The 57,671-nt window shown below is 70.8% G+C and carries 51 protein-coding genes, 1 tRNA gene and 2 pseudogenes (2 of these 54 running past the window's edge); 32 read left to right on the top strand and 22 right to left on the bottom strand.

The genetic code is table 11. The annotated features are described in order from the left end of the window. A protein-coding gene (locus BJ982_RS07140) for an inositol-3-phosphate synthase (protein ID WP_184610354.1) crosses the window boundary here: on the top strand, positions 1 to 735 show its 3' portion. It extends 345 nt beyond the left edge of the window; the window shows 735 of its 1,080 coding nt (coding positions 346-1,080); the start codon falls outside the window, past its left edge; it ends in the stop codon at positions 733 to 735. A gap of 134 nt (positions 736 to 869) precedes the next feature. Here the strand turns inward: BJ982_RS07140 and idi are convergent, their stop codons facing one another. Next, on the bottom strand, positions 870 to 1,460 hold the full coding sequence (gene idi, locus BJ982_RS07145; RefSeq protein ID WP_239122961.1) for an isopentenyl-diphosphate Delta-isomerase: 591 nt from the start codon (positions 1,458 to 1,460) through the stop codon (positions 870 to 872). A 311-nt stretch (positions 1,461 to 1,771) separates the two neighbouring features. Here idi and BJ982_RS07150 point away from each other — a divergent pair, with 311 nt between their 5' ends. Next, positions 1,772 to 3,067 (top strand): MFS transporter, encoded by a 1,296-nt coding sequence (locus tag BJ982_RS07150; RefSeq protein ID WP_184877701.1) that lies wholly within the window; start codon positions 1,772 to 1,774, stop codon positions 3,065 to 3,067. A 37-nt stretch (positions 3,068 to 3,104) separates the two neighbouring features. Here the strand turns inward: BJ982_RS07150 and BJ982_RS07155 are convergent, their stop codons facing one another. Beyond that, positions 3,105 to 4,421: an adenosylmethionine--8-amino-7-oxononanoate transaminase gene (locus BJ982_RS07155; protein WP_184877703.1), complete on the bottom strand. Its 1,317-nt coding sequence runs from the start codon at positions 4,419 to 4,421 to the stop codon at positions 3,105 to 3,107. 68 nt (positions 4,422 to 4,489) lie between these two features. Next, positions 4,490 to 5,926 carry a CCA tRNA nucleotidyltransferase gene (locus tag BJ982_RS07160; protein WP_184877705.1) on the bottom strand — a complete coding sequence of 479 codons (1,437 nt, stop codon included), beginning with the start codon at positions 5,924 to 5,926 and terminating at the stop codon, positions 4,490 to 4,492. 143 nt (positions 5,927 to 6,069) lie between these two features. On the opposite strand from BJ982_RS07160, the gene BJ982_RS07165 reads away from it, so the two are divergent. The 8 genes from BJ982_RS07165 to trxA all read left to right on the top strand — a co-directional run bounded on the left by BJ982_RS07165 (position 6,070) and on the right by trxA (position 15,327). Next, positions 6,070 to 6,648, top strand: coding sequence for an aminoacyl-tRNA deacylase (locus BJ982_RS07165; protein WP_184877707.1), 579 nt, complete (start codon positions 6,070 to 6,072; stop codon positions 6,646 to 6,648). A gap of 46 nt (positions 6,649 to 6,694) precedes the next feature. Beyond that, complete coding sequence (locus BJ982_RS07170) at positions 6,695 to 8,878, top strand: DUF6049 family protein (protein WP_184877710.1); 2,184 nt, start codon at positions 6,695 to 6,697, stop codon at positions 8,876 to 8,878. Further along, a complete protein-coding gene (gene murJ, locus BJ982_RS07175; protein WP_184877712.1) occupies positions 8,875 to 10,488 on the top strand; it encodes a murein biosynthesis integral membrane protein MurJ in 1,614 nt (537 codons plus the stop codon). Before BJ982_RS07170 ends, murJ begins: the two co-directional genes overlap by 4 nt. Before the next feature lie 180 nt (positions 10,489 to 10,668). Then, the gene (locus BJ982_RS07180; protein ID WP_184877713.1) at positions 10,669 to 12,171 is read left to right on the top strand and encodes a protein kinase family protein; all 1,503 of its coding nucleotides are present in this window, start codon (positions 10,669 to 10,671) and stop codon (positions 12,169 to 12,171) included. Between the two features lie 13 nt (positions 12,172 to 12,184). Next, a complete protein-coding gene (gene sigM / locus BJ982_RS07185; RefSeq protein ID WP_184877714.1) occupies positions 12,185 to 12,829 on the top strand; it encodes an RNA polymerase sigma factor SigM in 645 nt (214 codons plus the stop codon). Next, on the top strand, positions 12,819 to 13,808 hold the full coding sequence (locus BJ982_RS07190) for an anti-sigma factor family protein (RefSeq protein ID WP_184877715.1): 990 nt from the start codon (positions 12,819 to 12,821) through the stop codon (positions 13,806 to 13,808). Before sigM ends, BJ982_RS07190 begins: the two co-directional genes overlap by 11 nt. Before the next feature lie 242 nt (positions 13,809 to 14,050). Next, the gene (gene trxB, locus BJ982_RS07195) at positions 14,051 to 14,992 is read left to right on the top strand and encodes a thioredoxin-disulfide reductase (protein ID WP_184877716.1); all 942 of its coding nucleotides are present in this window, start codon (positions 14,051 to 14,053) and stop codon (positions 14,990 to 14,992) included. An 11-nt stretch (positions 14,993 to 15,003) separates the two neighbouring features. Beyond that, the gene (gene trxA / locus BJ982_RS07200; RefSeq protein ID WP_221482284.1) at positions 15,004 to 15,327 is read left to right on the top strand and encodes a thioredoxin; all 324 of its coding nucleotides are present in this window, start codon (positions 15,004 to 15,006) and stop codon (positions 15,325 to 15,327) included. A gap of 123 nt (positions 15,328 to 15,450) precedes the next feature. On the opposite strand, the gene BJ982_RS07205 is transcribed toward trxA, so the two are convergent. After that, complete coding sequence (locus tag BJ982_RS07205; RefSeq protein WP_239122960.1) at positions 15,451 to 16,053, bottom strand: GNAT family N-acetyltransferase; 603 nt, start codon at positions 16,051 to 16,053, stop codon at positions 15,451 to 15,453. Between the two features lie 391 nt (positions 16,054 to 16,444). Here BJ982_RS07205 and BJ982_RS07210 point away from each other — a divergent pair, with 391 nt between their 5' ends. From BJ982_RS07210 to BJ982_RS07220, 3 genes are all read left to right on the top strand, one after another. Beyond that, positions 16,445 to 17,677, top strand: a complete 1,233-nt coding sequence (locus BJ982_RS07210) for an aminotransferase-like domain-containing protein (RefSeq protein WP_184888520.1) — start codon at positions 16,445 to 16,447, stop codon at positions 17,675 to 17,677. Between the two features lie 105 nt (positions 17,678 to 17,782). Continuing rightward, positions 17,783 to 18,739: a D-alanine--D-alanine ligase family protein gene (locus tag BJ982_RS07215; protein ID WP_184877719.1), complete on the top strand. Its 957-nt coding sequence runs from the start codon at positions 17,783 to 17,785 to the stop codon at positions 18,737 to 18,739. 66 nt (positions 18,740 to 18,805) lie between these two features. Then, the gene (locus BJ982_RS07220) at positions 18,806 to 19,852 is read left to right on the top strand and encodes a threonine aldolase family protein (protein WP_184877721.1); all 1,047 of its coding nucleotides are present in this window, start codon (positions 18,806 to 18,808) and stop codon (positions 19,850 to 19,852) included. A gap of 54 nt (positions 19,853 to 19,906) precedes the next feature. On the opposite strand, the gene BJ982_RS07225 is transcribed toward BJ982_RS07220, so the two are convergent. From BJ982_RS07225 to rpmH, 8 genes are all read right to left on the bottom strand, one after another. Next, positions 19,907 to 20,854 (bottom strand): ParB/RepB/Spo0J family partition protein, encoded by a 948-nt coding sequence (locus BJ982_RS07225; RefSeq protein ID WP_184877723.1) that lies wholly within the window; start codon positions 20,852 to 20,854, stop codon positions 19,907 to 19,909. 139 nt (positions 20,855 to 20,993) lie between these two features. Beyond that, entirely contained in the window at positions 20,994 to 21,809 is an 816-nt protein-coding gene (locus BJ982_RS07230; RefSeq protein ID WP_184877725.1) for a ParA family protein, read from the bottom strand. A 251-nt stretch (positions 21,810 to 22,060) separates the two neighbouring features. Then, entirely contained in the window at positions 22,061 to 22,750 is a 690-nt protein-coding gene (gene rsmG / locus BJ982_RS07235; RefSeq protein ID WP_184877727.1) for a 16S rRNA (guanine(527)-N(7))-methyltransferase RsmG, read from the bottom strand. Positions 22,751 to 23,083: 333 nt separating this feature from the next. Continuing rightward, positions 23,084 to 23,596: a Jag family protein gene (locus BJ982_RS07240; RefSeq protein WP_203959053.1), complete on the bottom strand. Its 513-nt coding sequence runs from the start codon at positions 23,594 to 23,596 to the stop codon at positions 23,084 to 23,086. A gap of 24 nt (positions 23,597 to 23,620) precedes the next feature. After that, positions 23,621 to 24,589, bottom strand: coding sequence for a membrane protein insertase YidC (yidC, locus tag BJ982_RS07245; RefSeq protein WP_184877729.1), 969 nt, complete (start codon positions 24,587 to 24,589; stop codon positions 23,621 to 23,623). Between the two features lie 4 nt (positions 24,590 to 24,593). Next, positions 24,594 to 24,950: a membrane protein insertion efficiency factor YidD gene (gene yidD / locus BJ982_RS07250; RefSeq protein ID WP_184877731.1), complete on the bottom strand. Its 357-nt coding sequence runs from the start codon at positions 24,948 to 24,950 to the stop codon at positions 24,594 to 24,596. Then, the gene (rnpA, locus tag BJ982_RS07255) at positions 24,947 to 25,318 is read right to left on the bottom strand and encodes a ribonuclease P protein component (protein ID WP_221315014.1); all 372 of its coding nucleotides are present in this window, start codon (positions 25,316 to 25,318) and stop codon (positions 24,947 to 24,949) included. The genes yidD and rnpA overlap by 4 nt, the downstream gene beginning before the upstream one ends. Before the next feature lie 120 nt (positions 25,319 to 25,438). Next, positions 25,439 to 25,576 carry a 50S ribosomal protein L34 gene (rpmH, locus tag BJ982_RS07260; RefSeq protein ID WP_012895733.1) on the bottom strand — a complete coding sequence of 46 codons (138 nt, stop codon included), beginning with the start codon at positions 25,574 to 25,576 and terminating at the stop codon, positions 25,439 to 25,441. A 548-nt stretch (positions 25,577 to 26,124) separates the two neighbouring features. On the opposite strand from rpmH, the pseudogene BJ982_RS41110 reads away from it, so the two are divergent. The 10 genes and pseudogenes from BJ982_RS41110 to BJ982_RS07305 form a co-directional block, all read left to right on the top strand. Beyond that, positions 26,125 to 26,319 (top strand): annotated as a pseudogene (locus BJ982_RS41110) (DnaA N-terminal domain-containing protein); the annotation flags it as partial. Between the two features lie 259 nt (positions 26,320 to 26,578). After that, a pseudogene (gene dnaA / locus BJ982_RS07265) lies at positions 26,579 to 28,086 on the top strand (chromosomal replication initiator protein DnaA); the annotation flags it as partial. Between the two features lie 603 nt (positions 28,087 to 28,689). Next, entirely contained in the window at positions 28,690 to 29,826 is a 1,137-nt protein-coding gene (gene dnaN, locus BJ982_RS07270; RefSeq protein WP_184877735.1) for a DNA polymerase III subunit beta, read from the top strand. Positions 29,827 to 29,914: 88 nt separating this feature from the next. Beyond that, positions 29,915 to 30,868 (top strand): phosphogluconate dehydrogenase (NAD(+)-dependent, decarboxylating), encoded by a 954-nt coding sequence (gene gnd, locus BJ982_RS07275; RefSeq protein ID WP_275411681.1) that lies wholly within the window; start codon positions 29,915 to 29,917, stop codon positions 30,866 to 30,868. Positions 30,869 to 31,057: 189 nt separating this feature from the next. Then, the gene (recF, locus tag BJ982_RS07280) at positions 31,058 to 32,305 is read left to right on the top strand and encodes a DNA replication/repair protein RecF (protein ID WP_184877739.1); all 1,248 of its coding nucleotides are present in this window, start codon (positions 31,058 to 31,060) and stop codon (positions 32,303 to 32,305) included. Then, a complete protein-coding gene (locus BJ982_RS07285; protein WP_307784631.1) occupies positions 32,295 to 32,834 on the top strand; it encodes a DciA family protein in 540 nt (179 codons plus the stop codon). The genes recF and BJ982_RS07285 overlap by 11 nt, the downstream gene beginning before the upstream one ends. Positions 32,835 to 33,178: 344 nt before the next feature. Then, entirely contained in the window at positions 33,179 to 35,122 is a 1,944-nt protein-coding gene (gyrB, locus tag BJ982_RS07290) for a DNA topoisomerase (ATP-hydrolyzing) subunit B (protein ID WP_445009396.1), read from the top strand. Positions 35,123 to 35,173: 51 nt separating this feature from the next. Next, positions 35,174 to 37,684, top strand: a complete 2,511-nt coding sequence (gene gyrA, locus BJ982_RS07295) for a DNA gyrase subunit A (protein ID WP_184877743.1) — start codon at positions 35,174 to 35,176, stop codon at positions 37,682 to 37,684. 200 nt (positions 37,685 to 37,884) lie between these two features. Then, positions 37,885 to 38,724: a DUF3566 domain-containing protein gene (locus tag BJ982_RS39060; RefSeq protein ID WP_239122959.1), complete on the top strand. Its 840-nt coding sequence runs from the start codon at positions 37,885 to 37,887 to the stop codon at positions 38,722 to 38,724. 209 nt (positions 38,725 to 38,933) lie between these two features. Next, positions 38,934 to 39,010: transfer RNA gene (locus BJ982_RS07305), tRNA-Ile, on the top strand. Between the two features lie 122 nt (positions 39,011 to 39,132). Here BJ982_RS07305 and BJ982_RS07310 read toward each other — a convergent pair. After that, positions 39,133 to 39,717, bottom strand: a complete 585-nt coding sequence (locus tag BJ982_RS07310; protein ID WP_184877745.1) for a hypothetical protein — start codon at positions 39,715 to 39,717, stop codon at positions 39,133 to 39,135. A 329-nt stretch (positions 39,718 to 40,046) separates the two neighbouring features. On the opposite strand from BJ982_RS07310, the gene BJ982_RS07315 reads away from it, so the two are divergent. The 6 genes from BJ982_RS07315 to BJ982_RS07340 all read left to right on the top strand — a co-directional run bounded on the left by BJ982_RS07315 (position 40,047) and on the right by BJ982_RS07340 (position 46,070). Further along, positions 40,047 to 40,844 (top strand): DNA polymerase beta superfamily protein, encoded by a 798-nt coding sequence (locus BJ982_RS07315; protein WP_239122958.1) that lies wholly within the window; start codon positions 40,047 to 40,049, stop codon positions 40,842 to 40,844. Between the two features lie 233 nt (positions 40,845 to 41,077). Further along, entirely contained in the window at positions 41,078 to 41,995 is a 918-nt protein-coding gene (locus BJ982_RS07320) for an STM4015 family protein (protein WP_184877749.1), read from the top strand. Next, entirely contained in the window at positions 41,992 to 43,110 is a 1,119-nt protein-coding gene (locus BJ982_RS07325) for an STM4014 family protein (RefSeq protein ID WP_184877751.1), read from the top strand. Before BJ982_RS07320 ends, BJ982_RS07325 begins: the two co-directional genes overlap by 4 nt. A 5-nt stretch (positions 43,111 to 43,115) precedes the next feature. Continuing rightward, a complete protein-coding gene (locus BJ982_RS07330) occupies positions 43,116 to 43,913 on the top strand; it encodes an STM4013/SEN3800 family hydrolase (RefSeq protein ID WP_184877753.1) in 798 nt (265 codons plus the stop codon). Then, the gene (locus BJ982_RS07335) at positions 43,910 to 45,196 is read left to right on the top strand and encodes an STM4012 family radical SAM protein (RefSeq protein ID WP_239122957.1); all 1,287 of its coding nucleotides are present in this window, start codon (positions 43,910 to 43,912) and stop codon (positions 45,194 to 45,196) included. Before BJ982_RS07330 ends, BJ982_RS07335 begins: the two co-directional genes overlap by 4 nt. Then, complete coding sequence (locus BJ982_RS07340) at positions 45,183 to 46,070, top strand: STM4011 family radical SAM protein (protein WP_184877757.1); 888 nt, start codon at positions 45,183 to 45,185, stop codon at positions 46,068 to 46,070. Before BJ982_RS07335 ends, BJ982_RS07340 begins: the two co-directional genes overlap by 14 nt. Before the next feature lie 33 nt (positions 46,071 to 46,103). Here BJ982_RS07340 and BJ982_RS07345 read toward each other — a convergent pair whose 3' ends face one another. From BJ982_RS07345 to BJ982_RS07360, 4 genes are all read right to left on the bottom strand, one after another. After that, a complete protein-coding gene (locus BJ982_RS07345) occupies positions 46,104 to 47,285 on the bottom strand; it encodes a DUF6745 domain-containing protein (RefSeq protein WP_239122956.1) in 1,182 nt (393 codons plus the stop codon). Positions 47,286 to 47,339: 54 nt separating this feature from the next. Beyond that, on the bottom strand, positions 47,340 to 47,660 hold the full coding sequence (locus BJ982_RS07350; protein ID WP_184877760.1) for a DUF8820 family protein: 321 nt from the start codon (positions 47,658 to 47,660) through the stop codon (positions 47,340 to 47,342). Between the two features lie 81 nt (positions 47,661 to 47,741). Next, positions 47,742 to 48,581, bottom strand: coding sequence for a hypothetical protein (locus tag BJ982_RS07355; protein WP_184877762.1), 840 nt, complete (start codon positions 48,579 to 48,581; stop codon positions 47,742 to 47,744). 32 nt (positions 48,582 to 48,613) lie between these two features. After that, entirely contained in the window at positions 48,614 to 48,853 is a 240-nt protein-coding gene (locus tag BJ982_RS07360) for a PLDc N-terminal domain-containing protein (protein WP_184877764.1), read from the bottom strand. A 189-nt stretch (positions 48,854 to 49,042) separates the two neighbouring features. Here BJ982_RS07360 and BJ982_RS07365 point away from each other — a divergent pair, with 189 nt between their 5' ends. The 3 genes from BJ982_RS07365 (at position 49,043) to BJ982_RS07375 (ending at position 54,434) form a co-directional block, all read left to right on the top strand. After that, complete coding sequence (locus BJ982_RS07365; protein ID WP_184877766.1) at positions 49,043 to 49,729, top strand: flavin reductase family protein; 687 nt, start codon at positions 49,043 to 49,045, stop codon at positions 49,727 to 49,729. Between the two features lie 233 nt (positions 49,730 to 49,962). Then, complete coding sequence (locus BJ982_RS07370; RefSeq protein ID WP_184877768.1) at positions 49,963 to 53,478, top strand: NIDO-like domain-containing protein; 3,516 nt, start codon at positions 49,963 to 49,965, stop codon at positions 53,476 to 53,478. A 167-nt stretch (positions 53,479 to 53,645) separates the two neighbouring features. Then, a complete protein-coding gene (locus BJ982_RS07375) occupies positions 53,646 to 54,434 on the top strand; it encodes an arylamine N-acetyltransferase family protein (RefSeq protein ID WP_184877769.1) in 789 nt (262 codons plus the stop codon). Here BJ982_RS07375 and BJ982_RS07380 read toward each other — a convergent pair whose 3' ends face one another. The 5 genes from BJ982_RS07380 to BJ982_RS07400 form a co-directional block, all read right to left on the bottom strand. Then, on the bottom strand, positions 54,435 to 55,340 hold the full coding sequence (locus BJ982_RS07380) for a DUF72 domain-containing protein (protein WP_184877770.1): 906 nt from the start codon (positions 55,338 to 55,340) through the stop codon (positions 54,435 to 54,437). Positions 55,341 to 55,343: 3 nt separating this feature from the next. Beyond that, a complete protein-coding gene (locus tag BJ982_RS07385) occupies positions 55,344 to 56,171 on the bottom strand; it encodes an MBL fold metallo-hydrolase (RefSeq protein WP_184877771.1) in 828 nt (275 codons plus the stop codon). Positions 56,172 to 56,246: 75 nt separating this feature from the next. Further along, entirely contained in the window at positions 56,247 to 56,759 is a 513-nt protein-coding gene (gene pcaG, locus BJ982_RS07390; protein WP_184877772.1) for a protocatechuate 3,4-dioxygenase subunit alpha, read from the bottom strand. Beyond that, entirely contained in the window at positions 56,759 to 57,427 is a 669-nt protein-coding gene (gene pcaH, locus BJ982_RS07395; RefSeq protein WP_184877773.1) for a protocatechuate 3,4-dioxygenase subunit beta, read from the bottom strand. The genes pcaG and pcaH overlap by 1 nt, the downstream gene beginning before the upstream one ends. 43 nt (positions 57,428 to 57,470) lie before the next feature. Further along, on the bottom strand, positions 57,471 to 57,671 hold the final stretch of the coding sequence (locus tag BJ982_RS07400; RefSeq protein ID WP_184877775.1) for a 4-hydroxybenzoate 3-monooxygenase. It continues 972 nt past the right edge of the window; only the last 201 of its 1,173 coding nucleotides appear in the window; its start codon lies beyond the right edge, outside the window — the gene reads right to left on this strand; the stop codon is at positions 57,471 to 57,473.

A 57,671-nucleotide genomic window follows, 5' to 3' on the forward strand; every position in this document is an offset into this window, starting at 1 on the left:
GTCGACGTGGTCGCCGCGCTCAAGGAGTCCAAGGCCGACGTCCTGGTGTCCTACCTCCCCGTGGGCTCGGAGGAGGCCGACCGCTTCTACGCCCAGTGCGCCATCGACGCGGGCGTGGCCTTCGTCAACGCGCTTCCCGTCTTCATCGCCTCCGACCCGGTCTGGGCGCAGAAGTTCACCGACGCCGGGGTGCCCATCGTCGGCGACGACATCAAGTCCCAGGTCGGCGCGACCATCACCCACCGGGTCATGGCCAAGCTCTTCGAGGACCGCGGGGTCGAGCTGCTGCGCACCTACCAGCTCAACTTCGGCGGCAACATGGACTTCATGAACATGCTGGAGCGCCAGCGCCTCCAGTCCAAGAAGATCTCCAAGACGCAGTCCGTCACCTCGCAGATCCCGCACGAGATGGGCAAGGCCGACGTCCACATCGGCCCGTCCGACCACGTGCCGTGGCTGGACGACCGCAAGTGGGCCTACGTGCGCCTGGAGGGCAAGTCCTTCGGCGACACCCCGCTGAACCTGGAGTACAAGCTGGAGGTCTGGGACTCGCCGAACTCCGCGGGCGTCATCATCGACGCGATCCGGGCCGCGAAGATCGCCATGGACCGCGGCATCGGAGGCCCGATCCTCTCGGCGTCCTCCTACTTCATGAAGTCGCCGCCGGAGCAGTACTCCGACGACGAGGCCCGCGACGCCGTGGAGAAGTTCATCCGCGGCGAGATCGAGCGCTGACCGTCGCACCTGGCGCCTTCGCCGCCCTCACGCCGCCCGTGACCCGCGCGGCGTGACGCCCGGCCCCGCCGTCTCCGAAGCGCCCGGTTCCACGTGAAACCGGGCGCTTCACCATCTCCACCGCCGAACCGCTCCTAGCGCGCGACCCTCGCCGCGGGCGGAAGATCGGCCGGGTCGGCCTCCGGCCAGGTGGAAGGGTCCGGGCCGAGGGCGGCGAGCAGGGGGACCTGCTCCGCGCACCACGGCGAGATGGCCAGCAGCCCGCTCATGACGTCTTCGGCGAACTCTTTCCACGGCATCCAGCGGACGTCGCCGACCTCGTCCGGGTTGGGTCGTGGCGCCTCGGTGACCAGCGCCCGGTAGACAGGGCACATCTCGTGTTCGACCGTGCCGTCGTTCATCTCGGCGCGGTAGGCGAAGCCCGGCAGCACCAGCACGACGCTCGCCGCGGTGATCCCCAGCTCGTACGCCAGCCTGCGTGCCACGGCGTCCGCGGGCTTCTCCCCCGGCAGGGGATGGCCGCAGCAACTGTTGGTCCACACACCCGGCCAGGTGCGCTTGTGGGACGCCCGCCGGGTCAGCAGCACACGCCCCTCGCCGTCGAACACATAGCTGGAGAACGCCAGATGGAGCGGCGTGTCGGCCCCGTGCACGCTGCTCTTGGGCGCGGTGCCGATCGCCTCGCCCTCGGCGTCCACGAGGACGACATGTTCGTCATGGGTCACCTGATCGAGATTACGTGGTGACGACGGCCGGGCCTGCTCGGACGGCCCCCCGCCGCCCCCAAACGTCGCAGAAGCCTCCGTCACAGGCATGCAAAACCCATCCCCGACACCCCAAGCATCCACACCTCAGGGAAACAGGAGGCCGTGACGGCCTTGGCCTGAGAACGAAGGCAGGGTCGTTCGATGCCGTCCCGACGAGGGGCGGGGCGGCATGCCCGGGCACTACAGCCGGTTCAGGGTCGTCTGTCCCTTAGGGGGATCGGGGATGTTCCCGATGTGGGCGCGGGGACGCGGCCACTAGGCTGACGCGCGTGTCATACGTCTCCGACCTCCGCGCCGTCCTTCGAGGCCGGGACTTCCGACGTCTCTTCGCCACGCGGCTGGTCTCCCAGTTCTCCGACGGCGTCTTCCAGTTCGCCGTGGCCGGCTACGCCTTCTTCACGCCCGAGAAGCAGACGACCGCCGCCGAGGCCGCGGTGGCGATGGCCGTCCTGTTCCTGCCCTATTCGATCCTCGGCCCGTTCGCCGGAGTGTTCATCGACCGCTGGTCGCGCCGCCAGATCCTCGTGATCGCGCCCATCGTCCGCGGCACGCTGCTGGTCGTGGCGGCCGTGCTCGTCGCGGCCCAGGCCCCCGACTGGTGCTTCTACGCGGCCGCGCTGGCGGTGCTGGGCGTCAACCGCTTCTTCCTCTCGGCGCTCAGCGCGTCCCTGCCGCACGTCGTGGACTCCGAGCGCCTGCTTCTCGCCAACGCCGTCACCCCGACCTCCGGCACGGTCGTCACCTTCATCGGCGCCGGAGCGGGTTACCTGCTGCGCCTGCTCTTCGGGTCCGGGCAGGGCGGGACGGCCCTGTTGCTGGTCAGCTCCGGGCTGATCTTCGGACTGAGCGCGTTCATCGCCGCGACCATGGCAAGGGCCCTGCTCGGGCCGTCGTACGACCCGAGCCTGCCGCAGGCGCGCGAGGCCCTGCGCAACGTGATCACCGGCCTCGTGGACGGCGTACGGCACATCGTCCACATGCGGGCGCCCGCCGCCGCGCTCGGCAGCATGGCGGCCCATCGGTTCTTCTACGGCATGACCTTCGTCATGACCGTGATGCTGTACCGCTTCTACTTCACCACCGACGCCGAGGCCGGCCTGAGCCACCTCACCGGAGTGCTCGCCACCTCGGGCATCGGCTTCTTCATGGCCGCCGTGATCACCCCGTGGGCCACCGAGCGCTTCCGCCCGGAGTCCTGGATCCCGATCATGCTGACCACGGCGGGCGTGCTCGGGCTGGTGCTGTGCCTGCCCTTCCGGCAGCTCGGCTTCCTCGTCGCGGGCTTCGTCCTGGGGGTGGCCGGCCAGAGCGTGAAGATCTGCACGGACACGATCGTGCAGAGGGACGTCGAGGACGCCTACCTCGGCCGGGTCTTCGCCATCTACGACATGCTCTTCAACGGCGTGTTCGTCATCGCCGCCGGCGTCGCGGCGCTGATGCTCCCGGCCAACGGCAAGTCCTACGCCGTCCTCGTGGTCGCCGCCGTCGGCTACGTCCTCAGCGCCCTGGCCTACCGCCTGATCACCACCCCCAGATCCCGCACGGCCCAAGAAGTCGCCCAATAGCCCCCACCGCCTCCGGCGGCCCCGTCGTGTGGGGCGATCAGGCCGGGAGGGCGTGGGCGGCGGCGAGCATGGCCCGGGTGATTCTGGCCAGGTCGTCGGGGTGCGTGCTGTAGGGCGGCATCGTATATATGAGGTGTCCGAAGGGGCGGAGCCAGACGCCGTGCTCCATGACGATGTCCTGGACCTTGGGCACGTCGACGGGAGCCCGGGTCTCGATGACGCCGATCGCGCCGAGCACCCGGACGTCCTTCACGCCGGGAGCGCGGGCCGCCTCGGCGAGCCCCTCGGCCAGGCCGTCCTCGATACGGCCCACCTCGTGCCGCCAGGGCCGTTCGCCGAGCAGCGTCAGTGAGGCCTCGGCCACCGCGGCGGCCAGCGGGTTCCCCATGAACGTGGGGCCGTGCATCAGCACCCCCACGCGCTCGGCGACCCCGGCCGTGCACAACGTGGCCGCCATCGTCAGATAGCCGCCGGTGAGCGCCTTGCCCACGCACATGATGTCGGGGGTGACGCCCGCGTGGTCGCAGCCGAACAGCTCGCCCGTGCGGCCGAAGCCGGTGGCGATCTCGTCGGCGATCAGCAGCAGGCCGTGCGCGTCGGCCAGCTCGCGCAGCCGCCTCAGATAGGCCGGGTGGTAGAAGCGCATGCCCCCGGCCCCCTGGACGACGGGCTCGACGATCACGGCGGCCAGCTCGCCGGCGTGCCGCGCCACCAGCTCGTCCAGATGGCGCAGGTACGCCTCGTCGACCGGCCAGGCGTCGGTGCCGGCCCCTTCGCCGGGGACCCGGCCCGCCGGGAAGCCGAGGGGACGGCCGTAGCCTGCCGGGGGGCGGTCGGCGAAGACGTGCTCGGGCAGCACGCCGGTGAACATGTGGTGCATGCCGTTGACCGGGTCGCACACGGCCATGGCGCCGAAGGTGTCGCCGTGGTAGCCGCCCCGGACGGTGAGCAGGCGGCTCCTGCCCGTGGCCTGGATGGCCATCTTTATCGCGACCTCGACCGCCACCGAGCCGGAGTCGGCGAGGAAGACGCGCTCCATGCCGGTCATGGCGGCCAGGCGGCGCGCGACCCGCACGGCCGGCTCGTGGGTGAGGCCGCCGAACATGACGTGGGCCATGGTCGCGACCTGGTCGCGGACGGCGGCGTTCAGGCGCGGGTGGTTGTGGCCGTGAATGGCCGCCCACCAGGACGACATGCCGTCGATCACCTCACGGCCGTCCGACAGCCGCAGCCGCACCCCCTCGGCCCCGGCCACCGGATGGGCGGGCGTGGCCGGGGAGGCGGGGGCGTAGGGATGCCACAGGTGCCTGCGGTCGAGCTCACGTATCGTTTCGGCGTCCACGCGGGAAACCATAGCCGGGGAGGCCGAGGCCGTTCCCGGCCTCGCCCGCGCCTGTGGAAAACCGCCGGCCCGGCGCGGTGTCAGCCGGTCAGTCCCTGCTCGCGCGCCCATTCCAGCAGGGCCTCGCGGGCGGCGTCCTTGCCGAGCACGCCCTTGTCCAGCCGCAGGTCCAGCAGGAACTTCCACGCCTTGCCGACGACGGGGCCGGGACCGATGCCGAGAGCCTCCTGGATCTCGTTGCCGTCGAGCTCCGGCCGCATCTTGGCCAGTTCCTCCTCGTCGGCGAGCCGGGCGATGCGCCGCTCCAGCTCGTCGTAGGTGCGCGAGAGGGCCTGGGCCTTGCGCCGGTTCCTGGTGGTGCAGTCGGCGCGGGTCAGCTTGTGCAGGCGGTCGAGCAGGTGGCCGCCGTCGCGGACGTACCGGCGCACGGCCGAGTCGGTCCACTCGCCGGTGCCGTAGCCGTGGAAGCGCAGGTGCAGCTCGACGAGGCGGGCGACGTCGGCCACGACGTCCTTGGGGAAGCGCAGCTCGGTCAGCCGCTTCTTGGCCATCTGGGCCCCCACCACCTCGTGGTGGTGGAAGGAGACCCGGCCCGCCTCCTCGTAGCGGCGCGTCTTGGGCTTGCCGATGTCGTGCAGGAGCGCCGCCCAGCGCAGCACGCGGTCGGGTCCGGCGGCCTCCTGGGCGATGGCCTGCTCAAGGACGATCAGCGAGTGCTCGTAGACGTCCTTGTGCCGGTGGTGCTCGTCGATCTCCAGCCGGAGCTTGGGCAGCTCGGGCAGAACGTGAGCGGCGAGGCCGGTGTCGACGAGCAGGCCGAGGCCCTCGCGCGGCCCGGCGCCGCAGATCAGCTTGTCCAGCTCGTCGCGGATGCGTTCCGCGGAGACGATCTCGATGCGCCCCGCCATCGCCGTCATGGCGGCGACCGCGGCGGGGTCGACGGTGAAGCCGAGCTGGGAGGCGAAGCGCGCCGCGCGGAGCATGCGCAGAGGATCGTCGTCGAACGACTGCTCGGGGGTGCCGGGCGTGCGCAGCACCTTGGCCCCGAGGTCGGCCAGGCCGCCGTGCGGGTCGACGAACTCGTGGCCGGGGAGGCGCACGGCCATCGCGTTGACGGCGAAGTCGCGGCGCGCGAGGTCGGATTCCAGGGTGTCCCCGTAGGCGACCTCGGGCTTCCTGGACTTGGCGTCGTACGCCTCGCTGCGGTAGGTGGTGATCTCCAGCAGCCAGCCGCCCTTGCGCACGCCGACGGTGCCGAAGTCGATGCCGATGGTCCAGATCGAGTCGGCCCAGTCGCCGACGATCTCCAGCACTCTCTCGGGACGCGCGTCGGTGGTCAGGTCGAGGTCGTTGCCGATGCGGCCGAGGAAGACGTCACGGACCGACCCGCCGACCACGGCGAGCTCGTGCCCGTGCCCGGCGAACAACGCGCCGAGCTCATCGGCGATCGGGGCGATCCGCCGGAACAGGTCGATCACGGCTCTCTGCTGACTAACGCTCAGATTTGAGACGGACAAGCTGGGTAGGTCCTTCGGTCACGAAACAGAATCTCCGCGCTGGCCCTGGTGTGACCCGCCCGGGACGAAAACCAAGCGATCACCAGGTGACGGTCGGTCGCAGATCTGTCGGGGGCACCCGGACATGACAAGGAGCACGAGAGATGAAAGACGCCCTCGCGATCCACCGCTGGCTCCTGTCCCACCAGATCCACCATGAGATCGTACGGCTTCCGCGCGCGTTGACGTGCGTCGACGATCTCCCTCACATCCTCCAGGTGGACCCTTCCGCGTGCGTCCGGGTCACGGTCTTCGAGGTCACGACCCGCAGTTCCCGCGCGCCGGTCGCCGTGGTGACCACGGTCGCCCGCCCGCCGCGGCCGGGCGCCGTGGGCGCGGTCCTCGGCGCCAGAAGGGTACGTCCCGCGTCCGCGTTCCTGGTCAATTCGGCCACCGACTACGCGGCCACATCGGTGTCGCCCCTTCTCCTTCCCGAAGATTTGACCGTGCTGATCGACGAGTGCCTGACCGAGCCGGAGACGCCGGACCGGCTCGTCTACACGGCCACCGGCGAGCGGCGTACGGCGCTGCGCCTGCGCGTCCTGGACCTGCTCGGACTCATGCGCGGCAGGTACGCCGACCTCCAGGGCTCCCGCCACCGGACGGTGCGGGTGCCCGGGGCCCGCGAGCCCCGCCCGGCGATGGGGTCGCCGCGGCACGACTCGCCGCCCGCTCTGCTTTAGGCCATACCATTCAGGGCGTGCGCCGAACTCCACCCCTGGCCGGCACGTGACTCGCGGAGCCGCCCTGATCTCCGTCCTGACCGCCGCCTTCCTCCTCGTCCCGGCGGCGGTCGCCGGTGCCGCGCGCACGACGGGGCCACGGGCCGAGCCGGCGGCGGTCGCCGCCAAGGGCCGTCAGGACGCGCAGATCGTGGTGAGCTCCATCACCCCGCAGGTTCCGCGTGACCCGTCCACCCCGGTGAAGATCTCCGGCACCGTGACGAACACGAGCGCCGCGCCGATGTCGTGGGTCTCCATCCACCTGCGGTTCTCGCGCCAGCCCTTCGCCGACCGGGCGTCGATGCAGGCGTTCGCCGACGGCGGGCAGATCCTCGACTCGATCCGGCGCAGCGTGCCGGTGAGCCAGCTCCCGGCCTCGGGCAAGACGCCGTGGGAGTTCACCGTCACCCCGGCCGAGCTGCAGATGTTCCGCTTCGGCGTCTACCCGATCACGATCGTGCTGGCGAACGGCGCCGGCCAGCAGATCGCCGCGCAGCGCGGCTTCCTGCCGTACGCGCCGGGCGACCAGAACGTCGTCCGCACCAAGATCTCCTGGGCGCTGCCCCTGGTCGACCAGCCCCACCGCGGCGACGACGCGACCTTCGTGGACGAGGGCCTGAAGCAGTCGCTCGCCGACAACGGCAGGCTCGGCAAGATCCTCAAGATCGCCGAGACGCCGGCCAAGGGGGTCACCTGGTTCGTCGACCCCGCCCTGCTCGACGACGCCCGCGCCATGTCGCAGGGCTACTCCCTGATGGACCCCAAGGCCACGGCCAAGTCCCTGACCGAGGGCGCGGGCACGTCCAAGAAGCCGGCCGACCAGAACGCGGCGCAGTGGCTGCGGCGGCTCCGCACGGCCCTGACCGACGTCCCCGTCTCGGCCACCCCGTACGCCGACCCCGACGTGGCGGCCGTCAGCCACCAGGGCCTCGACTCGATCACGCGCACGGCCCTGGACACGGGCACCGCCGTCGCCACCGAACTGCTCGGCAAGGACGTCACCACCGACGTGAACTGGCCGGTCGGCGGCGTGATCGACCACGACGGCCTGGACGCCCTGTCGGTCGGCGACGTCCGCACCGTCCTGCTGTCGTCGGCGGCGCTCCCGCCGAACCCGCCCATCGCCCACACCCCCGACGCGGCGGCCGGTCTGGAGACCGTGGACGGCACGGTCGGCGTGGTCATGGCCGACGACGTGCTGAGCCGGCTCCTCACGGCCGACCCCGCCGGCGCCGGCGGGCCCGCGCTGCTCACCCAGCGCTTCCTCGCCGAGACCGTCATGATCGGCGCCGAGCGGCCGCAGGAGGCCCGCACGGTCGTCGCCGCACCGCCCCGGCGCTGGAACCCCGACCCCGCCCTGGTCACGAGCCTGCTCAAGGCCGTCGGGTCCGCCCCGTGGCTGAAGCCGGTCACGCTCGACTCGATCAAGCCGGGCAAGGTCGAGCTCCCCCGCGGCGATCTGGCCTACACCGACAAGGACAAGCAGGCCGAACTCGGCAAGTCCTACCTCTCCGGCGTCAGGAAGCTGAGCAGGCGCGCCGACCTGACGGCCGTCGTCACCGGCGACCGGCGGCGGGTCTTCGACACGGCGCTGCTGCGGCTCGCCTCGGCGGCCTGGCGCGGCCACACCGGCGCGGCCGCGCCGCTGGTCAAGCAGGTCGACGCGGCGGTGACCACGCGCACCAACGCCATCTCGGTGACCACCGGCGAGCAGGAACGCATGCTGGCGGGCAAGAACGGCGTCGTGCCGATCAGCATCCGCAACGACCTCCCGGACCAGGAGGTCACCGTCGGCGTCAAGATCACCTCGGGCGACCGCAAGCTGCTCGCCATCGGCTCCTACGAGTCCCCGGTGACGATCAGCCCCGGCAAGACCCGCCCCATCGACATCCCGCTGATCGCCAACGGCGGCGGCCAGGCGACCATCAAGGTCCAGCTCACCAGCGAGAACGGCGTGCGTTACGGCGCGCCCGTCGAGGTCACCGTGCGCACCACCGGCTACACCGGCATCGCCCTGGTGATCGTCGGCGCCGCCCTGGCCGTCATGCTGGCCGCCGTCACGTTGCGCTTCGTGCGCCGGCGGCAGGCCAGGCGCCCGTCCAACCGGCGCAGGGGCGGGGGCCCGCCGCCCCCGGCCGTCCCGGAACCCGTCCGGCCAGAAGCCGTCCAGCACCGAGAGGGGCCCGCATGAGCCGCATGTTGCGCGCGAGCGCGATCATGGCCGCCGGCACGATGGTCTCCCGGGTAACCGGCTTCGTCCGGACGGCCGTGCTGGCCTCCACGATCGGCGTGCTGGCCCTGGGCGACGCCTACAACGTGGCGTTCATGATCCCGATGATGCTGTTCGACTTCCTCATCGGGGGCGTCCTGAGCAGCGTCGTGGTCCCGATGATCGTCCGGGCGCAGAAGAGCGACGCCGACGGCGGGCGGGCGTACGAGCAGCGGCTGATGACCGTCGCCACCCTCGCGCTGATCGCGATCGCGGCGCTCGGCGTGCTGTTCGCCCCGCTGCTGGTGGACGTCATCACCACGGACATGGACCCGGTGAAGACCGAGGTCACGGTCACGCTGACGCGGTACATCCTCCCCCAGATCGCCTTCTTCGGCATCGGGGCGATCGCCGGCGCCATCCTCAACACCCGCGACCGGTTCGGCGCGCCGATGTGGGCGCCGGTGCTCAACAACATCGTGGTCATCGCGGTCGGCGTGACCTACCACGTCGTCAGCGGCGCGGGCGCGAACATCCGTGAGGTGACGTCCTCCGACCTCGCCCTGCTCGGCCTCGGCACCACCGCGGGCATCGTCGCCCAGTCGATCATCCTCATCATCGCCGTGCACCGGGTCGGGTTCCGGTTCGTGCCGCGGTTCGACCTGCGCAACGCCGGGCTGGGCGAGATCGGCAGGATGGGCGCCTGGACGCTGGCGTTCGTGGCGTTCAACCAGGTCGGCCTCACCATCACGGCCAACCTCGCCACCGGCGCCACCGCCAAGGCGGGCGCCGCGCACGTGGCCGGCATCGCCTCCTACAGCTACGCCTACCAGTTCTTCCAGCTCCCGTACGGCATCGTCGCGGTCTCGGTGATCACGGCGATGCTGCCCCGCATGAGCCGGTACGCCCATGAAGGGCAGTTCGGCGCGATCCGGCAGGAGTTCGTGTCCGGGGTCCGCCTGGTCTCGGCGGCGATCGTGCCCGCGGGGCTGATGCTCATGGTGCTCGGCCCGGCGGTGGCCGTGCTGGTCTTCGCGCACGGCAGCACGTCGGTGGACGACGCGCTGAACATCGGCAACGTGCTGCAGGTGTTCGGGCTCGCGCTGGTGCCCTTCTCGATCTACCAGTTGCTGCTGCGGGTGTTCTACAGCTTCGGCGACACCAGGACCCCCGCGCTGATCGCTCTCGGCAACGTCGTCGTGAACGCCTCGGTGGGGTTCGTCCTCTATCTCACGCTGCCGCCCCACCTCATCGTCATGGGGCTCGCGCTGTCGTTCACGCTCGCCTACGTCATCGGCGGGGTGGTGGCCTGGCGGCTGGCGGCGGCCAAGGTCGTGGGCGGGCTCGGCGGCAGGGACGTCGGCGTGGGCCTGTCGCGCATGTACCTGGCCTCGATCCCGGCGGCCGCCCTGGCGCTGGCCGTCCTGTGGGCCACCAAGCAGTTCGCGGGCATCACTCCCCTGAGCTCGGCGATCATGCTGGCGGTCGGCGGCGGCGCGGGAGCGCTGATCTACCTGTTCACCTCACAGCGGATGCGCATCACCGAGATCACTTCGATCATTGGACTTGTGGCCGGCCGGGTAGGGCGCTAGGCATAGGAACCTGGAAGTCCGGTTCGCCCTTGTTCCAAGGGCAACACGGGCGGGACCCGCTCCGGACTACCATGGTGCCGGTGCGCGGTGGAGACCCGGGCACGGGCCGGCTACAGGGAGCAGGAGGGGCGTGGGGGTTTTCGCACGGACATCACCCACGGCCGAGGAGAGGAACGCCGTATGAGCGCCCCTGCCGTGGAGCCCGGCGGCCGACTGGCCGACCGGTTCCGCCTGGAGGACCGTGTCAACGAGTCCGGTGGCGCCACCTTGTGGAAGGCCATCGACGAGGTGCTGGCGCGGCCCGTCTGCGTTCTCACCCTCGCCCAGCACTTCGAGCGCGTCGCCGAGGTCGTGACCGCCGCCCGGGGCGCCAGCCGTCTCACCGACCCTCGTCTCACCCAGGTCTTCGACGCCGCTGAGGAAGACGGCCAGGCGTACGTCGTCAGCGAGTGGGTCACCGGCGAGACGCTCACCGACATGGTGTCCGGCGGGCCCTTGGCGCCCGAGCGCGCGGCGGCGCTGGTGGCGGAGGCCGCCGAGGCCGTCGCCCACGCCCACCAGGCCGGCCTCGCCCACCTGTGCCTCACGCCCGACCGTCTGATCTGGACGGCCGGCAACACCGTCAAGCTGCTCGGCCTGGCCGTGGACGCCTCGCTCGCCGCGATCGAGAGCGAGGACCCCGCCCGCGAGGACGCCCAGGGGCTCGGCCGCCTGCTCTACACCGCGCTGACCGGCCACTGGCCCGGCGAGGGCGACGTCGGCCTGCCGCCCGCCCCGCTCGACGACGGCAAGGTGTGCACGCCGCGCCAGGTCACGGCCGGTGTGCCCGGGTTCCTGGACGCCATCACCTGCCGTGCGCTGCTGCAGGAGCCGCGCCGGGGCCTGCCCGCGCTCACCACGCCCGCCGAGGTGGCCGAGGCCCTCGCCGAGGTCCCGCGCCCCGCGCCGGTGCCGGTCGCGGCGATGCCGCCGGCCGTCGGGCTCCGCTCGGAGGCCCCCGACGACCTCGACCAGGGCAGGCCGGTGCGTCAGCACGAGCCTTTCCATCCGCCGGCGCAGCCTCCGCCGTCCGGGTCCGGCGGCGTGGCGGGGCGCGTCCTGGTGACCGTGGTGGTCCTCCTGGTGATCGCCGCGGTGGGCATCGGGGCGTGGATGCTCGGCCAGAGCCTCGGCAAACAGACGCCGGAGGCCAAGCCGTCGGTGACGGCCTCCCAGGCCCCCTCGCCGAAGATCGTCTCGGTGAAGCCCGCGAGCGCCACCGGCTTCGACCCCCTCGGGGACGACCTCGCCGAGCATCCCGAGCTGGCCGGCCTCGCGATCGACGGCAAGGCGTCCACCGAGTGGCACACGCTGAGCTATTCCAGCCCTGAGCTCGGGCGCCTGAAGGAGGGGGTCGGCCTGCTGCTGGACATGGGCAAGGCGACGCCCGTGTCGGACGTCGTGGTGTCGCTGGGCGACGCGCCGGGCGCCAGTGTGCAGCTCAAGGTGGGCGACAGCCCCGAGCTGCGGGCGCTGAGAACGGCCGCCAAGCAGGAGAACGTCTCCGGCACGGTGACCCTGACTCCGGAGAAGGCGACCACCGGTCGGTACGTTTTGATCTGGTTTACGCGCCTTCCAGCCTTCGGGCCGAAGTTTCGTGGCACCATCTATGAGGTAGTGGTGAACTCTCCCGGATCGGCCTAACAGGACACGCGTTGTGAACCTTCCCCCCGATAGCCCACCGGCGGCGCAGCAGGCCGCGGGGTCCGCGTCCTCCGACGCCGACCTGCTGACCCGCCATATCGGCGGTGATCCACACGCGTTCAGCGAGATCGTCCGCCGCCACCGAGATCGCATGTGGGCCGTGGCCCTGCGCACTCTCGGTGACCCGGACGAGGCGGCCGATGCCGTGCAGGACGCCTTCGTCTCCGCCTACCGCAAGGCCGACAGCTTCCGCGGCGAGGCGGCCGTCACCACCTGGCTGCACCGCATCGTCGTCAACGCCTGCCTCGACCGCATGCGCCGCAAGTCGATCCGCCCGGTCGCCGACGACGAGCTCGTCGAGGCCGCCGAGCGGGACACCCCGATCCCCGACCACACGGGCGATCGCGACGTGTCCATGGAGGTCACGGCGGCGCTCAAGCTCCTGCCCGCCGACCAGCGCGCCGCGCTGGTGCTGGTCGACATGATGGGCTACTCGGTGGAGGACGCCGCCCAGGTGCTCGGCGTGCCGACCGGCACGATCAAGAGCCGCTGCGCGCGAGGCCGCGCGAAACTTGCCCCGATTCTTTCGCATCTGCGGAACCGTTCCGACCTAACTCGCGTCTCATCCGCGAAGGGAGCAGAACTTCGTGACGGGTGATACGCACTACGACTTCGAGGTCCTGGCCGAACTGGCCGAGGGTCTCCTCGACGTCGACACAGCCGCGCGGGTCCGCGAGCATCTCGCGGTATGCGACCCCTGCGGGGAGAGCCTCGCCGAGCTCGCCGCGGTCCGCGAGGTGCTCGCGGCCATGCCGGTGCCGGCGATGCCCATGGGCGTGGCGCTTCGCATCGACAAGGCGCTCGGCGCCGAGGCGGAGTCCCGGCGGGAAGGCGGCCTGAAGCTCGACGAGGCGCCCGACTGGGACCGCATCATGGCGGGTTCCCCCTGGGAGACCCCTGCGGCGCCGCCCGAGGTGGCGCCACCGGCCGTGGAGAGAACCGAAGAGGTCGTCCCGCTCGGCGTCGTCGCCGACGACGGCACGATCGTCCCTGCCAGGCGCAGGCGCGCGTCCCGGCGGCGTCCGTGGGCCATGCCCGTGGCGGCCAGCGTCGCCGCGGCCGTCGTGATCGGAGGAGCAGGGCTGACCTCCAGCCTGCTGACCGCCTCCGGTGGCGAGCGAGGGACGGGCGGCACGAACGTCGCCCTGCCCGAGCCGAGCGCCCCGACGCCCACCAGGCAGCCGAGCAGAGGCGTGGTCGGCACGGGTTCGACCAGCCCCGGTTCGACCCAGCAGCCGCGCGGCTACATGGTCGGCAAGAGCGACTACAACTACTCCAGCAGCGTCCTGGACGGCCCGCTGGTCACCTACGTCGGCGCGACCGGCCCCGGCTCGGACGGCTCGGCGTCGGCCGACCCCACGGTCGTCCGCTGTGTGTCGAAGATCTCCGCGCGGGTGGGGAAGAAGCTCGGCACCAAGCCGCCCACGCCCATCGGCGTCGACCAGGGGTTCTACGAGGGCAACGAGGCCACGGTCATGGCCTTCTGGAAGGACCGCTTCCGCAACGCCGTCTGGGTGTACGTCGTCAACGACGACTGCGCCAACGTGCGGCAGCCCGCCGTGGGCCGCTGGCAGTAGTAAGGGAAACAGGGCGCACCGCCCGCCGATCACGTCATCGAAGTCCCCCGGGGAAGTACCCTCGGGGGACTTCGCCGTGTCGGTGAGCGGTGCGTGGAGGGTCGGGAATGGCGTGCGCCTAGGATCTGTTGAGGCGACTGGCACCGACGACGAGGCGGCAACGACCGGCCGGTGCGGCGGCGCAGGGGTCCCGGACCTGCGGTCGAGCCAGTGACCATCCACGGGCAGGAGAGGCTGGAAGCGTGAGCGACGTCCGTAATGTCATCATCATCGGGTCGGGGCCTGCCGGGTACACGGCGGCGGTCTACGCCGCCCGCGCGGATCTGAATCCGCTCGTGTTCGAGGGCTCGGTCACCGCGGGTGGCGCGCTCATGAACACCACGGATGTGGAGAACTACCCCGGCTTCCCCGACGGCATCCTGGGCCCGGAGCTGATGGACAACTTCCGCAAGCAGGCGGAACGCTTCGGCGCCGAGCTCGTGGCCGACGACGTCGTCGAGGTCGATCTCACGCAGAGCCCCAAGGTGGTCAAGACCCACACCGACACCTACCTGGCCAGCACGGTGATCGTCGCGACCGGGTCCGGCTACCGTGAGCTCGGTCTGGAGAACGAGAAGCGGCTGTCCGGCCGCGGCGTCTCCTGGTGTGCCACCTGTGACGGCTTCTTCTTCCGCGACCAGGACATCGTGGTGGTCGGCGGTGGCGACACCGCGATGGAGGAGGCCACCTTCCTGAGCCGGTTCGCCCGCTCGGTGACGGTGATCCACCGCCGCGACCAGCTCCGCGCCAGCAAGATCATGCAGGACCGCGCGTTCGCCAACGAGAAGATCAGCTTCGTCTGGGACAGCGTGGTGACCGACGTGCTCGGCGACACCCGTGTCACCGGCGTCAAGGTGCAGAACATCAAGACCGGCGAGGAGACCGAACTCCCGGTGTCGGGCGTCTTCATCGCGATCGGGCACGACCCGCGCAGCGAGCTCTTCAAGGGCCAGCTCGACCTGGACGACGAGGGCTACGTCGTCGTCGACGCCCCCACCAGCAGGACCAACATCGATGGCGTCTTCGCCGCCGGCGATGTCGTCGACCACACCTACCGCCAGGCGATCACGGCCGCGGGCACCGGCTGTTCTGCGTCGATCGACGCCGAGCGCTGGCTCGCCGACCACGCCACCGCACAGAGTTAAGGGAGAGAACCTTGGGCGAGATCAAGTCCGTGACCGACGCCACGTTCGCGGCCGAAGTCCTCAAGAGCGACAAGCCGGTGCTCGTGGACTTCTGGGCCGAGTGGTGCGGTCCGTGCCGCCAGGTCGCGCCGATCCTGCAGGAGATCGCGACCGAGCACGCCGACAAGCTCAGCATCGTCAAGATCAACATTGACGAGAATCCGCAGACTCCGCGGGACTACGGCGTACTCCAGATTCCGACCCTGAACGTCTACAAGGGTGGAGAGGTCGTGAAGCAGATCATCGGCGCCAAGCCGAAGGCCATGCTGCTCCGCGAGCTCGACGGCGTCATCTGACGCCCCTGCGGCCCGCACAGAGCCGTACCACCGCTCTCCGAAGCGGCACCCACCCAGGAGCCCTCCGTGCCAGACGGCGCGGGGGGCTTCTGCGTACGTGCGCGACGAAGGGCTGAGATCGCCTCAGACCGGGCGAAGGGCTCGTTCCGGGGTCATGGAGCCGAGGAGCCGTTCCAGGGCCACCTCGACGTCCTCACGCCATGAGGCGGCGGTCTTCAGCTCCAGCCGCAGGCGGGGAAAGCGCAAATGCGGCCGGACGGTCTTGAAACCGACCGCGAGCAGGTATTCGGCAGGCAGGACGCAGCCCGGCTGTTCCCATTTCAGGTCGCCGAACGCCTCGATCGCCCGGACACCGCGCCGCGTGAGGTCTTTCGCCACTCCCTGGATGAGCATGCGGCCCAGGCCGCCGCCGGAGAACTCGGGGATGATATGGGCCGTCATCAGCAGGACGGCGTCGGCGCTCACCGGCGAGGTCGGGAACGCGACCGAGCGCGGCACGTACAGCGGGGGCGCGTACAGGACGAAACCGGCGGGAACCCCGTCGACGTAACAGATCTTTCCGCAGCTTCCCCATTCGAGCAGGGTGGCGGAGATCCACGCCTCCTTTTCCAGCCCGGGGTCGCCGGCGAGCTGGGCGCGTTCTCCGCTGACGGGGTCGAGTTCCCAGAAGACGCAGCGCCGGCAGCGACGCGGCAGATCGTCGAGATTGTCGAGTGTGATGTTCACGAGCCGGCGCGACACCTCAGGACCCCCAATCCTTGCGAGACGAGCGCGAGTCATGGCGGAAAAGCCCATGAATTACGGCGTCTCCAGTCTGGCATGGTAGCCGAGTGAAAGCGGATCACGGCGATTCCGCCATCCGACCCGCGTGACCGGGCGTCGCACACCGCGAAGGGGCGGGTAATTTGTGCGCTTCGCGACAGATGTCCGCTTAGTGAGGCAAATTCATGGGACACGAGGGGCCCCTGCCGTACCCTGGTGTCTTCGGCAGGAAACCTGGCCGGCAACGACGAGGAGGTGGACCGTGACGCAAGAGCAGGATCACGGTCGGAGTACGGCGGCCCACGGGTCGCGCATCGACGCCTACATCGACCGGTACGCCGCACGCGCGGCCGGGATGGTGGCCTCCGAGGTCCGAGCTCTTTTCGCCGTCGCATCGAGGCCCGAGGTGGTCTCGCTGGCCGGCGGCATGCCGTACGTCACGGCCCTCCCCCTCGACAGCGTCGGCGAGCTCGTCGCCGACCTCGTGGCACGGCGCGGCACCGTCGCGCTCCAGTACGGCTCCGGCCAGGGCGACGCGCACCTGCGCGAGCAGATCTGCGAGGTCATGCGCCTGGAGGGCATCGAGGCGGGCGCGGACGACGTCGTCGTCACCGTCGGCTCCCAGCAGGCGCTCGACCTGATCACCCGCATCTTCATCGACCCGGGCGACGTGATCCTCGCCGAGGGCCCGTCCTACGTCGGCGCGCTCGGCACGTTCTCGGCCTACGAGGCGTCCGTCGTCCACGTCGCCATGGACGACCACGGGCTCGTCCCCGAGGCTCTCGCCGAGACGATCGCCTCGCTGGCGCGCCAGGGCCGCCGCATCAAGTTCCTCTACACCATCCCGAACTTCCAGAACCCCGCCGGCGTCACGCTCAACGCGGCCCGCCGCCGCCAGGTGCTGGACATCTGCCACCGGGCCGGCGTGCTGGTCGTGGAGGACAACCCCTACGGGCTTTTGGGCTTCGACGGCGAGCCGATGCGGGCATTACGAGCGGACGACCCGGAAGGGGTCGTGTACCTGGGGTCGTTCTCCAAGACCCTCGCGCCCGGCTTCCGCGTCGGCTGGGCGCTCGCCCCGCACGCCGTCAGGGACAAGCTGGTGCTGGCGATGGAGTCGGCCGTGCTGTCGCATTCCAGCTTCTCCCAGCTCGCCGTCGGCCAGTACCTGGCCACCCAGCCGTGGCGTGAGCAGATCAAGACGTTCCGCGAGCTGTACCGGGAGCGGCGTGACACCATGCTCGCCGCGCTGGAGGCGCTCATGCCGGCCGGGTGCTCGTGGACCCGCCCCGCGGGCGGGTTCTTCGTGTGGATGACGCTGCCCGAGGGGCTGGACTCCAAGGCGATCCTGCCGCGCGCGGTCGCCGAGCGGGTGGCGTTCGTGCCCGGCACCGGCTTCTACGCCGACGGGTCCGGCGCCCGCAACATGCGCCTGTCGTACTGCTACCCCGAGCCGCACCGCATCCGCGAGGGCGTGCGGCGCCTGGCGGGCGTGATCGAGCAGGAGCTGGTCATCCGCGACACGTTCGGCACGGGCTCGGCGCCGTCGCACTCCGGGGTGGACACCCCCGGGCCCGACGTAGCCTGAAGTCGACGCGCGGCGCCCCCCTCCGGCGGGGCGCCGCGTCCCATCTTCCGGTCCTTTCGTCTTCGGACCGGTCTCTCTCATCTCCGGAAACGAGAAAGGTGCTCGATGAGCGATCTCGGCCATGTGCTGGTGCTGGCGGGCGGATTGTCCTACGAGCGCGAGGTCTCGCTGCGCTCGGGCCGCCGGGTGAGCGAGGTGCTCCGCGCCGCCGGCATCGACGTCGAGACGCGCGACACCGACTCCTCGCTGGTGCCCTCCGTCCTCGCCGACCCGCCGGACGCGGTGTTCGTGACCCTGCACGGCGGCAGCGGAGAGGACGGCGCGATCCGCTCGGTGCTGGAGCTGCTGTCGGTCCCGTACGTGGGCGCGGCGCCGGACGCCTGCCGGATCGCCTTCGACAAGCCGACCGCCAAGACCGTCGTGCGATCGGTCGGGGTGCGCACGCCCGAGGCGGTCGTGCTGCCCAAGGAGACCTTCCACGACCTCGGCGCCTCAGCGGTGCTGGCCCGCATCATCGACCGCCTGGGGCTGCCGCTGTTCGTCAAGCCGTCGCGCGGCGGGTCGGCGCTCGGGGCGTCCATCGTCCGCAAGGCCGACGAGCTGCCGGCCGCGATGGTGGGCTGCTTCGCGTACGGGGACACCGCGCTGGTCGAGCGGTACATCGAAGGCGTGGAGGTCGCGGTGTCCGTCGTCGACGTCGGCGACGGGCCCGCGGCGCTGCCGCCCGTCGAGATCGTCGCCGACGAGGGCGTGTACGACTACTCCGCCCGCTACACCGCCGGGCACACCGAGTTCTTCGCCCCCGCGCGGCTGCGCCCGGAGGTCGCCGAGGCGTGCGCCCAGATGGCGATCACCGCGCACACGGCCCTCGGCCTGCGCGACCTGTCACGCACCGACATCATCGTCGACGCCTCCGGTGAGCCCTACTTCCTGGAGGTGAACGTGGCGCCCGGCATGACGGAGACCTCGCTGCTGCCCATGGCGGTGGAGGCCGCCGGGCAGGACCTGTCGCAGATCTGCGCGGCCCTGCTGCGCGCCGCGGTCCGCCGCGCCGCCGCCTAGCGTCCCGGGGCGGCTCGCGGCATCCGCCCCGTCCGGCGCCGGCCCGGGCGGCATAGCCTTGCGGGCGTGATCGAAACCCTTCACCCCAAGAGCTTCGCCAGTGACAACCACGCGGGCGCGCACCCGTCCGTGGTGGCCGCCGCCGTCGCCGCCAACGAGGGGGACGCGCCCGCCTACGGCGACGACCGGTGGACGGACGTGCTCTCCGGTCAGATCCGCGCCGAGTTCGGGGACGCGGCCGCGAGCCTCGTCGTCCTGAACGGCACCGGGGCCAACATGCTCAGCCTCAGCCTCCTGCTGGGGCGGCGGTACGAGGCGGTCATCTGCCCGGACACCGCGCACATCGCTACGCACGAGACGGGTGCGGCCGAGCGCGTCCTCGGCGTCAAGCTGATCACGGTGCCGACGCCCGACGGGAAGCTCACGCCCGGGGACGTGACCGCCCGGCTGGGCGGGCGCGGCAACATCAGCGAGGTGCAGCCGAGCGTCGTCTCCATCTCGCAGGTGACGGAGCTCGGAACCTGCTACACGCCGGACGAGGTCGCCGCGCTGGCCCGCACGGCGCACGACCACGGCATGACGCTGCACATGGACGGCGCCCGCCTGGCCAACGCGGCCGCCTTCCTCGGGTGCCCGCTGCGCGCGCTGACGACCGACGCGGGCGTGGACGTGGTGAGCTTCGGCGCCAGCAAGAACGGCGCGATGGTCGGCGAGGCGGTGATTGTGCTGCGTCCCGAACTCGCGGAGGCGGGCCCGTTCCTGCGCCGGCAGACGCTGCAGCTCGCTTCCAAGATGCGCTTCGTCTCGGCGCAGATCTCCGCGCTGCTCACCGACGGGCTCTGGCGCCGGAACGCCGATCAGGCCAACGCCATGGCCCGGCGGCTCGCCGACGGCGTGGCGGACCTTCCCGGCCTGGCGATCCGCTGGCCGGTCGAGTCGAACGCGGTCTTCGCCTCGCTGCCCGCGGCGGCGATCGACGAGCTGCGCGCCCGCTTCGCCTTCCACGTGTGGGACGAGGGCACCGGCACCGTCCGCTGGATGACCGCCTTCGACACCACACCCGAGGACGTGGACACGTTCGTGACGGCGATCCGCCAGGTGCTCAAGAGTTGACCCCGGGCACGGGGCGCGTGTTTCACGTGAAACGGCGCCACGGGACGACCCGCGTCAGTCCTCCAGCGCCGCTCCGGGAGCCATGGCGCTGATGATGCGCTCAAGGTCGTCCATCGAGGCGAACTCCACGACGATGCGTCCCTTGCGGCGGCCGAGATCGACCTTCACCCGGGTCTCGAAGTGGTCGGAGAGCCGGTGGGCGAGGTGGGACAGCGTCGGATCGGGGGCGTCCTTGGCGCGGCGGGCGCGGGGCGCCGGGGCGGCGGTCGCCTCCCCCATCGAGACGATCTCTTCCACGGTGCGGACGGACAGGCCCTCCGCGACGATGCGGGAGGCGAGGTGTTCCTGGCCCGCCGGATCGGTGAGCGCGAGGAGCGCCCGGGCGTGGCCCGCGCTGATCGTGCCGGCCGCGACGCGGACCTGGACGTTGCCCGGCAGGTTCAGCAGGCGGAGCGTGTTGGTGATGTGCGAGCGGGACCGTCCGACGCGCTGGGCGAGCTGTTCGTGGGTGGCGCCGAAGTCGTCCAGGAGCTGGCGGTACGCGGCCGCCTCTTCCAGCGCGTTGAGCTGTTCCCGCTGGAGGTTCTCGATCAGGGCGTCGCGGAGCATCGCGTCGTCCTGGGTGTTCCTGACGATGGCGGGGATCTCGTCGAGCCCGAGGAGCTTGGACGCCCGCCAGCGCCGCTCCCCCATGACCAGCTCGTACGTTCCGTCGCCCAGGGAGCGTACGACGATCGGCTGGAGGAGGCCGACCTCGCGGATGGAGTCGGCCAGCTCGGTGATGGCGTCCTCGTCGAAGATCTCACGGGGCTGCCGCGGGTTCCTCGTGATCGCCTTGACAGGGATCTCCATGAAATAGGCGCCGGCGACGGGCTTCGGCCCGTCGTCCACCGGAGCGGCCTCGGCAATCGTGCCCGCACCGCCCGCCGCCTCGATGATCGGCCCGGTGGGGATCAGGGCGCCGAGTCCCTTCCCCAATCCACCACGCCTCTGCTGAGCCACGACTTCCTCCTCGCCCAACGGCCCGCTCGCGCGGGACGGCCGTCCTCGTCGCCGCCGCCGCGTCTTCGACTTGATCCTGACGTACCGGTCGGGCCCGGCGCGTGCCCTCCTCCGCAGAAGGCGCCGCCACCGGACCGGGTCAGCCTTCCGCCACCGTGGCCCCCCGGAAGGCGAGTTCGCGGGCGGCGTCCATGTACGCCATGGCGCCGCTGGATCCGGCGTCGTAGGTGAGCACGGACTGCCCGTAGCTCGGCGCCTCCGACACCCGGACGCTGCGGGGGATCACCGTGTTCAGCACCGTGTCCTTGAAGTGCGAGCGCACCTCGTCGGCGACCTGGGACGCCAGCCGCGTGCGGCCGTCGTACATGGTGAGCAGGATCGTGGAGACCTTCAGGGCCTGGTTCAGGTGCACGCGGACGAGCTCGACGTTCTGGAGGAGCTGGCTGACCCCTTCGAGCGCGTAGTACTCGCACTGGATGGGGATCATGACCTCTTCCGCCGCCACCATGGCGTTCACGGTGAGCAGGCCGAGCGAGGGCGGGCAGTCGATGAGGATGTAGTCGAGCTCGACGGCGTCGTAGGCCTGCAGGGCGCGCTTGAGCCGGGCCTCGCGCGCCACCAGGGACACCAGCTCGATCTCGGCGCCGGCCAGCCCGATCGTCGCGGGCGCGCAGTAGAGGTTGGGCATGTCCGGCACCGGCCTGACGATCTCGGCGAGCGCCATGTCATCGACCAGCACCTGATAGACGGACGGGATGTCACCGCGGTGCTCGACGGACAGGGCCGTCGAGGCGTTCCCCTGCGGGTCGAGGTCCACGACCAGGACGCGCTGGCCGTGCATCGACAGCCCCGCGGCCAGGTTCACCGCCGTGGTGGTCTTGCCGACGCCGCCCTTCTGGTTGGCGATGGTGATGACGCGACACTTGGGAGGACGGGGCCAGTCGCCCTCACGCATACCTGAGGAGTAGCCGATCGAAGCGGCGGCCACGGGAGCTGACGGGGCTGTTTCACGTGAAACCACTGAGCTGAGCGCCTCTCGGACCAGGGGCGAATCGCCGGAGTTACGGGGGGACTGTGAGACGGCCGTCGTCCTTTCGACCGGCTCGGCGTGGACTGACGGCCAGCCGAGGCCGGACGGCCTCCCGCTTGTGGCGGAGACATGACTACCCGGCCAGCCAAGGCCGCCTGCCGTGTCCGGCATAACCGTCACCTCTTCCGTCGGCGCCGCGTGGCTTGCGCGCGTCGAGCTGGCGAGCGTCCGGCGACCACCCGGACAAGAGTCGCGGGCGGATCGACCTTACCGCGCCCGACCGTGACAAGCTCGGCGGTCTCCACCCCATAGGAGTGCAATTGTTGTGTCGCGGCGTCCAACTCCTCCGCCGCGCGCTCCCCCTTCATCGCCAGGAGCTGGCCGCCGGGCCGGAGAAGGGGCATGGACCACGAGAGCAGACGGTCCAGGGGAGCGACCGCGCGGGCGGAGGCGACGTCGAAGGTGCGCTGGCCGGCGAGCTCCTCGGCACGCCCGCGCACCACCTCGACGTTGTCAAGCTTCAGCCCCTCCACGCATTCCTCAAGGAAGGTCGTCCTGCGCAACAGAGGTTCCAGAAGGGTGACCTGGACGTCAGGCCGCACGATCGCCAGCACCACTCCGGGCAGGCCCGCGCCGGAGCCGATGTCGACGAGGTGCGCCGCCTGCGGCACGGCCTCGGCCACCACGGCGCAGTTCAGCAGATGTCGATCCCAGACGCGTGGGATCTCTCTCGGCCCAAGAAGCCCGCGCACGACGCCGGGACCGGCCAGCATCTCCGCGAACGCCTGGGCCCGGGGCCATGCTTCGCCGGTGAAAACCTCGCGCGCCACAGCGGGCGCGTCGGGCAGCTCGTCGCTTTCCGCCATCACTCACTCAACTAGAACCGTCACAGCATCCCCGCGTAAGGGTAGCCGTCCCGGCGGTCTTCATCGCTCCGACGCGGCGGTCGTGTGGACGACGCGCACGCGCGGCATGAGCCGCCGGCCAGGGAATCGTGGGTCATCGCCGGTTCAAGAGCCGGTCAAAGATCGCGATGTCGGGGGAGGGGCGGCCACGGCCGTCCCGATCGGGGGGTTACAACATAAGCGACGCATCGGATGCCCGGCTCCTCCTCGCCGGAAAGAGCCCGGAAAACCGACAGGCCGCCGGATCCCTCACGGGACCGGCGGCCTGCGTCGTTCAGGGACCCCGCTGACGCGTCAGGCGGGCAGGACGACGACGTAGCGGTCGGGCTCCTCGCCCTCGGACTCGCTGCGCAGCCCCGCGGCGGCCACGGCGTCGTGCACGATCTTGCGCTCGAACGGCGTCATCGGCTGCAGGGACTTCGCCTCCCCGGAACGCTTGACGTCCTCGGCCGCCTTCGCGCCGAGCTTGCTCAGCTCGACCCGCCTGCCCTGGCGGTAGCCGCCCACGTCGAGCATGAGCCGGGAGCGCTCGCCCGTACGGCGGTGGACCGCCAGGCGGGTCAGCTCCTGCAGGGCCTCCAGGACCTCACCGTTCGGGCCGACGAGATGCCCGCCCTTGATGTCGACGATGGAGACCAGGGCGCGGTCGCCTTCGACGTCCATGTCGATGTCGCCGTCGAGGTCGGCGATGTCCAGCAGCCCTTCGAGGTAGTCGGCCGCGATCTCGCCCTCCTGCTCCAGGGCGGCGACGTCAGGGGCGGCCTTCACGGCGGCCTGCTGAGCCTGTTCCTCGTTGACCTCTGTCACGTCCGGACTCCTTTAGACAACCGGCTACGACTTCTTGCTACCTGTGCGCTTGCTGCGCGGCTGCCTGCTGGGCTGCTGGCGGATGATCTTCTGCTCGGGCGCGGGCGGCGCGTCCTGGGGCGCGTCCGCCTGCTTGGCGGCGGCCTTGCCCGGAAGGATCCTGCTCATTAGCCCTGGCTTGGGCTCAGGCTGCACCACGTTGCCCTTGGCGTCGACGACCGGCATCGGGTGACGGCTGTAGAACCAATGCTGCTGACCGAGCGTCCACAGGTTGGTGGTGACCCAGTAAAGGATAAGCCCGAGCGCGAAGTTCAGGCTGAACACCGCGAACAGTGGCGAGATGTACATCAAGATCTTCTGCTGCTGGGCCATCGGGTTGTCCGGCATCTGCGCCATGGAGCGCTGGACGCTCTGCCGGACGGTCAGGAAGGTGGTGGTGGAGCTGATCGCCACGAAGATGCCGAGCACGATCTTCGTCATGATCGGGTCGGCGCCGAACGCCTGGATGTCGTGGGCGCTGGTGAAGAACGTCGCCGGCACCGGCGCGCCGAAGATGTGCGCGGCGCGGGCGCTGTCGACCATCTCCTGGGTCATGCCGTGCGCGGCCTTGTCCTCGGCGATGGAGCGCAGCACGGTGAAGACCGAGATGAAGATCGGGAACTGTGCCACGATCGGCAGGCAGCCCCCGAGGGGGTTGGCGCCGGCCGTCTGGTACAGCTTCATGACCTCCTGGTTCATGCGCTGCTTGTCGTTCTTGTACTTCTTGCGCAGCTCTTGGACCTTGGGGGCCAGCTCCTGCATCTTCTTGGAGGAGCGCATCTGCTTCAGGAAGAGCGGGAAGATCAGCAGTCGCATCAGCACTGTGAGCGTGATGATGGTCAGGGCCCAGTTCAACCCGTTGTCGGGCGGGATGATGACGCTGTAGGCCCCGTGAATCCAGGCGATCACCGTAGCGACCGCCTTGTACAGCGGCTCCAGGAATGACAGCTCCACCGAGCTAGCTCCCTTGCGTTTCGTCGTGGGACCGGACCGGGCGCGGAGGCACCGGGTCGTAACCTCCCGGGTGGAAGGGGTGGCAACGCCCGATTCGCCGGACGGTCATCCACAGCCCCCGCGCCGCGCCGTGGACGGCGATCGCTTCGAGGCCATAGGCACTACAGGATGGTTCGAAGCGGCATCGCGGCCCGAGGAGGGGGCTGATGAAGGCTCGATAGAACCGGATCGGGCCCAGCAGGACCCGCGCCGCCGGAGAGACCGCCGCGGAGGGCGTCGTCGGGCTCGGGACGGCGCCCGGCAGCGCGAAGCGCACCGGGGTGGCGGCCCGTGTCCCGGCCTCCGTGTCTCGGCTTGTCATGATCGTCCATCCGTCGCGGCCGGACGACCCTGCCGCCTTTCAGGCGACCGCCGCCCGATCAGTCGATCCAGCGCGACGTCGAGCTCGGCGGCGAGGTGCTCGCTTCGCGCGGACGCCGCCTGTGGATTGGCGCGTACAACAAGCAGGCTACCTCTCGGTAGAGAGTGCAGGCGGTGCCGCATGAGGTGACGCAGGCGACGCTTGACGCGGTTCCTGACGACCGCGCCGCCGACGGCCTTGGAGACCACGAAGCCGACCAGGGGCGGGGCCTGGGGATCGCCCCGGTCGCTCAGGTGGGCGACGAGGGTGGGGCGTCCGGCGCGTCTTCCTCCCCGGATCGCGTTCGCGAACTCCTCACCCCGCCGCATGCGGGAGGCGGACGGCAACACGAGCGGACCTGCTTTCAGACCGGCACGGGTCCGGGCACGGCTATCGCCCGCCGGTCAGTTCCGACGGGCGAACGAACACGCACCGGACGCTCCGCGCCGTCAGGCGGAGAGCTCCACGCGGCCCTTGCGACGGCGGGCGGCGAGGATCGCGCGGCCGGCCCGCGTGCGCATGCGCAGCCGGAAGCCGTGGGTCTTCGCGCGGCGACGGTTGTTCGGCTGGAAAGTACGCTTGCTCACGAGTGGGCTCCAGGCTTGAGTTCACCCGCACGCGGTGCGGGTGAGTGACACACAGGGCAAGGCCTGTCGGATGCGCGGGCACGCCGAAGCGCCGTCGCGCGACAAGCCGACCGTCGTACGTTACGGGGCACGCGGGGCGTAGGTCAAACCGGGCGCGCCCGCCTCTGGCCGCGCCGCAGGTTATCCACTGTTCCACAGCCCCTTTTTCCACCGGCGCCACGTCATCCACAGGATGTGCATCATGCCTCCCCCGGCCAGCCAGTAGGCTGTGGACAACGTCTTGAACAGGGGTGTGCACAGCGCTACTGTCGGCCCTCCGGAACCTTCCCTCCCGCTCGTCGAAGTGCATGGAAGCGCGTCCGAGGGTTGTGGAAAGAATGTGGACCCAGTGTGGACCATGTGTGGACCACCGAGAGGAGCCTGCGGACAACGCTGTGGGGACAGCCGCGAGGCCCGGCACCGGCGGAGTCAGCTCCGGCGGGAGTCCATGTGGATAACGAATCGCGGCGAGCGTGCGGGGGCCGCGTCAAGGGAGGAGGGGCCGGCCAATGGATGGCGTCGACCTCGGCACGTTGTGGGCCCGGGCGCTGGAGAGCTTCGCGGAAGGCAGCGTCCCGCCTCAGCACCGTGCCTGGCTGAACATGACGCAGCCCATCGGGCTCACCAACGACACGATCCTCCTCGCCGCGCCCAACGACTTCGCCAAGGACGTCTTGGAGACCAAGCTCCTGCCGATGCTCGCGCACGCGCTGTCCCAGGGGTTCGGCCGCCCGCTGCGCCTGGCCGTCATCGTGGACCCGATGGCCGGCGCCGGCGACGCCCGGCCTCCGCGCGCGGACGGTTATCCCCAGGGAGCGGCGCCCAGGAACGACGGTTATCCCCAAGGTGGACAACCGCAGCAGGGGTACGGAAAGCCTGGTGGGCAAGGGTCTTTGGCGCAGCCCCCGTCTCGCGAGCCCGGGATATCCACCGGCTATCCACAGGCCAGGCCACAGGACAGGGCGTTCTCCTACGGCTATGGGGGCAACTCCGAGGGCTCCTACGACGACGCGCCCGGCGGGGCGTCCCAGGGGTATCCCCAGGACGGCTACCAGGGGCAGGATTCCTTCGGCGACCGCCGTGACAAGGGCCCCGACCAGGCGTCCTCCTCCGACGCGCCCGCGGCCGAGCAGTCGTACCCCCGCGACGACGGCGGCCGGCGCTATCCCCACGGCGACCAGCCGCAGCCGTTCCCCCGGGGGGACTCCTTTCCCCGCGGCGAGGCTCCGCAGCGTTTTCCCCGTGACGACCAGCAGTTCTCCCGGGGCGAGGGCGGCCAGCCGTACGCCTCTTCGTCCACAGGCGGGTACGCCGCCCAGCCCTCGTATCCGGGCAGGCCAGAGGCCCAGCCGCCGCGCCCGCGCCAGGACGCGGATGGTTTCGACCGTCCTGTGCAGAATCGCTGGGACAGCCGGGGCGGCAAGCCCAGCGAGCCCGCCCGGCTGAACCCGAAATACACCTTCGAGACGTTCGTCATCGGCGCGTCGAACCGGTTCGCGCACGCGGCCGCGGTCGCGGTGGCCGAGGCGCCGGCGAAGGCCTACAACCCTCTGTTCATCTACGGCGATTCGGGGCTGGGGAAAACCCACCTGCTCCACGCGATCGGGCATTACGCCCAAAGGCTCTACGACGGCGCCCGGGTGAGGTATGTGAGCTCGGAGGAGTTCACCAACGACTTCATCAACTCGATCCGCGACCACAAGGCGGACGGTTTCCGGGCCCGGTACCGGGCCGTGGACATCCTGCTCGTGGACGACATCCAGTTCCTGGAGGGCAAGGAGCAGACGCAGGAGGAGTTCTTCCACACCTTCAACACCCTCCACAACGCCAACAAGCAGATCGTGATCTCCAGCGACCGCGCGCCCAAGCAGCTCGTCACCCTGGAGGACCGTCTGCGCAACCGGTTCGAGTGGGGGCTCATCACGGACGTGCAGCCGCCCGAGCTGGAGACGCGCATCGCGATCCTGCGCAAGAAGGCGATCCAGGAAGGGCTCGCCGCCCCTGGTGACGTGCTCGAATACATCGCGAGCAAGATCTCGACCAACATCCGCGAGCTGGAGGGCGCGCTGATCCGCGTCACGGCGTTCGCCAGCCTGAACCGCCAGTCCGTCGATCTGCAGCTCGCCGAGGTCGTGCTGAAGGACCTCATCACCGAGGACTCCAGCACCGAGATCACCATCGCCACGATCATGGCGCAGACCGCGGCGTACTTCGGGTTGTCCATCGACGACCTGTGCGGAAGCTCGCGCTCGCGCGTACTGGTCACCGCACGCCAGATCGCCATGTACCTGGCCCGCGAGCTCACCGACCTCTCGCTTCCCAAGATCGGCCAGCAGTTCGGCGGGCGGGACCACACCACCGTCATGCACGCGGAACGCAAGATCAGGTCGCTGATGGCGGAGCGCAGGTCGATGTACAACCAGGTCACAGAGCTGACGAACCGCATCAAACAGAACAGCCGCAGCGCCTGATGATCCACAGCCTGTGGATAACCCTGTGGATCAGGGCACAGTGTCAGTGAATACGGCGAAACCGGCGCCAGGGACGCGAACAAGCAAGCGATCGGCCGAGGAAACGGACATCAGAGCCTGGGGAAAACTCTGGGGACATCCTGGGGAAGACCTGGGGACTACCGGTGGAAGACTTGTGGACGCCCTGTGGGAAGCGCCGCGGCACCCTCCGAAGCTGGAGCCCTACCCCGTGGATAACCGGTGGAAACCTCGTGGATATCTCGTGGATGAAGACCCCCGAATCTGGGGACGGCCTGTGCGTAACCTTCCGTCATCCCCAGGCCGGGCCGCGATACCCACCGGTCATCCCCAGGCCCGGTGGACAACTAAGGGCCTCTGAGCTGGGAAGACACTAGACTTCCACAGTATCCACGGCCCCTAATGAGATGACCTGTATCTCTCTCTACTTAGAACTCAAGACCCATAGAAGGGTTCCGGCGGTGCTCCGGCGCGCGAGGGTGAAAACTTGCACCGACGGCGCGGAGCGCCCGGGCCGGGAGGAAGCTCCCCGCCGGCGCCCAGCTACCGACAGGCTCACAGCCCATCAACAGGAGGCGGATCCACGTGATGTTCCGGGTCGACCGAGACGTGCTCGCAGAGGCTGTGGCGTGGACCGCCCGCAGCCTGCCCGCGAGGCCGTCCGTGCCGGTGCTCGCCGGCATGCGGCTTGAGGTCACAGAAAAGCAGCAGCAGCTCAAGCTCTCCGGGTTCGACTACGAGGTGTCCGCCGAGGTGACCCTGGAGTTGCAGACCGGAGACCCCGGTGTGGTGCTCGTCTCCGGCCGTCTCCTGGCCGAGATCACCCGTGCCCTTCCCGCACAGCCTGTGGATTTCGTGGTGGAAGGCGCGAAAGCGGTGGTCACCTGCGGCAGTGCGAGATTCACACTGTTGACGATGCCTGTGGAGGACTATCCCTCCCTGCCCGCGATGCCCCCCGCGGCGGGCCGCGTCGGCAGCGACGTGTTCTCCTCCGCCGTCGCCCAGGTCGCCGTCGCCGCCGGCAAGGACGACACCCTGCCCATGCTCACCGGCGTCCGCATGGAGATCGAGGGCGACACGGTCACCCTCGCCGCGACCGACCGCTACCGTCTCGCCGTGCGCGAGCTCAAGTGGCAGCCCGACCAGGCCGACTTCTCGGCGATCGCCATGATCCCGGGCCGCACCCTCGCCGACACCGCCAAGTCGCTCACCACCGGCGCCGAGGTCGAGATCGCGCTCAGCTCCACCGGCGGCACCGGCGAGGGCATGATCGGCTTCTCCAGCGCCGGCCGCCGCACCACCACCCGCCTGCTGGACCCGGAGTTCCCCAAGTACCGCTCCCTGCTGCCCACCGAGTTCTCCGCCCACGCCGACCTGGCGACGTCGGCGTTCGTCGAGGCCGTCAAGCGCGTCGCGCTGGTCGCCGAGCGCAACACCCCGGTGCGGCTGGCCTTCCACGGCGGCGAGGTCGTGCTGGAGGCCGGCAGCGGCGACGAGGCCCAGGCGGTCGAGGTGCTGCCGGTCGACTTCGACGGCGACGAGATCAACATCGCCTTCAACCACCAGTTCCTGCTGGAGGGCCTCGGCGCGATCGACTCCGACGTCGCCCGGCTGCAGTTCACCACGTCCACCAAGCCGGCGATCCTGACGGGAAAGCCTGTGGACGACGGGATGACACCCGACTACCGCTACCTCATCATGCCCATCCGCCTCTCCAGCTAGGATCCCGGTCGCTCGCCCGATTGGGCGGGGAACGGCCGGGTACGGCGCGGACGGGCGTCGTGAATGAGAAAGACCTTCATCGAGGGGTGTGGCTGATATGCAGATCGGCATGATCGGGCTCGGCAAGATGGGCGGCAACATGGCCGAGCGGCTGCGGCGCGCCGGTCATGACGTGGTCGGGTACGACCGCGACCCCAAGGTCAGCGACGTCGGCGGCCTGAGCGAGCTCGTCGAGCGCCTGAACACCCCTCGGGCGGTCTGGGTGATGGTCCCCGCGGGCGACCCGACCAGGGCGACGCTCCGTGAGCTGGGCGAGCTGCTCTCGCCCGGCGACGTCGTCGTCGACGGAGGCAACTCCCACTACCTCGACGACCAGAAGCACGCCGAGGAGCTGGCCGCCAAGGGCATCTCGTTCGTGGACGTCGGCGTCAGCGGCGGCGTGTGGGGCCTGCGCAACGGCTACGCCCTCATGGTCGGCGGCGAGGCGGACGCCGTCACCATGCTGATGCCGGTCTTCGAGGCGCTCAAGCCCGAGGGCGAGGACGGCTTCGTCCACGCCGGCAAGGTCGGCGCGGGGCATTTCGCCAAGATGGTCCACAACGGCATCGAGTACGGCGTCATGCAGGCGTTCGCCGAGGGCTGGGAGCTGCTGGAGGCCACGGACCTCGTCACCGACGTCCCCGCCACCTTCAAGAGCTGGCGCACCGGCACGGTGATCCGCTCGTGGCTGCTCGACCTGCTGGTCCGCGCCCTGGAGGAGGACGCCGACCTGTCGGAGCTGAAGGGCTACGCCGCGGACTCCGGGGAGGGCCGCTGGACGGTCCAGGCCGCCGTCGACCACGCCGTCCCGCTCCCGGCGATCACCGCCGCGCTGTACGCCCGCTTCGCCTCCCGCCAGGAGGACTCCCCGGCGATGAAGATGGTCGCGGCGCTGCGCAACCAGTTCGGCGGCCACGCCGTCTCCTCGACCGAGGGGCAGCACGCCAAGGGCGCGGACTCCCCGGGCGCCGACGTCACCCCGCCCGTGGAGGCCCAGGGCTGAACCCCTCTGCGGGCACACCCCCGCCTGTACGGCCGCACAAGCCTCTCAGGGGGCCGTTGCGCGCCTGTGGCGTCTCCTTCGTCGCCCGGCGGGCGGGCGGGTCCCCAAACGCCGTACATCGCCACGGGAAGCCATCGCGGGGGGCGAGATGTGCCCATGTTGTCGTAGGGGCCCACTAATCTTCGTGAGGTGCATGTCGCCCATCTGTCGCTGACCGACTTCCGGTCCTACTCCTCCGTGGAGCTGGCCCTGGAGCCGGGGGTGACGGCGTTCGTGGGGCCCAACGGCCAGGGCAAGACCAACCTGGTCGAGGCGCTCGGCTACGTCGCGACGCTGGGCAGCTTCCGCGTGGCGACCGACGCCCCCCTCGTGCGGCAGGGCGCCGCGCGGGCGATCATCCGCTCCGTCGTGGTCCGCGACGACCGCCGCGCCCTGGTCGAGCTCGAGATCAACCCGGGCCGCGCCAACCGGGCCCGGCTCAACCGCTCCCCTGTCTCGCGGCCTCGCGACGTCCTCGGCCTGCTGCGCGTGGTGCTCTTCGCGCCCGAGGACCTCACGCTGGTGAAGGGCGATCCCTCCGACCGCCGCCGCTTCCTCGACGATCTGCTGGTCGCCCGCGCGCCGCGCTTCGCCGGCGTCCGCGCCGACTACGACCGCGTCCTCAAGCAGCGCGGCGCCCTGCTGCGCAGCGCCATGCAGACCAGGCAGGGCCGGCGCCAGAGCCCGCGCCGCCAGGATGCCGAGTCGGGCTTCTCGGCGGCCGGCGCGGGGGACGCCCTTTCCACCCTGGAGGTGTGGGACGTCCACCTCGCCAGGCACGGCGCCGAGCTGCTGGCCGCGCGGCTGGAGCTGGTCGAGGCGCTGCGCCCGTACGTGGCCGGGGCGTACGCGCTGCTCGCCCCCGCCTCGGCGCCCGCCGGCATCGCCTACCGCAGCACGTTGTCCACAGGGTCCACAGAGTCCACAGCCGAGGACGACGCGAAACCCGGCGAGGACGGCCCGCCGTCCACAGAGCCGGGCGTCCTTGTGGCCGACCGCGCGGCCCTGGAGGCGGCTCTGCGCGCGGCGCTGCTGGAGGCCCGCCCGGCCGAGCTGGAACGCGGCGTCACGCTGGTCGGCCCCCATCGCGACGATCTTTTCCTCAGCCTCGGCGAGCTTCCCGCGCGCGGCTACGCCAGCCACGGCGAGTCCTGGTCGTTCGCGCTCGCCCTGCGGCTGGCCGCCTACGACCTGCTCAGGGCCGAGGGCGGCGACCCGGTTCTGATCCTCGACGACGTCTTCGCCGAGCTCGACAGCCGCAGGCGCCGCAGCCTGGCCGGCATCGTGGCCTCCGCCGAGCAGGTGCTGATCACCGCCGCGGTGCCGGAGGACGTCCCCGCGCAGCTCGCGGGAGCCCGGTTCGACGTCGCGGAAGGGAGCGTCACCCGTGTCCGGTGATCCGGCCGCCGACAAGGCGGCGACGGGGGTGCAGTCGCCCGAGGGCCTGGCCGCGCGGGGGGCCGCCCTGGCGCGCGAGAAACTGGCCCAGGCCAAGGCGGACGCCGCCAAGCGCGGCCGCCTGCCCCGGCGCGAGCCCCGGCGCAGGTCGTCGGCGGCGCGGCGCGAGTCCGGCGACCCTCAGCTCTTCGGCCGCGCCATCCGCGACCTGCTCGCCGACCGCGGGTGGGAGCAGCCGGTCGCCGTGGGGGGCGTGTTCGGCCGCTGGCACGAGATCGTCGGCCCCGACCTCGCCGCCCACACCAAGCCCGAAACCTTCGCCGACGGAGAGGTGCTGGTCGTCGCCGACTCCACCGCCTGGGCGACGCAGGTGCGCCTGCTGGCGTCCACGCTGGTCAGACGGCTGAACGAGGAGCTGGGCGACGGTACTGTGCGGAGGGTGAAGGTGCGCGGCCCGCAGAACGGTCCGAGACCCGTGGGTGGTCTGCGCGTTACCGGAAGCAGGGGACCCGGCGACACCTACGGCTGAGCGGCCCCGCCCGCCGCGGGGCAACCCGCCGGAGCGAGGCCGTCACCCCCCGGAAACCGATCAGAATCCCGTTGGCGGTGATGACCCCCATCCCCGGTGGGGGGATGCCGAAGAGGGTATTCAACGCCCGACAGGCCACCACAGCCGTCGTCAATGCCACCTGATGCGCTTCTGACCGGTAGAATGAAGACGGATTCCGGACACGTCCGCATGCGAGTCACCCCTGGCCTCGGGCCGGTACCCCCGGGTGGTCGCATCGAGGCACTCACGACGGTGACGGGCACGGCAGGGGCAGCTTCGACATGCCTGACCTGCCGCGTGTCCGCGGCAGGAGGATTTGGCACTTGTCCTACGACGCTAGCTCTATCACCGTTCTCGAAGGTCTTGAGGCGGTTCGAAAGCGCCCCGGCATGTACATCGGGTCGACGGGAGAACGCGGCCTCCACCACCTGGTCTACGAGATCGTGGACAACTCGGTCGACGAGGCGCTCGCCGGGTACGCCGACCACATCGAGGTCACTCTCCTCGCCGACAACGGCGTGCGCGTCGTGGACAACGGCCGCGGCATCCCCGTCGGCATCGTCCCCGGCGAGCAGCGCCCGGCCGTCGAGGTCGTGCTCACCGTGCTGCACGCGGGCGGCAAGTTCGACAGCAAGTCGTACGCCGTCTCCGGTGGTCTGCACGGCGTCGGCGCCGCGGTCGTGAACGCCCTGTCCTCGCGCCTGGAGGTCGAGGTCAGGACGGAGGGCCGCGTCTGGCGCCAGTCCTACACCCGCGGCGTGCCCAACGCTCCCCTGGACCGCGGCGAGGCGACCGCCGAGACGGGCACCACGACCAGGTTCTGGGCCGACGACTCGATCTTCGAGACGACGGCCTGGAGCTTCGAGACCTTGTCGCGCCGCTTCCAGGAGATGGCGTTCCTCAACAAGGGCCTGACCATGGTCCTGCGCGACGAGCGGCCCGACCACGTCAACGGCGAGCCGCACGCCGTCACCTACCACTACGAGGGCGGCATCGCCGACTTCGTCCGGCACATCAACTCGAAGAAGGAGCCGGTCCACCAGTCGGTCATCGACTTCGAGGCCGACGGCGACGGCATCTCGGTCGAGATCGCCATGCAGTGGAACTCCTCGTACACCGAGTCGGTCTACACCTTCGCCAACACGATCAACACCGCCGAGGGCGGCACCCACGAGGAGGGCTTCCGCGCGGCGCTGACCAGCATCGTCAACCGCTACGCGCGCGAGCAGAAGATCCTCAAAGAGGGCAAGGACGACAACCTCACCGGTGAGGACATCCGCGAGGGTCTCACCGCGATCATCTCGGTCAAGCTGGCCGACCCTCAGTTCGAGGGCCAGACCAAGACCAAGCTGGGCAACACCGAGGCCAAGTCGTTCGTGCAGAAGGCCTGCAACGACTCCATCCGCGACTGGTTCGAGCGCAACCCGGGCGAGGCCAAGGAGATCCTCAACAAGTCCCTGCAGGCGTCCCGCGCCCGCATCGCCGCCCGCCAGGCCCGCGACCTCACCCGCCGCAAGTCCCTGCTGGAGGCCGGCTCAGGGTTGCCCGGCAAGCTGGCCGACTGCCAGTGGACCGAGCCCGACAAGTGCGAGCTGTTCATCGTCGAGGGCGACTCGGCGGGCGGTTCCGCCAAGGGCGGCCGCGATCCGAAGTTCCAGGCGATCCTCCCGATCCGCGGCAAGATCCTCAACGTCGAGAAGGCCCGCATCGACAGGGTCCTCAAGAACGCCGAGGTCCAGGCCCTGATCACGGCGCTGGGCACCGGCGTGCACGCCGAGTTCGACATCGAGAAGCTCCGCTATCACAAGATCATCCTCATGGCGGACGCCGACGTCGACGGTCAGCACATCACCACCCTGCTGCTGACCCTGCTGTTCCGCTTCATGCGGCCGCTGATCGAGGCCGGTCACGTCTACCTCTCCCAGCCCCCGCTCTACAAGATCAAGTGGGACCGCAAGGGCGAGGACGCCAGCTACGCCTATTCCGACCGCGAGCGCGACGCCGTCATCGAGGCGGGCGTCGCCCAGGGCCGGCGCGACCCGCGCCTGCACGACGGCATCCAGCGGTTCAAGGGTCTGGGCGAGATGAACGCCGCCCAGCTCTGGGAGACCACCATGAACCCGGCCAGCCGGGTTCTCCTTCAGGTGACCCTCGACGACGCCGCCCAGGCCGACGAGATGTTCACCGTCCTCATGGGCGAGGACGTCGAGGCACGCAGGTCGTTCATCATTAGAAACGCACGGGATGTCCGATTCCTGGACGTGTAGCGGCAGCCGTACGGACATATCTCGCTCATCTCGTAAAAGGACACATCACCCGTGACTGAAGTCAACGTCCCGCCGGGGACCCCCGCTGACCGCATCGAACCCGTGGACATCCAGTCCGAGATGCAGCGCAGCTACATGGACTACGCGATGTCCGTCATCGTGTCCCGGGCGCTTCCCGACGTCCGTGACGGCCTCAAGCCCGTGCACCGGCGTGTTCTCTACGCCATGTACGACGGCGGGTACCGCCCCGACCGCGGATATTTCAAGTGCTCCCGCGTCGTCGGCGACGTGATGGGCTCCTACCACCCGCACGGCGACGCGTCGATCTACGACACCGTCGTGCGGCTCGCCCAGCCCTGGGCGCTGCGCTACACGCTGGTCGACGGCCAGGGGAACTTCGGCTCCCCCGGCAACGACCCGGCGGCCGCCATGCGGTACACCGAGTGCCGGCTCGCGCCGATCGCCATGGAGATGCTCCGTGACATCGACAAAGAGACCGTCGACTTCCAGCCCAACTACGACGGGCGCTCCCAGGAGCCGGTCGTCCTGCCGTCCCGGTTCCCGAACCTCCTGGTCAACGGCGCGGCCGGCATCGCGGTCGGCATGGCGACCAACATCCCGCCGCACAACCTGCGTGAGGTCGCGGAGGGCGTCCGCTGGTGCCTGGACAACCCGGACTCCTCCGACGAGGAGCTCCTGGAAGCCCTGATCGCCCGCATCAAGGGCCCCGACTTCCCCACCGGCGCGCTCATCGTCGGCCGCCGCGGCATCGACGACGCCTACCGCACCGGCCGCGGCTCGATCACGATGCGCGCCATCGTCGAGGTCGAGGAGGACCCCAAGGGCCGCCAGTGCCTGGTCGTCACCGCCCTGCCGTACCAGGTGAACCCCGACAACCTCGCGCTCACCATCGCCGAGCTGGTCAAGGACGGCAAGGTCTCCGGCATCGCCGACGTCCGCGACGAGACCTCCTCGCGCACCGGCCAGCGCCTGGTCATCGTGCTCAAGCGCGACGCGGTCGCCAAGGTCGTGCTGAACAACCTGTACAAGCACACCCAGCTCCAGACCACGTTCGGCGCCAACATGCTGGCCCTGGTCGACGGCGTCCCGAGGACCCTCCGTCTCGACCAGTTCGTCAAGCACTACGTCGCCCACCAGATCGAGGTCGTCGTCCGGCGTACCCGCTACCTGCTGCGCAAGGCCCAGGAGCGCGCCCACATCCTCAGCGGCCTGCTCAAGGCCCTGGACCGCATGGACGAGGTCATCGCCCTGATCCGCCGGTCGCCCTCGGCGGCCCAGGCGGTCGGCGGCCTGGTCGAGCTGCTGGAGATCGACGAGATCCAGGCCCAGGCCATCCTCGACATGCAGCTGCGCAAGCTGGCCGCCCTGGAGCGCCAGCAGATCATCGACGAGTACGACAGCCTCATCACGCAGATCGCCGACTACCAGGAGATTCTGGCCTCGGAGTCCCGGCAGCGGCAGATCGTCTCCGACGAGCTGGGCGAGATCGTCAGCCGGTACGGCGACGAGCGCAAGACCGAGATCATCGCCTACGACGGCGACATGTCCATCGAGGACCTCATCGCCGAAGAGGACATGGTCGTCACGATCACCCGCGGCGGCTACGCCAAGCGCACCAGGACCGACCAGTACCGCGCCCAGAAGCGCGGCGGCAAGGGTGTACGCGGCGCGCAGCTCCGGCAGGACGACATCGTCGAGCACTTCTTCGTCACCACCACGCACCACTGGCTGCTCTTCTTCACCAACAAGGGCCGCGTCTACCGGATCAAGGCGTACGAACTGCCCGACGCCGGCCGTGACGCCCGTGGCCAGCATCTGGCGAACCTTCTCGCCATGCAGCCCGACGAACATGTCATGGAAGTCCTCGATCTCCGCGACTACGAGGTGTCGCCGTACCTCGTGCTCGCCACCAGCAGCGGCCTGGTGAAGAAGACCCGGCTCGCCGAATACGACTCCCCGAGGTCCGGCGGCCTCATCGCCATCAACCTCCGCGACGACGACGAGGTGATCGCCGCGCGGCTGGTCTCCGAGGACGACGATCTGTTGCTCGTCTCACGCGGCGCGAAGTCGATCAGGTTCACCGCCTCCGACGAGGCCCTGCGTCCCATGGGCCGGGCCACGAGCGGCGTGATCGGCATGCGGTTCATCGACGGCGACGAACTTCTCGCGATGAACGTCGTCAGCGACGGCGCCGACGTGCTTATCGCGACCGAAGGAGGGTATGCGAAGCGGACACCCGCGGATCAATATCCCGTACAAGGCAGAGGCGGGCAGGGTGTACTGACTGCGAAGATTGTCAGTGCCCGTGGCAAGCTGGTCGGAGCAGTCATGGTCAGTCCCGAAGACGAGGTGTTCGCGATCACCTCGGCCGGTGGGGTGATCCGTACGAGCGCGGGCGAGATCAAGCAGTCCGGCCGTCAAACCATGGGAGTGCGCCTGATGAACTTGTCCGAGGGGGATAGCGTGGTCGCCCTCGCCCGCAACGCCGAGTCGCTGGACACCGAGGAAAACGGGGACAACGGGGGAGATGACGCCGAATGAGCCCACAGTCGAACTCCGGTGGCTCCGCCAAACCTCCGGGAACACAGAACCGCAAGCGCACCACCGCGACCAAGGGCGCCAGGCCCGCGTCCTCGGTGAACTCATCGACGCGCAACCAGGTAACAGAAAGCGTGAACAGCCCGGATGCTCCCGGTAAAGTCCGCGCGGCGTCCGACCAGGCGGATGAAACAGTTGTGGTCGTGACCAGTGACGACGCGGCGGCCTCCGCCGGCGACGGCCAGACCGGCGGCAAGGGCGGCCCCGCCGAGAACGAGGGCCGGGACACCATGCGCATCCGGTCGTCCTCCATGCCCGACAACTCGTGGTCGCCCGCACCCGACGGGGCGGGCGGCGGCCCGACGCGGCCTTCCCAGAAGCCTCCGTCCGCGCCCCTGCCGCCCACGGGCTCCTCACCCGCCGGTCCCCGCCCCGCTCCGGGCGGTCGCGGTCCCGGAGCCCCAGGTCCCGGCGGCCCTGCAGCCGGTCCTGGAGGCCCCGCCGCGTCCGGCCCTGGGGGCCGTCCGGCCGCCACGGCCAGGCCCGCCGCCGGCCCCGTGGACGGCGCCAAGCCGCACGGCCTCGGCAACGTCTCCGCGCTGGCCACCCCGGACCCGATCGTCGGCCGCTCGGAGCAGCGCGACGGCAAGCCCGCGCCGCTGAAGGCCCCCCGCAAGGCCCACCTGGTCCTGCGCCGGGTCGAGCCGTGGTCGGCGATGAAGTTCAGCTTCGTCGTCTCCCTGGTCTGCTTCGTGGTCCTGTTCGTGGCCGTCGCGGTCCTGTACGGCGTGCTGTCCGCGCTCGGCGTCTTCGACTCGATCGTGAACACCGTCACGCAGCTCACCGTTCCTGACGGCAAGACCAGCAGCGGCATCGACATCAAGTCGTGGTTCGAGCCGGTCCGCATCCTCGGCTACACCGCCCTGCTCGGCGCGGTGAACGTGGTCCTGATCACCGCCCTCTCCACCCTCGGCGCGGTCATCTACAACGTCGCCTCCGACCTGGTCGGCGGCGTAGAAGTGACCTTTAGCGAGGCCGAATAACCACCGGCCAACGATGTCGTCGGGTGCCCCGCCAGACCCACACCCCGCACCCGACGACATCCCAGCCCCCACCCGCCCGTGCCCCGCCCCCCCGGGTAACGACTCCGTCCCGTTGACACACAGCCCCCCAGAGCACGGTAAGCTTTCCCGTGTCAGACAGACGATTCGCCTCCGCCCAGCGAAGACGATAGTCTTCTGGTCACCCACACGGGGCTATAGCTCAGACGGTTAGAGCGCTTCCCTGATAAGGAAGAGGTCCCAGGTTCAAGTCCTGGTAGCCCCACCAGTCCAACGCCCCGAACGGTTCTCCGTCCGGGGCTGTTTCATTGCGACAGCGACCACTATGCGAGAAGGCCGCTTCCCGATCGGGAAGCGGCCTTTGATCGTCTCGGCAGGGGCGGGTGTGGGTTATGGGGCGAGGGTGATGCTGAGGGCCTGGTCGTTGTAGTGGCTGTCTACGTAGTCGGCCTTGGCCCAGGCTCGGGAAGGGTAGGAGTTGTAGCCGTTGAGGGAGCCCCAGGCGTTGTCCCACTGGTTGTTCTCGAAGGCGCTGATCCGGTAGTCCCAGCCGATGGGTTCCAGGTTGTAGGTGCCGTAGTTGAAGAAGGCGAGCATCGCGCCGCCCTCGCGGTCCCACAGCGCGTGTTCGTAGGCGCAGTACCAGCCGGGGTCGCAGGGGGTTCTGGCGTAGGCGGAGACGGCGCCGCGGCTCTTCGGCAGCGGGAAGGTCATGACCACCTTGCCGCCGACCTTGGACGTGTCCGCGGGGGACTCCCAGACGATCTGGTTCTTGCCCTGCTGCCGTCCCCCGTAGGCGGCGATGTGCTTGTCGATCTTTCGTTGCAGGTCGGCGTCGTCGGCGGCCGCGAACGACTCCGCCTTGCCGGCCGGAGCCGGAGACGGCGTGGGCGGGGCGGCGTAGGCGGACGGCGCGATCGCCAGCAGCGACACGGCAGCCGTTCCCGCGAGTAAGGCGACCTTGATCCCTCTCATGTGAGCCCCCGGTTACTTGAGTACGGTGACGGGCGAATGCCCACCGCCCTGATCCTGACAGCGGGCCGCCGTTACAAACAATCGCGATAACAGCCAGATATCGCCGGATTGCTGCCATCGTCGCGGCCATGGGGAGTGCGCTTTTCCGAACCGTGTGGAGGAAAAGTCGCTTGACGGTGATCCTGCGGTCGTGGTGAATGTTTGCCTGTGCGTGTTCGGGGCCAGGCCGGTACCGGAGGCCGGGGAGCGAGGCTCAAGGCTGGTCAGGGGCGCGCAGCGAGGACGAATTTCGCGTACGTCGACGTCGAACGAACAGCGAGGATGTGGCCGTGAGCTGGGTCAAGCATTCCAGGCCGGAATTTCGGGCCATCGCCGACGAGTTGACGATTCTGCGGTGTCAGGTCGGCTCCGGAGTGCACGGCACCGCCATCGTCGGCACCGACGACCGCGACGAGATGGGCGTCTGCCTGGAGCCGCCGGACTATGTCATCGGCCTGCGCCGGTTCGACCAGTACGTGTTCCGCACGCAGCCGGAGGGCGTGCGGTCCGGGCCCGGCGACCTGGACCTCACCGTCTACTCGCTGCGCAAGTGGATGCGCCTGGCCGTCACCGGCAACCCGACGGTGCTGCTGCCGCTCTTCGTCCCGGAGTCCGAGATCGTCTCCGTGACCGAGCTCGGCCGCCGGCTGCGCGCCGACCCGGGTCTCGTCCTGTCCCGGCACGCCGGGCATCGGTTCCTCGGGTACCTGCGGTCGCAGCGGGATCGCATGATCGACCACCCCGACGGCAAGCGAACCAACCGCCCGGAACTGATCGCTCAGTTCGGCTATGACACCAAGTTCGCCGGGCACATGCTCCGCCTCGGTGTGCAGGGCGTGGAGTTGCTGGAGACCGGGCGGATCACGCTGCCGATGCCCGAGCCGTGGCGGCCCTTCATCGTCGAGGTCCGCCTGGGCCGGCACACGAAGGAGGAAGTGCTCGAAATCGCCGCCGAACTGGAGGAGAAGCTCCAGCGGTTGATCCCGGTGTGCGGTCTGCCCGACGAGCCGGACATGAGGCGGGTTGACCAATGGCTCGTCGCCGCGTATCAGACCGCTTGGGACGCCGCCGAGCGGGCGACGAATTAGAATCGTCCGAGCGTACGATGGGCGATCGAATTTCTGCCGCATTCGTCGGCGTGAAATTCATGGGTGCTGAGCGCGTTCACTCGCCACCGCGCGACCAGTTCATCGGGCGGGAGTCGTCTGCACGTCCGATGAACTGGTCATGTGCGTGCCCGCCCGGCTGCCGCTCCCGGGGGTTCGGGACTGTCGGTGGTGGCTGCTAGACATGGACTCCCCCGCCTTGCTGAGGAGTCCACGTGATCCACGAGCATCTCACCGAGTACCACGGCCTGCCCGTCCGCTCCGTCGGTGAGGACGACACGCCCGCCGCGCAGGCCGCCTGGTGCGTCTCCGGAGATCCCTACGGAGACGACGAGGACATCGCCACCAGTTTTCAGCGGTTGCTCGACGAGGTCGACTGTGGCGCGGTGCGGGCGATCGTCGTGGGGACGTGGGGGTGGGCGCACGACGACGACCGGGCCGACGTGCCGGTCCGGTGGCTCGTGGAGGCCGCTCCCCGTCTCCCCGCGCTGGAGGCCATCTTCCTCGGCGACTACGTCAGCGAGGAGTCCGAGATCTCCTGGATCGGGCAGAGCGACGTGACGCCCCTTTTGGCCGCCTACCCCCGTTTGAAGCGCCTGGACGTGCGTGGCAGCGACGGCCTTGAGCTCCGGCCCGTCGAGCACGCCGTGCTGGAGACGCTCCGCTTCGAGTCGGGCGGGTTGCCGGCCGCGGTGGTGCGCGCCGTGGGCGCCTCCTCCCTGCCCGCGCTGCGCCACCTTGAGCTCTGGCTCGGCGAGGAGCATTACAACGGCGACTCCGGGCCCGACGACTGGGCGGCGATCCTCGCGGGCGCCGGTCTGCCGGCGCTGAAGCATCTGGGGCTGCAGGACAGCTCGCGGCAGGACGAGGTGGCCGCCGCCGTCGCCACCGCGCCGATCGTGGCCCGGCTGGAGTCCCTCGACCTGTCCATGGGCGTCCTGACGGACGAGGGCGCCGAGTCCCTGTTGTCCGGCCAGCCGCTCACCCACCTCAAGCGGCTCAACCTGCGCCACCACTTCCTGACCGTGGAGATGTCCGCCAAGCTCCAGGGCGCGTTCCCCGGCGTCGAGGTCGACCTGTCCGACCGGCAGGAGCACGACGGCGAGTGGCGGTTCATCGAGGTGTCGGAGTGACCGTGCCCGGCGCCGACGGGGCAGGGCCGTTCGTGGTCGTCGGCACGCCGGGCGATCGGCGGGTGACCATGTTCGCCTCGGCCCTGCGCGCCCGCGGCCTGCCCGAGCCGTCCGTCGTCGCCTGGCGCGACGTGCTCGCCGGGGCCGAGCTCCGCCTGCCCGAAGGGGCGCTGGTCCGCGTCGACTCGCCGGGGGAGGACGCCGAGGCGGACCGTCTGCTGCGCGGCCCCGGCGCGCCCACCCGCGTGGGTGGCGGCGCGGCCTGGCACGCCGCGTTCGTCCGCGGCCTGGAGCGCGTCCGCCGGGCGGTGGACGGCACGCCGGGCGCGCGGCTGCTGGGGGACGTCGGCGAGATCGCCGTGATGTTCGACAAGCGGCGCTGCCACGCCCGCCTGCTGACCGCGGGCGTGCCGGTCGCGGCCGCGCTGCCCGTGCCCGTCACCGGTTACGCGCACCTGCGCGAGCTCATGGCCGCCTCGGGCTGGAACCGGGTGTTCGTGAAGCCGGCGCACGGCTCGTCCGCCTCGGGCATCCTGGCCCTCCAGGTGCGAAGGTCCCAGGTCAACGCGACGACGTCCGTCGAGCTGGCCCGCCGCGGCGCCGCCCTTGAGCTGCACAACTCGCTTCGCGTGCGCGCCTACGACGACGAGGCCGACGTGGCCGCGATCGTCGACGCGCTCGCGCCCGACGGGCTGCACGTGGAGCGCTGGTTCCCCAAGGCATCCGTGGGCGGGCAGGTTTTCGATCTCCGCGTCGTCGTGGTCGGCGGCCGGCCGACGCACGCCGTCGTGCGCTCCAGTCGTACGCCGATGACGAACCTGCACCTCGGCGGCGCCCGCGGCGACCTCGACCAGGTGCGGGCCCGGCTCGGCGCGGCCGGGTGGCGGCAGGCGCTGGGCGTCTGCGCGCGGGCGGCGGCCTGCTTCCCCGGCTCCGTCATGGTCGGGGTCGATCTCATGATCGGCATCACGTGGCGGCGTCTCGCGGTCGCCGAGGTCAACGCGTTCGGCGACCTGCTCCCCCGGCTCACCGGGCTGCCCGAGAGCGGCGCCGGCGGGCTCGACACGTACGCCGCGCAGGTCGCGCACGTCCTAGCGCCCCGGGCCGCGGCATGAGGGACATGGGCGCGATCGTCGGCACGCACGATCTTCTACTGGTCACCCTCGACACCCTGCGCTACGACGTCGCGGCCGAGCAGCTTGAGCAGGGAGCGCTGCCCACGCTGGCCCGCGTGCTGCCCGGCGGCGCGTGGGAGCGGCGGCACGCGCCGGGCAGCTTCACCTACGCCGCGCACGCGGCGATGCTGGCCGGGTTCCTGCCCACTCCCGCCGGCCCGGGGCCGCACCCGAGGCTCTTCGCCGCCGCGTTCCCGGGTAGCGAGACCACCACCGCGGGCACCTGGGTCTTCGACGCCGCCGACCTGCCCGGCGGGCTGGCCAAGGCGGGTTATCACACGGTGTGCGTGGGCGGGGTGGGCTTCTTCAACAAGCTGACGCCCCTGGGCTCGGCGCTGCCGTCGCTGTTCACCGAGTCGCACTGGCGGCCGTCGTTCGGGGTCACCTCCCCCACGTCGTTCGACGAGCAGATCTCCTGCGCCGAGCGGGCGGTGCGAGACCGTGACGAGCCGGTGTTCCTGCTCGTCAACGTGTCGGCGCTGCACCAGCCGAACCACTTCCACCTGCCGGGGGCGACCGGCGACTCGCGCGCGTCGCACGCCGCCGCGCTGCGGTACGTCGATCGGCACATCGGCCGCCTGTTCGCCCTCATGTGCGCGCGGCGGCCGTGCCTGGCGATCGTCTGCTCCGACCACGGCACCGCCTACGGCGAAGACGGATATGTCGGTCATCGCATTGGTCATGAGGTGGTCTGGACGGTTCCCTACGGCGAATTCGTGCTGCGGCAGGGGGAGTGGACGTGAGGCCGTACGAGGGGTACGTCTACGCCTATCCGCACAAGACGGCCTACCGCCCGCTCGACCCGCGCCCGACGCTGCGGGAGGTCTGGGAAGGTGAGCGCACCGACGCCCTCTTCCTCTACCTGCACGTGCCCTTCTGCGAGATGCGGTGCGGGTTCTGCAACCTCTTCACCAGGACCGGCGCGCCCGCCGAGCTGGTGGCCTCCTACCTCGACGCGCTCCGGCGGCAGGCCGAGGTCACCCGTGAGGCCCTGCCGGCCGCCGCGCGGTTCGCCACCGCGGCCATCGGCGGCGGCACGCCGACCTACCTGGAGGCCGCGGAGCTCGCCCGGCTGCTCGACCTCGCCGAGGCAGCCATGGGCGTCGACTTCGCGTCCGTCCCGCTCGGCGTCGAGACCTCGCCCGCCACCGCCACGCCCGCCCGCCTGGCCGTGCTCGCCGAGCGCGGCGCCACACGCGTGTCGATCGGCGTGCAGAGCTTCGTGGACGCCGAGGCCAGGGCCGCCATACGCCCCCAGCGCCGTGCCGAGGTCGAGACCGCGCTGGCCGCCATCCGCGCGGCCGGGTTCCCCACGCTCAACATCGACCTGATCTACGGCATCGACGGCCAGACCCCGGCCACCTGGCGCCGCTCCCTCGACGCCGCCCTCGCCTGGCGGCCCGAAGAGATCTACCTCTACCCGTTGTACGTCCGCCCGCTCACCGGACTTGGGCTGCGCGGCCACGACTGGGACGACCAGCGGCTCGGCCTCTACCGTCAAGGACGCGACCACCTGCTCGCCGCCGGGTACGAACAGGTCTCCATGCGCATGTTCCGGCTGCCGGGCGACGCGTCGGGCACCGAGTACTGCTGCCAGACCGACGGCATGGTCGGCCTCGGCTGCGGCGCGCGGTCCTACACCTCCCGGCTGCACTACTCCTTCGAGTACGCCGTGAGCGTGCGCCACGTCCGCGCGATCATCGACGAGTTCGTACGGCTGCCGCGCGGCGCGTTCTCCGTCGCCAACGTCGGCTTCGCCCTCGACGACGCGGAACGGCGCCGCCGCCATCTCATCCAGTCCCTGCTGCAGGCCGAAGGGCTGGACCGCGCCCTCTACAAGGAGCGCTTCCGCGCCGACGTCCTCGACGACTTCCCTCTCGAGCCGTTCGCCGCGCGCCACTGGGTGGAGGAGGACTCGGCGCGCGTCAGACTGACCCCCGAAGGGCTCGCGCACTCCGACGCCATCGGCCCCGCCCTCTTCTCTCCTCGGGTCCGCGAGCTGATGGGGTCCTATGACCTGCGCTGACGCTGCGGGCGATGGGCCGAGACCACCCGAGCTGACCATCCTCTACCGGGGGCCGCTGGCGAGCTGCGACTATGACTGCGCGTACTGCCCCTTCGCGAAGCGTCGCGACAGTCCCGCCCGGCTGCGCGCCGATCGGGACGCGCTGACGCGTTTCACCACCTGGGTCGCCGCGCAGGACTTTCCGATCTCGGTGCTGTTCACGCCGTGGGGCGAAGGGCTCGTCAGATCGTGGTACCGCACGGCGATGGTGGAACTGAGCCGCCTCCCCCACGTGCGCCGGGTGGCCGCCCAGACCAACCTGAGCACCCGTCTGGCCTGGCTCGCCGACGCCGATCTCGACACGCTGGCGCTCTGGGTCACCTACCACCCCGGCCAGGTCACGTACGACCGGTTCCTCGCCAAGTGCCGCGAGCTGCACGGCCGCGGGGTCCGCTTCAGCGTGGGCGTGGTCGGCCTCCCCGGCCACCTGGCGCCGGCCAGGCGCCTGCGGGCCGAGCTGCCCGCCGAGGTGTACCTGTGGGTCAACGCCGCCGAAGGGCACGTCTACACCGACGAGGAGGCCGCCGTCTGGACGCGGATCGACCCGCTGTTCGGCTACAGCAGGACGCCGCACCGGAGCCTCGGGCTGCCCTGCCGGACCGGCCACAGCGTGGTGTCGGTCGACGGGGAGGGCACGGTGCGGCGCTGCCACTTCGTCCCCCAGACCATCGGCAACCTGTACGACGGGTCCGCCCTGCGCGCGCTCCGTCCCCGCCCGTGCCCGCTCCCGGTGTGCGACTGCCATATCGGATATGTCCACCTGGAACCGCTCGACCTGTACCGCACCTTCGCGGGCGGCCTATTGGAACGGGTGCCCGCCACCTGGCCGTCGTGACCGGCTCCCCAGGCCGGCCGTCGAAAGCGGTGATCAGGTCTGCCGGCGGGGCTGGTACTGCTCGGCCGGGATGTCGAACGTCCAGGCGACGCCCTGGCGGGCGGTGGTCACCCACGGCGGGACCCGGAGGAAGTAGGTGCGGTAGGTGCCGTCCGGCTCGGGGGTCGAGTTCACCACCTCGACCATGGTGAGGGGCTCGTCGTCGGCGAGGTCCGCCTTCCACAGCACCCCGGTGTCGTCCTTGTGGACGGCGTCGGCGCCGGACTCCCGCAGGTAACGGTCGAGCCCGTAGTGCTCCAGCATCACGCGGCGCAGCTCGGCGTTGTCCTGCCGGCGGATGGCCGCGGGGGACAGGTCTGCCATGGTGGCCCCGAAGCCCGCCGGGACGGGCATGCCGTGCCAGGCGTGCAGGCCGAAGCCGTCCGGGAAGGCCAGCGCGGGGCCCACGGCGTGGTGCAGGCGGCCGAGATCGTCGCGGCGCAGCTCGGCCGGCCGCTCACAGATCAGCACGACGTGCTCGAACGGCCACCACCAGCCCGCCGCCCGCGACACCCGCAACACGCCGTCGAGCGGGGCGATGTCGATCAGCGAGGCCCGCGCGAGGCCGTCGAAGAACGCGAGCCAGGGAGCGTCGTGCTGGCCGAGCACGGCGTCCAGGGTGGCACGGCGCAGCAGGCCCTCGACCGGGTCATCCGGCTCGCGCTGCACGTGGGACGCGGCGGTGCGCGCGGGGGCGGGCCCGGCCTCGCCGGTGAGGCGGCCGATGCCGCGTCTGATCTCGCCCACCAGCCGGTTGACCTGCGGCCAGAAGCCCGCGCCGACGAACTCCCACGCGGCGGCCCAGGCCGTGGGCGTGAGGGCGGAGGCGGCCTCGGCACGGACCTTCTCCCACGGGGTGGACCTGACGAGGTCGCGGACGAGCGGGCCGGCGTTCAGTTCGAGGAGCGCGGGCGGCAGGAGCGCGGACCCGCGCACGGCGGCACGCGCCTCGGCGCCGCCGGAGAGGACGACGGCGGCCGTCGCGGCCTGCGCGGGGGAGGCGAACCAGATGATCTGCCGCGGCTCCCGCAGCCCGGCCGCGTGGTACGCGGCGCGGACGCCTTCCTCCGCGGCGGACCGGTCCGCCGGGCCGGTGGCGTGCGCGGCGAGATCCCACTCGGCCGCGGCGTCGGCGAGGTGCGCGGCCACCCGGGGGTGCAGGACAGGGGTGCTCATGGGCTTCCTTGGCTGTCGTGGGGGAGAGACGGCGTGCCTGGAGAACCGGCGCCCTCAGTCGGCGACGTAGCGGTGGTAGGCGCCGGGCACGTACTCGCGCTGCCGCACGACGCGGAACCACCCCTTCGGCAGCGAGATGGTGGCATGTTCCTCGTGCACCAGCCGCCCGCCGTCGGGCAGATGGAGGAACTCGGGAAGCCCGGACGCGCGGCTCAGGAGCAACGTGCCGGGGCCCGGGACGGCGTGCGCGTGGCCCGTCGCCTCGCCGAGCGCCAGAACGAGCCGGCCGCGCGCGTCCCGGGGCGCGGACTCAAGACGCGCGGGCACCGACTCGGCGGTGACCTGCAGGATCAGGATGTCTCCCTGACGGTACATGCGACCTCCTCGTCAACGCTTGAGAAGGTAGACCACACGACCGACAGTTCCGGGCGGCCCGGCGCGGCGCCACGTGTGCTTTCAGGACCGGCCGGCGGATACCGTGACGCCGGTGACGGCGAAGAGCTCGACGTCGGCGATGTGCCCTCCGGTCCAGGCCACGATGGTCACGGTCTGGCCGGGTCGCGCGGTGAAGGACAGCCGGGTCGACCAGGGCCGCCTGTCCCCTCCGGCGGGAAGGCCGTCCGTCTCTCCCAGGCTCCGCTCCGACCAGGGCTGGAGCGCCTTGACGCGGATGTTCTCGTCCACGCCCGTGATCCGGCCGCCGACCTTCACCGGCGGGCGTACGCCGGCACCGTACCGGGGCGTGGTGAGCGTCAGCGTCGTGTCGTCGGTGCCGACCACCTCCCACGGCGCGTCGGGCCCCTGGCCGTAGCGCACGAGGTGCACGGTGGCGGCGCTCATCGGCAGCGGGCGCTCCTCGCTGAGGAAGCCGACCCGGACGCGGGCGTGCGCTCCCTCGACCTTGGCCGGCATGGCGCGGTCGAGGTCGCGGAACCCGAGGTAGTCCCGGGTGAACGCCAGCGCGGTGCGCCGGGCGTCGAGGTGCCACGGCTGGTGCCCGCCCGCCCGGTAGGACGCCTGCCAGGCGCGCACCTCGGCGGGGCCGGAGAACGGCCACAGGGGCTGGTAGCGCCCCGCCACGAGCCGCGACTCGCCGGGGGAGGGCGCCCCGGGCGACGTCGTCGGCCCGCCCGGGGACGTCGTGGGGTTCGCCGGGGACGCCGTGGGCTCCTCGGCGGACGCCGTGACGGTCACGGTGGGGCCGGGGGCCGTCGCCGTGCCGGTCGCCCGGGGCGTCGTCGTGCCGCACCCGGCGGCGAGCACCAGGGCGGCCGCCAGGATGATCCGCCTGTTCATCGTCCGCTCCTCGAAACGCCGCCGGCGCCCGGTCAGCGCCGGCGTCCCAGGGTGAGGTACGCGATCGGCCCGACGGGTTGCACGAAGACGCCGAGCCACCACAACGCCTTACGCCCGCGCACCTGACCGGCCGGGCGCGCCCACAGGTCCGCCACCGCGGTGGAGGTGAGCGCCAGCTCGACGGACGCGAGCGCGAGGATCGCGGCCCGCTGCCGCGGGGAGAAGTCCTCCCACCGCCTGCGCGCCGGCCGCTTGCCGCCCTTGGTGTCCATCTCGTCCTCCTGTCACGGCGGGTGTTCCCTTCGCCGTACCCCCAGCGTGCCCGTTGATCCGGGCGGTTCCTAGGACCTATGGCTCTCGCTGCCCCGCCCATGGTCGCCCGGATCAACGGGCCCGTACAGGGAAATGCGAGGTCCGTTCGCCGCCGGTCCGGTGCGGTGGCCGGTGTGAGACTGCGGTCCATGACCACTCCATCGCATGTCCCGATCGAGCCTGGGATCCTCTATTTCGGGACGCCGGTCGTCCTCATCTCCACGGCGAACGAGGACGGATCGGCTAACCTCGCGCCGATGTCGTCGGCGTTCTGGCTCGGCTGGCGGGCGATGCTGGGCCTCGGGGCCCACTTGAAGACGGCGCAGAACATGCTGAGAACCCGCGAGTGCGTCCTGAACCTGCCCTCCGACGCGCTCGCGGCGGCGGTGGACCGGCTGGCGCTGACCACCGGGTCCGACCCGGTGCCGCCGCGCAAGTGGGAGCGGGGTTACCGGTTCGTGGCGGACAAGTTCGGCCGCGCGGGCCTCACCACGGTGCCGTCGGAGACCGTGGCCCCGCCGAGGGTGGCGGAGTGCCCGGTGAGCATGGAGGCGGTCGTGGAGGGCACGCATCGGATGGCCGAGGACGACGAGGACCAGCGCGGCGGCGTCGTGGTCTTCGAGGTGCGCGTGCAGCGCGTGTACGTGCACGAGGAGATCAGGGTGGCGGGGACCGAGAACCGTATCGACCCCGACGCGTGGCGGCCGTTGATCATGAGCTTCCAGAAGCTGTACGGTCTGGGCCCGCAGGTGCACCCGTCCAGGCTGTCGACGATTCCCGAGCGCCTCTACCGTGGCCCGGACATCGAACGCGCGCGCCGGGTTCCGGCGCGGTGACGCCCCAGCGTGGCGGGTGAAATATCCCGAAAAAGCAGCACAAATCCTCAGGTCAGAGTGATACGTCAACGCGGCAATCTATGCAAAACAAGATGACATATCGCACTATGACGGCTCCAACCATTGCAAAGCACACAAGATCTATTCACGATTCTCCACGTGGGCTGTAAAGATCGCCTGATGCCCACGCCACTCTCCCAGGCGGCTCGCCCGCCCGGCGTGAAGGAGAACGTGTGTCCAGCACACCCCGGCACTGGCGAACGGTTCTGACAGGAGCGCTCGCCACCCTTGCGCTGATGCTCCCCCACGGCGCGGCCCAGGCCGCGCCGGAACCCGACAAGATCGACAAAGCCGTCGCGGCCGACCTGGCCGCCGACGGCAAGGCCACCTTCTGGGTACGCCTGAAGAGCGACGCCGACCTCGGCGCCGCCCGCAAGGCCAGGACAAAGGCCCAGAAGGCCGCCCAGGTCTTCAAGGCCAAGACCGAGCACGCCACCTCCTCCCAGGCGGGCCTGCGCCGGCTCCTCACCGCCGAGTCCGCCGAGTTCACCCCGTACTGGATCTCCAACACCGTCCGGGTGACCGGCGACGCCAAGCTGGCCGACGAGATCGCCCGGCTGCCCGAGGTGCGCCGCATCGACCCCACCCGCGTCACCAAGCTCCCCGAGCCCCTGCCGGGCAAGGAGGTCGCCAAGGTCAACGCGGTCGAGTGGAACATCGACCGCGTCCGGGCCCCGCAGGTCTGGGGCGAACTCGGCACGCGCGGCGAGGGCATCGTCGTGGCCGGCATCGACAGCGGCGTCGACTACACGCACCCCGCGCTGGCCGGCCAGTACCGCGGCAGGCTGCCCGGCGGCGGCGTGGACCACGACTACAGCTGGTACGACCCCTCCGGATCCTGCCCGAGCGCGGCGCCGTGCGACGAGAACGGCCACGGCACCCACACCATGGGCACCATGGTCGGCGACGACCGCGGCGCCAACGCGATCGGCGTCGCCCCCGGCGCCCGGTGGATCGCCGCCCGGGGATGCGAGACCGACGAGTGCTCGGACGCCTCGCTGCTGGCCGCGGGCCAATGGATGCTCGCCCCCACCGACCTGAACGGCCGCAACCCGCGCCCCGACCTGGCGCCGGACATCGTCAACAACTCGTGGGGCGGCTCCGGCTTCGACCCCTGGTACAAGGAGATCGTCGAGGCGTGGGTCGCGGCCGGGATCTTCCCGGCCTTCGCCAACGGCAACGTGACCGGCGCCGGATGCGACTCCAGCGACTCCCCCGGCCAGTACGTCTCCAGCTACAGCGCGGGCGCCTTCGACGTCAACAACGCGATCGCCGGCTTCTCCACGCGCGGCTACGGTGAGAACGGCGAGTTCAAGCCCAACATCGCCGCGCCGGGCGTGAACGTGCGCTCCTCCATCCCCGGCGGGTACGCCTCCGGCTCGGGCACCTCGATGGCGTCCCCGCACCTGGCGGCGACCGTGGCGCTGATCTGGTCGGCCTCCCCCGCCGTGCGCGGCGACATCGCGGCCACCCGCACGCTCCTCGACGACACCGCGATCGACGTCGACGACACCCGCTGCGGCGGCACGGCCGACGACAACAACATCTGGGGCGAGGGCCGCCTGGACGCGTACGCCGCGGTGCGTGCCGCGCCGGCCGGGGACCTCGGCGGGCTGCGGGGCGCCGTCACCGCGGGCGGCTCGCCGGTCGCGGCGGCGAGCCTCAGCGTGAGCGGCCCGGTCAGCCGGACCACCACCACCGCCGAGGACGGCTCCTACGCGCTCCCCCGCCTCATCGCCGGCGAATACCAGGTGACGGTGGCCAAGTTCGGGCACCAGGACGCCTCCGCCGCCGTCACCGTCGTCGCCGACCAGACCGTGGTCAAGGACATCGCCCTGACGCCGCTGCCCTCCGGGACGGTGTCGGGCACGGTGACCGCCGCGGGCGCGCCGGAGCAGGGGGCCACGGTGGCGGTCACGGGCACCCCGGTCAGCGCCGTCACCGACGCCGCGGGCCGCTACCGGCTCACCGTGCCCGACGGCTCCTACGACCTCAAGGTCACCCCCGTCTCCCGCTGCGCGGACGCGCTCACCACGCCGATCACGGTGAACGGGGACCTCACCAAGGACGTCGAGCTGCCGCGCCGCATGGACACCTTCGGCTACACCTGCGCCGAGACCGCCGGCACGTTCGTAGCGGGCACCGAGAAGCACCCGCTCACCGGCGACGACGTGGCCCTGCCCGTCGCGCTGCCGTTCACGTTCCCCTTCTACGGCACCGGCTACACCGGCGGCTGGATCAGCACCAACGGCTTCCTCGGCTTCGCCACGAGCAGCACCGCGGCGAGCAACGGAACCCTGCCCTCCACCGCCGCGCCCAACGCGGCTCTCTACCCGTACTGGGACGACCTGGTGCTGGACGAGCAGTCCGGCGTCTACACCGCCACCCTCGGCACCCCCCCGAAGCGCACGTTCGTGGTGGAATGGCGCAACGCCCGCTTCTACTCAGAGACCTCCCAGCGCGTCACGTTCTCCGCGCTGATCGGCGAGGACGGCTCGATCGGCTACCGGTACCGCGACATCGCCACCGAGCGCGCCGCGGGCGCCAGTGCCACGATCGGCATCGAGGGCCCCGGCGGCGCCGACGCGCTGCAGTACTCCTACAACAGCGCGGTGGTCAGGGACGGCCGGGCGCTGACGTTCACCGCGAGCCGCCACGGCCTGCTGGCCGGCGCCGTGACCGACGCCAACGACGGCAGGCCGCTGGCGGGGGCCACCGTCAAGGTCGGCGACGTGGCCACGTACACCACCGGCGAGACCGGCACGTGGCTCGGGCAGATCCCGGTCGGCGACTACCGGCTGGAGGTGTCCAAGGAGAACTACGGCACCTTCACCCAGGAGGTCACCGTCACGCCGGGGACGCTCAGCCGGGTGGACACCGCGCTGGCGACCGGCCGGGTGACCGCGTCGGCCGCCGAGCTGACGCTGGTCATGCCCGCCGAGACGACCAGGAACGGGACGGTGCAGCTCACCAACCTCGGCGCCGCCACCTCCTACACCGTGGTCGCCGAACCCGCACAGGGCTGGCTCACCGTGACCCCCGCCTCGGGGCAGCTCGCCAAGGGCGGCACGGCCGCGCTGAAGGTGACCGCCTCCAGCGCCGGAGTCCAGCCGGGCACCGTCAGAAGCGGCAGGCTGCTGGTGCGCTCGGCGAGCGGCCGCGACCCGCAGATCGCGGTCGCCGTGAACGTCGTGGTGCCCAAGCACCAGGTCGCCATCGACGCCGGCGGCGGCAAGGACGTCGCGGACGCCGCCGGCGACCGCTGGACGGCCGACCGCAAGTACACCGCGGGCGGTTCCGGCTACGTCGGCTCCGGCACCAAGACGAGCACGTCGAACAGGCCGATCGCCGGCACCGGGGAGCAGGAGCTGTTCCGGCGGGCCCGTGAGGGGGTGCTGGAGTACCGCTTCGACCGTGTGCCGAACGGCACGTACACGGTCGAGCTGGACTTCGCCGAGATCAAGGACACCCGCCCGGGCCGGCGGGTGTTCGACGTCATCGTCGAGGGCCAGCTCGCGATCCCCGCGCTGGACCTGGCCCTGGAGGTCGGCTCCTACACCGCGACCACGCGCCAGTACACGGTCAAGGTCACCGACGGCCAGCTCAACGTGCGGTTCGCCGAACGCTCGGGCGACACGATCGTCAACGCCATCCGCATCTCCGAACGCCCGGACAAGACCATCACCTGACCCGCCGAGCCACACCGGTCCGTCCCGCCCCTCATGGCGGGACGGACCGGCGAGGCCGAGACGTTCGGTGGCCTTCCGGGGGGAATGTCGCGGAGGTGTACAGGGGAGGGGGCGCGTGGCGGTATGAAGGAGTGAAGGTGAATCGGGTGGCGAAGGCGGAGGGGTCGATGGACGAATCTCGGGTGGACGGTTATCTCGCGCGGATCGGTGTCGCGCGGCCGGACGTTCCCGACGCGGAGGCGTTGCGGGCGATCCAGTACGCGCATCTGCTGACGGTGCCGTTCGAGAACCTGAGCATCCACCTGGGGCAGCCGGTCGTCCTGGACGAGGAGCTTCTGGTGGCGAAGATCGTCGACCAGCGGCGGGGCGGCTTCTGCTACGAGCTCAACGGCGCGCTCGGCGCGCTGCTCACCGCGCTCGGCTACCGCGTGACCCTGCTGGCCGCGCAGGTGTTCGGCGGCGGCGAGCCGGGGCTGCCGTTCGACCACATGGTGCTGCGGGTGGACCTGGACGAGCCGTGGCTCGTCGACGTCGGCTACGGCAGCTTCACCCACTACCCGCTGCGCCTGGTGACCGACGTGGACCAGCACGACCCGGGCGGCGTGTTCAGGATCGTCCGCCCCGGCGAGCAGGGCTACCTGGACGTCTACCAGGACGGCAACCCCGAGTACCGCGTCGACGTCCGCCCGTACCGGCTGAAGGACTACCTGCCGACCTGCTGGTGGCACCAGACCTCGCCGGAGTCGCACTTCACGCGGTCGCTGACCTGCTCACGGCTCACCGAGACCGGGCGGATCACCCTCAGCGGCGCCAAGCTGATCACCACGGTCGGCGGGCGGCGCGACGAGGTGGTGCTCGATGACGACGCCGAGATCCTCGACGCCTACCGCACCCACTTCGGCATCACGCTCGACCGGGTTCCCACGGTCGCCGCCCCGCCGGTCGCGGCCGTCTGATCACTCGGTCGGCGGCGGCGGCCGGGCGGCGGCGTCCCCGAGCAGGGCGGCGAGCTGCCGGGCGTTGGTCTGGGCGTGGTCCCGGTAGCAGTTGTTCATGAGCACGTGGGTGCGCTCGGTCTCGCCGGCCAGCTCGCGCAGCCTCGGCGCCCACTCCTTCAGCTCACGCTCCGAGTAGAGATAGCCGAAGCGCTCGTGGATGTCGCGGCTGGTCCACTTGTCGCTGTGCCCGTGGAAGCGGACGATCCCCAGGCGGGAGGTGGCCGCGACGACCGGGGGGACCGAGTCGGGGTAGCCCTGCGGCATGTCCACGCAGACGTACGGGACGCCGTAGGAGCGCAGGAAGTCCAGCGTCTCGGCCTGGTTCTCCTCGGACATCCAGGTGCGGTTGCGGAACTCCACCGAGATCGGCAGCGGGTCGGCGCGGGCCTTGCACTCCAGGATGTACTGCTTGCCGCGCCGGCCGATCGGGAACCAGCGCGGGAACTGGAACAGCACGGCCCCGAGCCTGTCCGCCTCGCGCAGCGGCGCCAGCCCCGCGAGGAATCGCTCCCACACCTGGTCGACGACGGCCGGGGCGACGTCCTGGACGTACAGGTTCCGCTTGTCCTGCGGCACCTCGTCCCTGAGGTCCTTCGGCAGCGCCCGCGGCTGGGTCGGATGGCCGGTGAGCAGCGAGAACGCCTTGACGTCGAAGGTGAACCCCGGCGGTGTGCGCTCCGCCCAGAGGCGCGCCGTGTCCTCCGCCGGGGTCGCGTAGTAGGTCGAGTCGATCTCCACCAGCGGGAAGTGGCGCGCGTAGTAGCGCAGGCGCTCCTCGGCCGTCGTGATCTCGGGCGGGTACCAGCCGGAGGCGAGCAGCGTCCTGTCGGTCCACGAGGCCGTGCCGACCTCGATCTCGCCCACGGTTCAGTAGGCGCCGTACCCGGCCGGGTGGCCGATGACGTGGTAGGTCTCGCCGCGGGCGATGTACCGGACGCGGTCCGACAGCCCGAGCATGTCGACGTGCCCGCGGAAGTCGTCCAGGTCGGAGGCGAACGCCTCGTAGTCGTCGTAGTGGATCGGCAGGGTGACGCCGGCCCCCATGAGCCGGACCCAGCGCGCCCCCTGGTCGCCGTCCATGGTGGTCATCAGCACCCCGAGGATCGTCGTGCCGCCCAGGTGGACGAGCGCGACGTCGATCTCGGGGAACCGCTGCGGGATCTCGGCCAGGCGGTCGTACAGCAGCGTGTCGCCGCTGATGTGCATGCGCAGGCGCACGTCGCCGTCCCGGCCGAACTGCAGCATGCTGCCCATCACCGGGGGCACCAGCATCCGCGCCGCCGCCGGTGCGTGACGGCCGGGCAGGGCGGTGATCCTCAGCGTGGAGTCCCCGCGGCGCAGGATGCTGTTCTGCCAGGTGTGCAGGCCCGTGGCGTTGCGGAAGCCCTTGCGGCGCAACCGCGTGGCCGCGTGCGGCGTCGTGATGATCGGCAGGCTCTTGTCCAGCCCCTCGGTGGCGTACCGGTCCCAGTGGTCGCCGTGCAGATGGGACAGGACGACCGCGTCGAGCGGCGGAAGCTGGACGATCCCGATCGCCGGGTTCGTCCGGCGGCGCGTGCTGATGCCCCAGCCGAGATACGCCCGCTGGCCGCGGTGCAGGAAGCTCGGGTCGGTCAGCACGGTGAAATCCATGCACCGGATCACGGTGGTGGCGTTTCCGACGAAGAAGACGCTCGCCTCGGCAGGATCGGACATCACAATCCCCCTGTCTCCTGATATTTCAGGTTAAGCACACCGAGGCGGCGGCTCCGGATCCGGGGGACCCGCCGCTCAGGCGCCCAGGAAGACCGTCTCCTTCTCCCCTTGCAGGTGCACGTCGAACTCGTAGACGTTCTCGGACCGCTCGCGGGCGATCAGCGTCGCCTTGCGCGCGGGCTCCAGCATGTCCAGCAGCGGGTCGGGTTCATCGCGCAGGTAGATCCGCGTCAACACCGGCCGCAGCAGGCCCCGCGCGAACACCAGCAGCGCCATGTACGCCCCGTCCGGCCGTACCGTCCGGAAATGGTAAAAACCTTCCGGCGTGGTGGCGCACCGCCCGAAGCCGGACGTCCCCACCCCCTTGCGCCGCAGGGCGCCGCGCGGGCCCGAGGTGCCCGTCCACAGCTCCAGCAGCGCGTCCGGCAGCGGCTCCCCCGCGCCGTCCAGCACCCGTCCCCTGATCTCGATGGCGCCCGGGTGCGTCTCGGAGACCAGCTCCCAGTCCTGGTCATAGGGGAGCGCGTGGGCGAAGAACGGGCCCACGGTCTGCGAGGGCGTCACATGCGCCGTGCTGGTCTCGTACATCACGCCTCCATGGGGGTACGGCCGAGGACGATGTCGAACTGGTAGCCGAGCGCCCACTCCGGCTCGGTGAGGTCCAGGTCGAACCGGGACACGAGCCGCTGCCGCGCCGCGTCGTCCGGGATGGACTGGAAGATCGGGTCGAAGGGGAAGAGCGGGTCGCCGGGGAAGTACATCTGCGTGACCAGCCGCTGCGTGAACGCCGTCCCGAACACCGAGAAGTGGATGTGCGCGGGACGCCAGGCGTTGTGGTGGTTGCGCCACGGGTAGGCGCCCGGCTTGATCGTGACGAACCGGTACCGCCCCTCGTGGTCGGTCATGCACCGCCCGGCCCCGGTGAAGTTCGGGTCCAGCGGGGCGGGGTGCTGGTCGCCCTTGTGCGCGTACCGGCCCGCCGCGTTCGCCTGCCAGACCTCGACCAGCGTGCCGGCGACCGGGCGGCCGCCTGAGTCCACGACCCGGCCGGTGACGATGATGCGCTCCCCGATCGGCTCGCCCGCGTGCTGGCGGGTGAGGTCGTGGTCAAGCGGGGCGACCTCCTCGTGCCCGAAGACCGGCCCGGTGAGCTCGATCGCGTCGGGCCCGAGCTTCGGCATGACGAGCGGGTGCGCGGGCGCCCGCAGGATCGTGCTGCGGTACGCGGGGCTGAGGTACGGGGGATGGATGTTCAATGCGTGTTCCTTCGCGGATTCGGTGCGGTGGGGCCCGCCGGGGTCAGTCGCCCGGCTCGTAGGGGAGGCCCACGTAGTTCTCGGCCAGCGTCCGGGCGGCCGCGTCGGACGAGGTCACGTACTCCAGGTGGGAGGTCTGCAGGCGCCGGGCGTAGGAGTCGTCGGTGTCGAAGGTGTGCAGCAGCGTCGTCATCCACCAGGAGAAGTGCTGCGCCCGCCACACCCGTCGCAGGCACGCCCGCGA

Source organism: Sphaerisporangium siamense (assembly GCF_014205275.1).
Taxonomy (GTDB): Bacteria; Actinomycetota; Actinomycetes; order Streptosporangiales; family Streptosporangiaceae; genus Sphaerisporangium; species Sphaerisporangium siamense.

Bases quoted from the DNA above. Each gene is read 5' to 3' on its own strand.
- BJ982_RS07155 (WP_184877703.1), bottom strand. From the start codon at position 4,421: ATGGTTTCCCGCGTGGACGCCGAAACGATACGTGAGCTCGACCGCAGG.
- BJ982_RS07165 (WP_184877707.1), top strand. From the start codon at position 6,070: ATGAAAGACGCCCTCGCGATCCACCGCTGGCTCCTGTCCCACCAGATC.
- murJ (WP_184877712.1), top strand. From the start codon at position 8,875: ATGAGCCGCATGTTGCGCGCGAGCGCGATCATGGCCGCCGGCACGATG.
- BJ982_RS07180 (WP_184877713.1), top strand. From the start codon at position 10,669: ATGAGCGCCCCTGCCGTGGAGCCCGGCGGCCGACTGGCCGACCGGTTC.
- BJ982_RS07210 (WP_184888520.1), top strand. From the start codon at position 16,445: ATGGTGGCCTCCGAGGTCCGAGCTCTTTTCGCCGTCGCATCGAGGCCC.
- BJ982_RS07215 (WP_184877719.1), top strand. From the start codon at position 17,783: ATGAGCGATCTCGGCCATGTGCTGGTGCTGGCGGGCGGATTGTCCTAC.
- BJ982_RS07230 (WP_184877725.1), bottom strand. From the start codon at position 21,809: ATGCGTGAGGGCGACTGGCCCCGTCCTCCCAAGTGTCGCGTCATCACC.
- rsmG (WP_184877727.1), bottom strand. From the start codon at position 22,750: ATGGCGGAAAGCGACGAGCTGCCCGACGCGCCCGCTGTGGCGCGCGAG.
- yidD (WP_184877731.1), bottom strand. From the start codon at position 24,950: ATGACAAGCCGAGACACGGAGGCCGGGACACGGGCCGCCACCCCGGTG.
- rnpA (WP_221315014.1), bottom strand. From the start codon at position 25,318: ATGCGGCGGGGTGAGGAGTTCGCGAACGCGATCCGGGGAGGAAGACGC.
- BJ982_RS07310 (WP_184877745.1), bottom strand. From the start codon at position 39,717: ATGAGAGGGATCAAGGTCGCCTTACTCGCGGGAACGGCTGCCGTGTCG.
- BJ982_RS07330 (WP_184877753.1), top strand. From the start codon at position 43,116: ATGGGCGCGATCGTCGGCACGCACGATCTTCTACTGGTCACCCTCGAC.
- BJ982_RS07340 (WP_184877757.1), top strand. From the start codon at position 45,183: ATGACCTGCGCTGACGCTGCGGGCGATGGGCCGAGACCACCCGAGCTG.
- BJ982_RS07345 (WP_239122956.1), bottom strand. From the start codon at position 47,285: ATGAGCACCCCTGTCCTGCACCCCCGGGTGGCCGCGCACCTCGCCGAC.
- BJ982_RS07350 (WP_184877760.1), bottom strand. From the start codon at position 47,660: ATGTACCGTCAGGGAGACATCCTGATCCTGCAGGTCACCGCCGAGTCG.
- BJ982_RS07355 (WP_184877762.1), bottom strand. From the start codon at position 48,581: ATGAACAGGCGGATCATCCTGGCGGCCGCCCTGGTGCTCGCCGCCGGG.
- BJ982_RS07360 (WP_184877764.1), bottom strand. From the start codon at position 48,853: ATGGACACCAAGGGCGGCAAGCGGCCGGCGCGCAGGCGGTGGGAGGAC.
- BJ982_RS07365 (WP_184877766.1), top strand. From the start codon at position 49,043: ATGACCACTCCATCGCATGTCCCGATCGAGCCTGGGATCCTCTATTTC.
- BJ982_RS07375 (WP_184877769.1), top strand. From the start codon at position 53,646: ATGGACGAATCTCGGGTGGACGGTTATCTCGCGCGGATCGGTGTCGCG.
- BJ982_RS07385 (WP_184877771.1), bottom strand. From the start codon at position 56,171: ATGTCCGATCCTGCCGAGGCGAGCGTCTTCTTCGTCGGAAACGCCACC.
- pcaG (WP_184877772.1), bottom strand. From the start codon at position 56,759: ATGTACGAGACCAGCACGGCGCATGTGACGCCCTCGCAGACCGTGGGC.